General features: G+C 58.9%; 50 protein-coding genes and 1 rRNA gene (1 of these 51 cut by a window edge). 23 read left to right on the top strand and 28 right to left on the bottom strand.

The window, feature by feature from the left end; translation table 11 throughout:
* The 6 genes in view from MRBLMR1_RS20685 to MRBLMR1_RS20660 are tightly spaced (at most 28 nt apart) and all read right to left on the bottom strand, a layout consistent with a single transcriptional unit that may run on beyond the window.
* On the bottom strand, positions 1 to 839 hold the 5' portion of the coding sequence (locus tag MRBLMR1_RS20685) for a carbohydrate kinase family protein (RefSeq protein WP_148145046.1). The gene continues 61 nt to the left of window position 1, outside the view; 839 of the gene's 900 nt are visible here — the first part of the coding sequence; it begins with the start codon at positions 837 to 839; the stop codon falls past the left edge of the window.
* A complete protein-coding gene (locus MRBLMR1_RS20680; RefSeq protein WP_500065987.1) occupies positions 836 to 1,879 on the bottom strand; it encodes an ABC transporter ATP-binding protein in 1,044 nt (347 codons plus the stop codon). The genes MRBLMR1_RS20685 and MRBLMR1_RS20680 overlap by 4 nt, the downstream gene beginning before the upstream one ends.
* A complete protein-coding gene (gene argH / locus MRBLMR1_RS20675; protein WP_148145044.1) occupies positions 1,879 to 3,393 on the bottom strand; it encodes an argininosuccinate lyase in 1,515 nt (504 codons plus the stop codon). Before argH ends, MRBLMR1_RS20680 begins: the two co-directional genes overlap by 1 nt.
* 4 nt (positions 3,394 to 3,397) lie before the next feature.
* Positions 3,398 to 4,240 (bottom strand): carbohydrate ABC transporter permease, encoded by an 843-nt coding sequence (locus MRBLMR1_RS20670; RefSeq protein ID WP_206828616.1) that lies wholly within the window; start codon positions 4,238 to 4,240, stop codon positions 3,398 to 3,400.
* Positions 4,237 to 5,190, bottom strand: a complete 954-nt coding sequence (locus tag MRBLMR1_RS20665; RefSeq protein WP_500065984.1) for a carbohydrate ABC transporter permease — start codon at positions 5,188 to 5,190, stop codon at positions 4,237 to 4,239. The genes MRBLMR1_RS20670 and MRBLMR1_RS20665 overlap by 4 nt, the downstream gene beginning before the upstream one ends.
* 28 nt (positions 5,191 to 5,218) lie before the next feature.
* Entirely contained in the window at positions 5,219 to 6,484 is a 1,266-nt protein-coding gene (locus MRBLMR1_RS20660) for a sugar ABC transporter substrate-binding protein (protein ID WP_500065982.1), read from the bottom strand.
* 246 nt (positions 6,485 to 6,730) lie between these two features.
* Here MRBLMR1_RS20660 and MRBLMR1_RS20655 point away from each other — a divergent pair, with 246 nt between their 5' ends.
* The 7 genes from MRBLMR1_RS20655 (at position 6,731) to MRBLMR1_RS20625 (ending at position 15,549) form a co-directional block, all read left to right on the top strand.
* Positions 6,731 to 7,951, top strand: coding sequence for an ROK family transcriptional regulator (locus tag MRBLMR1_RS20655; RefSeq protein ID WP_206828620.1), 1,221 nt, complete (start codon positions 6,731 to 6,733; stop codon positions 7,949 to 7,951).
* A 23-nt stretch (positions 7,952 to 7,974) separates the two neighbouring features.
* Complete coding sequence (locus MRBLMR1_RS20650; protein WP_500065979.1) at positions 7,975 to 10,377, top strand: PIG-L family deacetylase; 2,403 nt, start codon at positions 7,975 to 7,977, stop codon at positions 10,375 to 10,377.
* A 113-nt stretch (positions 10,378 to 10,490) separates the two neighbouring features.
* Entirely contained in the window at positions 10,491 to 11,312 is an 822-nt protein-coding gene (locus MRBLMR1_RS20645; RefSeq protein WP_148145038.1) for a bifunctional allantoicase/(S)-ureidoglycine aminohydrolase, read from the top strand.
* Between the two features lie 143 nt (positions 11,313 to 11,455).
* Positions 11,456 to 12,256 carry an NAD-dependent epimerase/dehydratase family protein gene (locus tag MRBLMR1_RS20640; protein ID WP_148145037.1) on the top strand — a complete coding sequence of 267 codons (801 nt, stop codon included), beginning with the start codon at positions 11,456 to 11,458 and terminating at the stop codon, positions 12,254 to 12,256.
* Positions 12,257 to 12,338: 82 nt separating this feature from the next.
* Entirely contained in the window at positions 12,339 to 13,772 is a 1,434-nt protein-coding gene (locus MRBLMR1_RS20635; RefSeq protein WP_500065977.1) for an aldehyde dehydrogenase family protein, read from the top strand.
* 121 nt (positions 13,773 to 13,893) lie between these two features.
* A complete protein-coding gene (locus MRBLMR1_RS20630; protein WP_206828624.1) occupies positions 13,894 to 14,967 on the top strand; it encodes an AI-2E family transporter in 1,074 nt (357 codons plus the stop codon).
* 219 nt (positions 14,968 to 15,186) lie between these two features.
* Positions 15,187 to 15,549: a hypothetical protein gene (locus tag MRBLMR1_RS20625; RefSeq protein ID WP_148145034.1), complete on the top strand. Its 363-nt coding sequence runs from the start codon at positions 15,187 to 15,189 to the stop codon at positions 15,547 to 15,549.
* Between the two features lie 51 nt (positions 15,550 to 15,600).
* On the opposite strand, the gene MRBLMR1_RS20620 is transcribed toward MRBLMR1_RS20625, so the two are convergent.
* Both MRBLMR1_RS20620 and MRBLMR1_RS20615 read right to left on the bottom strand, forming a co-directional pair.
* Positions 15,601 to 16,269, bottom strand: a complete 669-nt coding sequence (locus tag MRBLMR1_RS20620) for a response regulator (protein WP_148145033.1) — start codon at positions 16,267 to 16,269, stop codon at positions 15,601 to 15,603.
* The gene (locus MRBLMR1_RS20615) at positions 16,266 to 17,666 is read right to left on the bottom strand and encodes a sensor histidine kinase (protein WP_148145032.1); all 1,401 of its coding nucleotides are present in this window, start codon (positions 17,664 to 17,666) and stop codon (positions 16,266 to 16,268) included. The genes MRBLMR1_RS20620 and MRBLMR1_RS20615 overlap by 4 nt, the downstream gene beginning before the upstream one ends.
* Before the next feature lie 183 nt (positions 17,667 to 17,849).
* Here MRBLMR1_RS20615 and MRBLMR1_RS20610 point away from each other — a divergent pair, with 183 nt between their 5' ends.
* A complete protein-coding gene (locus MRBLMR1_RS20610; RefSeq protein WP_500065973.1) occupies positions 17,850 to 18,242 on the top strand; it encodes a DUF1236 domain-containing protein in 393 nt (130 codons plus the stop codon).
* Positions 18,243 to 18,304: 62 nt separating this feature from the next.
* On the opposite strand, the gene MRBLMR1_RS20605 is transcribed toward MRBLMR1_RS20610, so the two are convergent.
* The 6 genes from MRBLMR1_RS20605 to MRBLMR1_RS20580 all read right to left on the bottom strand — a co-directional run bounded on the left by MRBLMR1_RS20605 (position 18,305) and on the right by MRBLMR1_RS20580 (position 23,462).
* Entirely contained in the window at positions 18,305 to 19,657 is a 1,353-nt protein-coding gene (locus MRBLMR1_RS20605; protein WP_148145030.1) for an LLM class flavin-dependent oxidoreductase, read from the bottom strand.
* A 33-nt stretch (positions 19,658 to 19,690) separates the two neighbouring features.
* Positions 19,691 to 20,443: a histidine utilization transcriptional repressor HutC gene (gene hutC / locus MRBLMR1_RS20600; RefSeq protein ID WP_148145029.1), complete on the bottom strand. Its 753-nt coding sequence runs from the start codon at positions 20,441 to 20,443 to the stop codon at positions 19,691 to 19,693.
* Positions 20,440 to 21,231 carry an amino acid ABC transporter ATP-binding protein gene (locus MRBLMR1_RS20595; RefSeq protein WP_148145028.1) on the bottom strand — a complete coding sequence of 264 codons (792 nt, stop codon included), beginning with the start codon at positions 21,229 to 21,231 and terminating at the stop codon, positions 20,440 to 20,442. Before MRBLMR1_RS20595 ends, hutC begins: the two co-directional genes overlap by 4 nt.
* Complete coding sequence (locus tag MRBLMR1_RS20590; protein ID WP_148145027.1) at positions 21,228 to 21,896, bottom strand: amino acid ABC transporter permease; 669 nt, start codon at positions 21,894 to 21,896, stop codon at positions 21,228 to 21,230. Before MRBLMR1_RS20590 ends, MRBLMR1_RS20595 begins: the two co-directional genes overlap by 4 nt.
* On the bottom strand, positions 21,893 to 22,534 hold the full coding sequence (locus MRBLMR1_RS20585) for an amino acid ABC transporter permease (RefSeq protein ID WP_500065970.1): 642 nt from the start codon (positions 22,532 to 22,534) through the stop codon (positions 21,893 to 21,895). The genes MRBLMR1_RS20590 and MRBLMR1_RS20585 overlap by 4 nt, the downstream gene beginning before the upstream one ends.
* 100 nt (positions 22,535 to 22,634) lie before the next feature.
* Positions 22,635 to 23,462 carry a transporter substrate-binding domain-containing protein gene (locus MRBLMR1_RS20580; RefSeq protein WP_183825765.1) on the bottom strand — a complete coding sequence of 276 codons (828 nt, stop codon included), beginning with the start codon at positions 23,460 to 23,462 and terminating at the stop codon, positions 22,635 to 22,637.
* A gap of 338 nt (positions 23,463 to 23,800) precedes the next feature.
* Between MRBLMR1_RS20580 and MRBLMR1_RS20575 the strand changes: the two genes are divergently transcribed.
* Genes MRBLMR1_RS20575 through ertB form a run of 3 tightly spaced genes read left to right on the top strand, consistent with a single transcriptional unit; the run spans position 23,801 to position 27,818 of the window.
* A complete protein-coding gene (locus MRBLMR1_RS20575) occupies positions 23,801 to 25,048 on the top strand; it encodes a Zn-dependent hydrolase (RefSeq protein WP_500065967.1) in 1,248 nt (415 codons plus the stop codon).
* Between the two features lie 9 nt (positions 25,049 to 25,057).
* Entirely contained in the window at positions 25,058 to 26,146 is a 1,089-nt protein-coding gene (gene ertC / locus MRBLMR1_RS20570; protein ID WP_206828632.1) for a thiohydantoin desulfurase, read from the top strand.
* Positions 26,147 to 26,156: 10 nt separating this feature from the next.
* A complete protein-coding gene (gene ertB, locus MRBLMR1_RS20565) occupies positions 26,157 to 27,818 on the top strand; it encodes a thiourocanate hydratase (RefSeq protein WP_500065965.1) in 1,662 nt (553 codons plus the stop codon).
* Positions 27,819 to 27,842: 24 nt separating this feature from the next.
* Here the strand turns inward: ertB and MRBLMR1_RS20560 are convergent, their stop codons facing one another.
* The 4 genes from MRBLMR1_RS20560 to MRBLMR1_RS20545 form a co-directional block, all read right to left on the bottom strand.
* Entirely contained in the window at positions 27,843 to 28,766 is a 924-nt protein-coding gene (locus MRBLMR1_RS20560; RefSeq protein ID WP_148145021.1) for a pseudouridine-5'-phosphate glycosidase, read from the bottom strand.
* Between the two features lie 14 nt (positions 28,767 to 28,780).
* A complete protein-coding gene (locus tag MRBLMR1_RS20555) occupies positions 28,781 to 29,893 on the bottom strand; it encodes a carbohydrate kinase (protein WP_148145020.1) in 1,113 nt (370 codons plus the stop codon).
* Positions 29,894 to 29,972: 79 nt separating this feature from the next.
* Positions 29,973 to 30,971 carry a phosphogluconate dehydrogenase (NAD(+)-dependent, decarboxylating) gene (gene gnd / locus MRBLMR1_RS20550; protein ID WP_500065961.1) on the bottom strand — a complete coding sequence of 333 codons (999 nt, stop codon included), beginning with the start codon at positions 30,969 to 30,971 and terminating at the stop codon, positions 29,973 to 29,975.
* Positions 30,972 to 31,108: 137 nt separating this feature from the next.
* A complete protein-coding gene (locus tag MRBLMR1_RS20545) occupies positions 31,109 to 32,227 on the bottom strand; it encodes an anhydro-N-acetylmuramic acid kinase (protein WP_148145018.1) in 1,119 nt (372 codons plus the stop codon).
* 279 nt (positions 32,228 to 32,506) lie between these two features.
* Between MRBLMR1_RS20545 and repA the strand changes: the two genes are divergently transcribed.
* The 3 genes from repA (at position 32,507) to MRBLMR1_RS20530 (ending at position 35,865) form a co-directional block, all read left to right on the top strand.
* Complete coding sequence (repA, locus tag MRBLMR1_RS20540; RefSeq protein WP_404945636.1) at positions 32,507 to 33,772, top strand: plasmid partitioning protein RepA; 1,266 nt, start codon at positions 32,507 to 32,509, stop codon at positions 33,770 to 33,772.
* A gap of 23 nt (positions 33,773 to 33,795) precedes the next feature.
* Entirely contained in the window at positions 33,796 to 34,857 is a 1,062-nt protein-coding gene (repB, locus tag MRBLMR1_RS20535; protein WP_500065958.1) for a plasmid partitioning protein RepB, read from the top strand.
* 135 nt (positions 34,858 to 34,992) lie between these two features.
* Entirely contained in the window at positions 34,993 to 35,865 is an 873-nt protein-coding gene (locus tag MRBLMR1_RS20530; protein WP_148145015.1) for an MBL fold metallo-hydrolase, read from the top strand.
* 43 nt (positions 35,866 to 35,908) lie between these two features.
* Here MRBLMR1_RS20530 and MRBLMR1_RS20525 read toward each other — a convergent pair whose 3' ends face one another.
* Positions 35,909 to 36,841, bottom strand: a complete 933-nt coding sequence (locus MRBLMR1_RS20525) for a LysR family transcriptional regulator (protein ID WP_500065955.1) — start codon at positions 36,839 to 36,841, stop codon at positions 35,909 to 35,911.
* Positions 36,842 to 36,967: 126 nt separating this feature from the next.
* Between MRBLMR1_RS20525 and MRBLMR1_RS20520 the strand changes: the two genes are divergently transcribed.
* From MRBLMR1_RS20520 to MRBLMR1_RS20510, 3 genes are all read left to right on the top strand, one after another.
* Positions 36,968 to 37,948 carry a glutathione S-transferase family protein gene (locus MRBLMR1_RS20520; protein WP_500065953.1) on the top strand — a complete coding sequence of 327 codons (981 nt, stop codon included), beginning with the start codon at positions 36,968 to 36,970 and terminating at the stop codon, positions 37,946 to 37,948.
* A gap of 53 nt (positions 37,949 to 38,001) precedes the next feature.
* Positions 38,002 to 38,865, top strand: a complete 864-nt coding sequence (locus MRBLMR1_RS20515; RefSeq protein ID WP_500065951.1) for a hypothetical protein — start codon at positions 38,002 to 38,004, stop codon at positions 38,863 to 38,865.
* A gap of 75 nt (positions 38,866 to 38,940) precedes the next feature.
* Entirely contained in the window at positions 38,941 to 39,519 is a 579-nt protein-coding gene (locus MRBLMR1_RS20510) for a YceI family protein (protein ID WP_500065949.1), read from the top strand.
* A gap of 65 nt (positions 39,520 to 39,584) precedes the next feature.
* Here MRBLMR1_RS20510 and MRBLMR1_RS20505 read toward each other — a convergent pair whose 3' ends face one another.
* The 4 genes from MRBLMR1_RS20505 to MRBLMR1_RS20490 form a co-directional block, all read right to left on the bottom strand.
* A complete protein-coding gene (locus MRBLMR1_RS20505; RefSeq protein ID WP_286195037.1) occupies positions 39,585 to 40,961 on the bottom strand; it encodes a sensor histidine kinase in 1,377 nt (458 codons plus the stop codon).
* A complete protein-coding gene (locus tag MRBLMR1_RS20500) occupies positions 40,958 to 41,620 on the bottom strand; it encodes a response regulator (RefSeq protein WP_148145010.1) in 663 nt (220 codons plus the stop codon). The genes MRBLMR1_RS20505 and MRBLMR1_RS20500 overlap by 4 nt, the downstream gene beginning before the upstream one ends.
* A 95-nt stretch (positions 41,621 to 41,715) precedes the next feature.
* Complete coding sequence (locus MRBLMR1_RS20495) at positions 41,716 to 42,183, bottom strand: diacylglycerol kinase (protein WP_500065946.1); 468 nt, start codon at positions 42,181 to 42,183, stop codon at positions 41,716 to 41,718.
* Entirely contained in the window at positions 42,180 to 43,829 is a 1,650-nt protein-coding gene (locus tag MRBLMR1_RS20490) for a phosphoethanolamine transferase (RefSeq protein ID WP_500065944.1), read from the bottom strand. Before MRBLMR1_RS20490 ends, MRBLMR1_RS20495 begins: the two co-directional genes overlap by 4 nt.
* Before the next feature lie 422 nt (positions 43,830 to 44,251).
* Here MRBLMR1_RS20490 and MRBLMR1_RS20485 point away from each other — a divergent pair, with 422 nt between their 5' ends.
* The 3 genes from MRBLMR1_RS20485 (at position 44,252) to MRBLMR1_RS20475 (ending at position 48,191) form a co-directional block, all read left to right on the top strand.
* Positions 44,252 to 45,286, top strand: coding sequence for an ABC transporter ATP-binding protein (locus MRBLMR1_RS20485; RefSeq protein WP_148145008.1), 1,035 nt, complete (start codon positions 44,252 to 44,254; stop codon positions 45,284 to 45,286).
* A 183-nt stretch (positions 45,287 to 45,469) separates the two neighbouring features.
* The gene (locus tag MRBLMR1_RS20480; RefSeq protein WP_286195038.1) at positions 45,470 to 46,447 is read left to right on the top strand and encodes a Fe(3+) ABC transporter substrate-binding protein; all 978 of its coding nucleotides are present in this window, start codon (positions 45,470 to 45,472) and stop codon (positions 46,445 to 46,447) included.
* 61 nt (positions 46,448 to 46,508) lie between these two features.
* Positions 46,509 to 48,191, top strand: a complete 1,683-nt coding sequence (locus tag MRBLMR1_RS20475; RefSeq protein ID WP_500065942.1) for an ABC transporter permease — start codon at positions 46,509 to 46,511, stop codon at positions 48,189 to 48,191.
* 6 nt (positions 48,192 to 48,197) lie between these two features.
* Here the strand turns inward: MRBLMR1_RS20475 and MRBLMR1_RS20470 are convergent, their stop codons facing one another.
* The 5 genes from MRBLMR1_RS20470 to MRBLMR1_RS20450 form a co-directional block, all read right to left on the bottom strand.
* Entirely contained in the window at positions 48,198 to 49,115 is a 918-nt protein-coding gene (locus MRBLMR1_RS20470) for an SMP-30/gluconolactonase/LRE family protein (RefSeq protein WP_206828646.1), read from the bottom strand.
* A 27-nt stretch (positions 49,116 to 49,142) separates the two neighbouring features.
* The gene (locus tag MRBLMR1_RS20465) at positions 49,143 to 50,090 is read right to left on the bottom strand and encodes an ABC transporter permease (protein WP_148145004.1); all 948 of its coding nucleotides are present in this window, start codon (positions 50,088 to 50,090) and stop codon (positions 49,143 to 49,145) included.
* Positions 50,087 to 51,028 carry an ABC transporter permease gene (locus MRBLMR1_RS20460; protein ID WP_500065939.1) on the bottom strand — a complete coding sequence of 314 codons (942 nt, stop codon included), beginning with the start codon at positions 51,026 to 51,028 and terminating at the stop codon, positions 50,087 to 50,089. Before MRBLMR1_RS20460 ends, MRBLMR1_RS20465 begins: the two co-directional genes overlap by 4 nt.
* Positions 51,025 to 52,485, bottom strand: a complete 1,461-nt coding sequence (locus tag MRBLMR1_RS20455) for a sugar ABC transporter ATP-binding protein (RefSeq protein ID WP_206828647.1) — start codon at positions 52,483 to 52,485, stop codon at positions 51,025 to 51,027. Before MRBLMR1_RS20455 ends, MRBLMR1_RS20460 begins: the two co-directional genes overlap by 4 nt.
* Before the next feature lie 87 nt (positions 52,486 to 52,572).
* The gene (locus MRBLMR1_RS20450; RefSeq protein ID WP_148145001.1) at positions 52,573 to 53,580 is read right to left on the bottom strand and encodes an ABC transporter substrate-binding protein; all 1,008 of its coding nucleotides are present in this window, start codon (positions 53,578 to 53,580) and stop codon (positions 52,573 to 52,575) included.
* Between the two features lie 242 nt (positions 53,581 to 53,822).
* On the opposite strand from MRBLMR1_RS20450, the gene MRBLMR1_RS20445 reads away from it, so the two are divergent.
* The 3 genes from MRBLMR1_RS20445 to MRBLMR1_RS20435 all read left to right on the top strand — a co-directional run.
* Positions 53,823 to 55,067 (top strand): sensor histidine kinase, encoded by a 1,245-nt coding sequence (locus tag MRBLMR1_RS20445; RefSeq protein WP_148145000.1) that lies wholly within the window; start codon positions 53,823 to 53,825, stop codon positions 55,065 to 55,067.
* 2 nt (positions 55,068 to 55,069) lie between these two features.
* A complete protein-coding gene (locus MRBLMR1_RS20440; RefSeq protein ID WP_148144999.1) occupies positions 55,070 to 55,786 on the top strand; it encodes a response regulator transcription factor in 717 nt (238 codons plus the stop codon).
* A gap of 584 nt (positions 55,787 to 56,370) precedes the next feature.
* Positions 56,371 to 56,575: ribosomal RNA gene (locus MRBLMR1_RS20435) — 16S ribosomal RNA — on the top strand; the annotation flags it as partial.

The raw sequence follows: 56,575 nt of genomic DNA, 5'->3' as shown, positions 1-56,575 counted from the left end.
TGGATGCCGGCTGTCAGGCAGGAGAGCAGAGGTTTGCCGTCCAGCCATGCATGAATAAACCCGGCGTTGAATGCATCGCCGGCGCCGGTTGTGTCCACCACAGGTACCGCTTCGGCCTCCGCATGAAGTATCACGCCGTCCGATATGCTCCATGCCCCTTGCGCGCCACCCTTCAGGGCGACGTGTGGAAAAGTGGCGGAGAGCATGAGCATTGCTTTTTCCGGAGAGGCCGAGCCCGTGATGGCTTCCGCCTCTTCTAGGTTGGGCAGAAAAAGATCGACACCGGTGCAGGCCTGAAGCAGGCTCTTGTCATAGATCAGCGCAGCGTCCCAGCTCGGATCGAGCGAGACGCTGAGGCCTCTGTCTTTTGCCAAACGGACAAGTGCAGGGATTTCATGCAGCGTTGCGTATTCGGCGATGTGCAGGTGCTTCGCTTCAGGCCAGTTCAGGGCTTCATCCAGTGTTGAAGGCATGGCTGTGCCCGCCCGACGGGTTAGAAACGCCCGTTCCTCGTCAATGACAGCTGCCACCGTCACCTGTGGACCCGCGTCAGCGGAATGTTCGACAAAACGCAGATCCACACCACTTGCCTGGATTTGTCTGCCTGCATCGGAAGAAAGCGCGTCGGTTCCAAGCCTCGCCACGAGCGCGGCCTTACGTCCGGCATTAGCGAGATGGGCGGCCGAAATGAAGGCGCCACCACCGGCTGCTATCCTCATGTCGTCGGCAAAGAGCTCGCGCCCGAGCACTGGAAGCTCCTCGAGACCGGTGAAGATGAGGTCGCAATAGATCCGCCCGATGCTCAACACCGCGGACCGCTTGTCTGTATCGGTCATCATGAGCGGCTCAGGAGTTTCTCTGTCTTGGCGTCGAAGAGGTAAAGGCTACCGCGTGCGGCCGTGCAGGTGAGGGTGCTGCCCACCGCCGGCATGAACTTGTCCTTTGCCGTTGCGATGACTGCCGTGCCATCGATGTCCAGATGAACCAGCGTCTCGGGACCGAGCGGCTCGACTGCGGTAACCGTTCCCGTCAAATTAAGGTCCGTCTTCTCGTCCGATGCTGTCGCGCGGGCGATAAGGTCATGCGGGCGAACGCCGATAAGGATGTCGCGTTCCGTTGCTGCTGAGGCCATTGCGGAACCCTTGCTGCTCGGCAGCAGGTTCATCGACGGACTGCCGATGAAGCGGGCGGTAAACACGTCGACCGGGCTCTCGTAAAGCTCTGTGGGCGTGCCGACCTGCAGGATATGTCCGTCTCTCATCACCACGATCCGGTCGGCCATTGTCATTGCCTCGACCTGGTCGTGGGTCACGTAGACAGTGGTTGTTTTCAGCCGCTGATGCAGACGCTTTATCTCGATGCGCATCTGCGAGCGGAGCTGCGCATCGAGGTTGGAAAGCGGCTCATCGAAGAGAAAAGCCGATGGATTGCGCACCAATGCGCGGCCGATCGCGACGCGCTGTCGCTGGCCGCCTGAGAGTGCCGCAGGGCGGCGATCGAGCAGGGCCTCCAGCCCCAGAATGCGCCCAGCCTCCTCGATCCGCCGGTTCTTCTCGGCCTTGTCGAGCTTGGATGTGTAAAGGCCGAAGCCGATATTCTGGCGCACCGTCATATGCGGATAGATCGCGTAATTCTGGAAGACCATGGCGATGTTGCGCTGCTTCGGCTCGCGCTCGTTGACCACTTCGTCGCCGATCTTCAGCGTGCCGTGGGAGATTTCCTCAAGCCCGGCAATCATTCTGAGCGTCGTCGACTTGCCGCAGCCGGACGGTCCGACGAAGACGACAAATTCGCCATCGGCGATGACAAGGTCTATGCCCTTGACTGCTTCGACCTTGCCGTAGCGCTTGATCAGTTTTGTCAGTTCAATCGTCGACATCAGCGGTCTCCCATCAGAGCGGCGAATTTCTCTTCAAGTTCGGCGGCAGCGGCGGCCTCGTCACGCTCGATCTGTTTCGCCTCCGTCTCGAAGGACAACAGGCGCTCGCGATAGGCGGCAAGCGCTGCCTGCATCGGCTCGGGCGCCGGGCCGCCGAAGCGGTTGCGAACGGCGACGAAATGCTCTGGCGAGACGATTTCTTCGAATTTACCGGGGGAGAGGGATGGCTTACGGCCAGTCGAATGTTCGAAGGCTGCCGTGAACGGAGCGTAGCCATCCTCCACCAGACTGCCCTTCGCCGCGACGACGCTTTTGGCCGTGGCTGCGGCGATTTCATGTGCCTCACGGAAGGACAGGCCTTCGATGCGAACCAGAGAGTCGGCAAGTTCGGTGATGGTAATACAGGATCGGCGGATGTTCTGGTCCACCCGCTCCGGGTCGATACTGATCTGGGCGATCAGTGCGGCTAGAAGGTCGAGCACGCGGGCGGCGGAGGCGAAGGCTTCGTAGCCCATGCCCTGGGTCTCGCCCTCGCTGTCGTTCATGTCGGTGAATGGCGTGTTATGCATCACGTCGAGTACGGTTCGGGCGCGACCGAAGGTCTGGCTAGCCAGGTGCCGCAGATGCTCGATCGGGACCGGATTGCGCTTTTGCGGCATGATCGAGGAAATCTGCACCAGTGCGTTCGGCACGTAGATCTGGCCGACCTCGAAGCTCGTCCAGAACTGGAAGTCCTGAATGAGACGGCCGAGATGCAGGAACATCAGCTCGATCGCCGAATAGGTCGATGTCGTGTAGTCCACCGCCGCGATGCAGGAATAGGAATTGCGCAAGGGTGCGGAAAAGCCGAGCAGTTGCGCTACCCGCGCCCGGTCGATCGGAAAGCCCGAGGTGGTGATTGCTGCAGCACCCATAGGCGACAGATCGACAATGCGACGTGCGTCTGCAAATCGCTCGATATCGCGGATCAGCACCTCGATTGCGGCGGAAAGATAGTGTCCGAACGTCGTCGGCTGCGCCGGCTGACCGTGGGTATAGGCAACAATAAGTGTCGATTTCTGCCGGTCCGCCGCATCGATCATCGCGGCCAGAAGTGTCCTTGCCTTCGACATCAGCACATCGATCTTCTCTTTCAGGCCGATCTTGAAGAGCGTGTGGTCGATATCGTTGCGCGAGCGGGCAGTATGCAGGCGGCCGGCGATATCGACACCGATGCGCGCTTTAAGCTCCTTCTCGATCAGGAAGAAGAAGTCTTCGACTTCGCCGGTATAGACCAGCTTCGCCGGGTCGACCTCTTTGTCTATTGCAATAAGGGCTTCAGCGATCTTCGCTGTGATTGCCCGATCAAGGATGCCGGTTTCGGCAAGCATCACCAGATGGGCGCGATCGATGCGACGAAAGCCGTCGACATGATGGTTCTTGGCGCCATCGAAGAGGGGGCGCAGTACCGTTTCCTTGTAGACCGGATCGGGAAACTTGCTGGTGTCGGAAAGGCGCGGGTCTTTGTCCGCCATGGCTTTATCCTTTCAGGCCGGCGAGCATCACACCGCGGACGATGTAGCGCTGCAGGACGAGGAAGACGATGAGGGTGGGAAGGGTGGCGATCGCAGCACCCGTCATGATCATTTCCCACTGGATTGACTGTTCGACGGCGAAGCTCGAGAGGCCGACCGGCAGAGTATAGAGCTCCTTGCTGGTGGTGACGATCAACGGCCAGAAGAAGGCGGTCCAGTTGCCGAGGAAGGTGAAGATGGCAAGCGCCGAGAGTGCCGGCGTCACCAGAGGCATCGCCACTTTCCACCAGATCTGGAATTCATTGAGGCCGTCGACGCGCGCAGCCTCGATGAAATCATTGGGAACGGTCTCGAAGAACTGCTTCATCAGGAACGTGCCGAACGCGGTCATCATGCCGGGAAACATGATGCCCCAATAGCTGTCCAGCCAGCCTAGCTGGCTGGACATCAGGTACCACGGAATGACCAGCATCTCGGTCGGGATCATCAACGTCGAGAGAATGGCGATGAAGACGAAATAACGGCCACGAAACTCGAATTTTGCAAGCGTGTAGCCGACAAGACTGTCGAAGAAGCAGTTGGAAATGGTGACGGTGACGGCCACAAACATGGAATTGAGAAACCAGCGCATGAACCGGCCATCGGCCAGCACCGAAATATAGTTCGCAAGCGTCGGCGCAGCTGGAATCAGCCGGAGGTCATAGACCTGATCGGCGGTCTTCAACGAGGTGGAGAACATGAACAGCAATGGCGAGATCATGATCAGCCCGCCGATGAAGAGCAGCGTCCAGGTGATGATCCGCCCCGGTCGGATATTGGCGTGAGAAAGTGCTGGCGTATCGGTCATTTCTTTTCCCTCAGAATCCAGAGCTGCAGTAGCGACACGATCAGCAGGATGGTGAAGAGCACGACCGTTTGTGCAGCCGCATAACCCATGGCGTAGGAACCGAAGGCAGTCTGGTAGATCATCAGCACCAGCGGTTTGGTCGAGCCGAGCGGACCGCCGGGATCGTTCGTGGTCATGTTGTAGACCTGATCGAAAATCCGCAGGAACGCGATCGAGGAAAAGACCACGAGGAAAACGGTGGTGGGTTTCAGAAGCGGCAGGGTGATCTTACGCAGGATCGCCCATTCACCGAGGCCATCGATCCGGGCTGCTTCGTAGAAGGTTGTCGGAATGGCGCGCAGTCCGGCCATGAAGATGATGACTTGGAAACCGAGCCCGGCCCAGATCGCCGTGACCATGATGGAGAACAGCGCCTGGTCGGTCGATCGGATGAAGGGCTGTTGCGGAATGCCGATCAGAGCCAAGAGGTCGTTGATCACGCCGATCGGTGGAGGCTGGTAGAACCAGCGCCATACCCAGGCCATGGCCGCGGCGGTGGTCAGGTAAGGCAGAAAATACAGAGCCCGGATGAAATTGTGCATGAACCGCACCCGGTCGAGGAAGAACGCGACTGTGAACGCAATCAGCAGGCTGAGTGGCGTGCCGATGATGAGATAGGTGAAGGTGTTGCGAAACACCTTCCAGAATTGCGGATCCTTGAACAGTTTGACGTAATTGGCAAAGCCAACAAATTTTGCCGGCCGCACCAGATCCCAATTGGTCATCGACAGGTAGAAGGCCTGAAATGTCGGATAAAAGCGGATGACGGCGTAAAACAGGACAGGGATTGCCAGAAATCCCCATACCCAGAGCAGCCTTTTAGTGCGCATCGAGAGGGGGGCTGCCGGCATGGCCGCCGCAGTCCCGCCGGGGCGGCCGCTCGCCGCCCCCTGCAGATTGTCCGTATCCATCATCAACTCCGCTTTCTCTGATCGGCGCTTATGGCATTGCCGCGTCGATCATTTCCTGCTCGGCTTCTGCCGCCTGCTTGAGAGAATCCTCGGGCGATTGCCCTTCGAGGAGAACGCGGTTGACCATGTCGATGGCGTTCTGGCGTTGGCCTAGCTCATCCTTGAACATCGTCGTATGAGCGTAATCCAGCCCCTTCAGGAACGGTCCGTAGATCGGGTCCTTGAGGTTGGCGTCCGTCAAGGCCGCCGAGCGCAGGGCCGGCAGTTCGCCGACAACCTTTAGCCAGATGGCCATCGCTTCCGGCGAGGTGAGATAGGTGAGGAATTTCTTCGAGGCTTCCAGCTCTTCCCCGCTCGTCTTGGCGCCGATGCCATTGGCGAAATAGCTGGCATAGTTGGAACGCAAACCGTCCTTGTTGGCCGGCAGTTCGGTCACGCCCCACTCGAAATCCTTGATCGTCGAGAAGGCGCCAAGACGGAAGGTGCCGTCGATCGTCATACCGGCCTTGCCGGCTCGGAACGCGGCCTGCCCCTCGTCCATAAAGCCAGCCGCGCCGATCTTCTTTTCCGTCTGCAAGCTGGTGTAGAATTTCAGCGCCTGAACACCTGCATCGCTGTTGTAGGCGACCTTTGTATCGTTGTCGGTATAAGGTTCTCCACCGAACTGACGGACCAGCACTTCGCGCCACCACTGGTGATCCTGGCCGGTCATGTCCAGCGTTGAACCGGCAACGGTGACATTGCCTGTTGCATCGTGCTTGGCGATCTTCTCGGCCGCGGCAACGAATTCATCAAGTGTCTGCGGCGGCTTGTTAGGGTCAAGACCGGCTTCGGTAAACAGCTTCTTGTTATAGAAGACTGCGAGCGAGCGCACGGCGGTCGGCAGGCCGTAATAGTTGTCGTCGCGCTTCATCGCGCTGACGATCGGGAAGAAATCCTTCTCGATCTTGTCATGCGGGAACGTATCTGCCGGCAGGGGCTGAAGAATGCCGCCGGCCACGAACTTGTCGAGCCAGCCATAGAAAAGCTGCATCACATCCGGGCCATTGCCGGCCATGTTGGCGGCAATAACGCGCGTCTGGTAGTCGGCATAGGGGAAGGTAACCTGCTTGACCGTTATGTCAGGGTTCTTGGTCTGGAAGTCGGCTATGAGCTGATCCATCGCCTTTACGCGTGTCTCGAAAACATACTGCCAGTATTCGATTTCCACTGCCTGTGCCGCGTTGAACGCGAAAGTGCTGAATCCGGCAACGAGCCCGGCCAGCAGAACTGACTTGCGCATGTGAGCCTCCATTTACCCCACCGGTTCTTCCGGTTTTCGGGGTTTGATTGTTCCCAGCATTCGGCCGCGTTACGGCCGATGCGTTGTCATCTGTGCGGACGGATCCAACCGGTCATCCTGTATCGCGGGGACTGCCCCGGCTGCCGTAAAGCTTCCCTGAGCGGCTGGATTTGTCAATAAGATAATTTACTTGAGTTATTGTATTTGCGGTGGCGTCGGCGGAGATCCTGTGGTTTGAAAGCGGAAGAGGTTGCAGAAATGACGATTCACACAATCGGCGCTCATCCAGTGGCCATCGGGAAAAATCCCGAGCGAAGCCGCGATCACAATCGCCGGGTGGTGCTCGATATTGTGCGTCGTCACGGCTCGCTTGGTCGAGCTCACATCGCCAAACTTACGCAACTGACGCCGCAGGCTGTCGCTAACATAGTCGATGAGCTGATGGGCGAGGGCCTTCTGATGGAGACCGGCCGGCTGCGTTCCGGCCGAGGTCAGCCGCCGATCCAGTTTGCGGTCAATCCGGATGGTGGTGTCACGATCGGTGTGGAGATCGCGGCAGACCATATGGTGACGGTCGCACTCGATTTTGCCGGCCGGCTCCGCGGACAGCGAATTGCGCCACTCAAGGACACGACGCCCGGCTCCATCATATCTGCCTTCTCGCGAGAGTTCTCTGGGTTGGCAGGATCGCTTGGTAGCAAATTACTTGGTGTCGGTGCGGTCATGCCTGGTCCCTTCGAGATCGACGGCATGACTTCCGTCGGGCCGACCACGCTTTCAGGTTGGGCAGGTGTCGATGCCGCTGAGGCGCTTAGCCAAGCTTGCGGCCATGCCGTTGTGGTGGAGAATGATGCGACGGCTGCAGCAGTCGGCGAACGGCTGTTCGGATCCGGTCTCTCGATTTCCAATTTCTGCATGATCTATTTCGGTGTCGGCCTCGGTCTTGGCATCATCCAGGACGGTGCGCCTTATCGCGGCGCCTTTGGCAATGCCGGAGAAATCGGTCACGTGACCGTTGTGCCGAAAGGGCGGCTGTGCCCGTCCTGCGGCCAGTGTGGTTGTCTTGAAGCCTATGCCTCGGTCTATGTGCTCAAGCAGCAGCTGGCCGCGGTCGGGATCGCCGATAGCGAATTCTCCGACCTTGAGCGACTGCACGCGGAAGGCCATCCGACCCTCATGGCATGGATAGAGGACGCAGCCACCTATTTCGGTCCGATGGTTGCCATGCTGGAAAACATTCTCGACCCGCAGACCGTCATTCTCGGGGGCGCTTTGCCGGATGCGATCATCGACGAGATCGTGGTTCGCATGGGGTCGCTTCCGACATCCGTAGCCAGCCGCAGGCAGCGCGAACTGCCGCGCGTCATGCGCGGAAAAACCGGGCAATTGACAGCGGCCCTCGGCGCCGCAGCCATTCCCCTGTTCGACATCGTCACACCGAAACTCGAAATTTCACCCGGAAACACGATTTTAGCCTGAACGTATAATGAGGTGATAGCCCAATGCTGAGCGCGCGCGAACGTATCGAAAAACAGATGGCCGCTCCCGCTCTGGTCCGGCTCCACCGCAAGCTTTCCCGGTTGAAATCGACTGTGACGGTGATGAATACCGGCGCCCATCCTGACGACGAGCAGAACGGCCTGCTCGCCTTTTTGCGACTCGAACACGGCATGCGGGTGATCGTTGCCTGCTCGACGCGTGGCGAGGGAGGGCAGAATGCACTCGGATCGGAGCGACGTGGTGCTCTCGGCGTCCTGCGCTCGCGCGAGATGGAGGAGGCGGCGCGGATCATTGATGCAGATGTCGCCTGGCTTGGGCATGGTCCGGACGATACGATCCACGACTTCGGGTTTTCCAAGGACGGGGATGCGACCTTCGCCCGTTGGGGTGAGGCGCGTATCGTCGAGCGCCTGGTGCGAGCTTATCGCAAAGAGCGGCCGGATATCGTCATCCCGACCTTTCTCGACGTACCGGGACAGCACGGCCACCATAGGGCTATGACCCGCGCAGCCGAGGCCGCCATTGTGCTTGCTGCGGATGCGACCGCGTTTCCCGAACATCTCGCTGAAGGCCTAAAACCCTGGAGGGTCGCCAAATACTATCTGCCAGCATGGTCCGGCGGGGGCGGGACATATGACGATGTGCTGCCGCCACCTGATGCGACCATTACTGTGGAGGCTTGCAGTCGCGATAAGGCTACCGGAGCGGAATATGGCCGGATCGGCGAGTGGTCACGTTATTTTCACGCGTCGCAGGGCATGGGCGATTGGCCGATGCAGGCAAAATCAGTCTGGCCACTACACCTCAAGCTGACTTCGATTGCCGCTAACGAAGAGCGGTTCATTTCCGATGGACTGCCAAATTCCTTTGAGCAGCTTGCGGCGTTTCCTGACCTGCCGGACGAGGTCGCGGCGGCGCTCATTTCCGCGGACACTGCAATAGCCGCAGCCATCGAGGCTTTCCCACATCGTGAAACCATCGTTTCCATGTTGACACATGCGGCCGGGCACCTCGAGAACGTCGTCGCGAATGCTTCCGAAGAGTTTCTGGCATTGCACGGCCATCGCATCGAACGCAAACGCATCGAGATAGACGCCGCGATCCTGGAGGCGGCCTCCATATTCGAATTTGTGTCTGTCGGTCACCCTTCCATTGCTCCGGGTGGAAGCACGGTGCTGACCGCGGAACTGGGGGAAGGAGCTCGCAGATACAATGTCGATATCTCGCTTGTCCTGCCATCCGGCGTGAGCGCGGAACACACATCATACGGCTCATCGCGAACTTTTCTGCTGACCGCATCCGCCAATGCCAGGCTTTCCGATCAATTTCTGCCTGATTGGTCATGCCTTGGAGGCAACGGTCATGCTTCTGTTCGGGCTTCTGCAGAGATAGAGGGGCGTAGCGTTACCGGGGTGTTTGATCTGGAGGAGCCGTTTATCGTTTCTGCCGCGCACGCGATAAAGCTTCGCCCCGATGCCCTGCTTGTACCGCTCGACACGCGATGCCGGGGATGGCAGGTCAAGGCTGATTTGACAGGGGAAGCGGCAACGCTTTCGTTCGATTCACCTGCCGGCTGGGCTATGGTGGCTTCTGGCGAAGATTGGACCCTGACGGCCCCGGAGAGAATTGCACCTGGCTTTACCGGTGTCGGGGTTAGCGTTGGCGGTCATCCGGCATTCGAGGTCGAGACCATGTCTTATCCGCATATCAGCCGGGCAGAATTCCGCCGACCAGCGGCGCTCAATATACTGGCGCTGGATTTGCAACTGCCGGAAGGAGCCCGCATTGCCTATGTCGGTGGTGGTGCCGACAAGGTTGGTCTCTGGCTAGCCCGCATGGGGCTTGATGTAGTCGACCTCGATGCCGTCGGTCTTGCGAGAGATCTTTCGCAATTCACCACAATCGTCGTCGGCATATTCGCCTTCGGCCTTCGCAAGGATCTGGCAGCGATAACGCAGCGGCTGCATCAGTTCGTGGAAAACGGTGGGCACCTGGTTACGCTGTACCATCGTCCCTCTGACGGCTGGCATCCTGATGAGACACCGGTTCTTCGTCTGCAGATCGGATCTCCTTCCGTCCGTTGGCGGGTTACCGACCCCCGCGCCGAAGTTACGGTGCTTTCGCCTGACCATTTGCTGCTCTCCGGCCCGAACCTCATCCACCCTGAAGATTGGGAGGGATGGAACAAGGAGCGCGGTCTCTATTTTGCGTCGAGCTGGGACGAGTGCTACGAGCCGCTTCTCTCCATGCATGATGTCAATGAACAACCACTGAAAGGCGCACTGCTTTCCGCCGAGATTGGCAAGGGCAGGCACACGCATGTCAGTCTCACCTTGCATCACCAGATGGATCGCCTCGTTCCGGGCGCGTTCCGGCTCATGGCCAATCTTGTTCAGCCCGCTTGAGATGCTGTTTCGGACCTGGCAACCTCTTAGCAAGCGCGAAGGGGAGGTGGTTTGCCGATTGATGAATCGGGGAGGTGCGCTTAAACCGTAGTCAGCATAATCAGGAAACAGACATGACTGACAGCAAGTATTTCAGTGCGGTGGGCGGACTGCCGCCTCAGACGCAACTTCTCTCCAGCAAGGCCGTTTTCACCACTGCCTACGCGGTCATTCCGAAGACGGTGATGAGCGACATCGTCACCAGCGTTCTGCCGCATTGGGAAAAGACGCGGGCGTGGATCATCAGTCGTCCGCTGTCCGGTTTTGCCGAGACATTCTCGCAATATATCGTCGAGGTTTTGCCCGGTGGTGGCAGCCTGCGCCCTGAGCCGGATATCCGGGCCTCCGCAGCTATATTCGTGGTAACCGGCGATCTGACGATCGACTTCGAGGGCGTCTCGCATCGTCTGCGCGAGGGATCATTCGCCTATCTTCCTGCCGGTTCGAAATGGACCTTGCACGGTGAAGGCGACAAGCCCTGCCGTTTTCACTGGGTGCGCAAGGCATTCAAGGTGGTGGAAGGGCTGGAGGCGCCTCCGGCTATCTTCACGCATGAGGACGAATGCGTCATGGATCCGATGCCGGATACCGAGGGCCGCTGGGCGACGACGCGTTTCATCGATCCGTCGGATGTTCGGTACGACATGCACCTGAACATCGTTACATTCGAGCCTGGCGCCGTCATTCCGTTCATGGAAACCCATATCATGGAACACGGTCTCTATGTCCTCGAAGGCAAGGCGGTCTATCGACTCAACCAGGATTGGGTAGAGGTCGAGGCCGGGGACTATATGTGGCTGAGATCCTTCTGCCCGCAGGCATGTTACGCCGGTGGTCCCGGCCGTTTCCGTTACCTCCTCTACAAGGACGTGAACCGCCACGCCGATCTCTGGTAGGAGGCAAGTCCTACTGCCCGCATGAATTTAAGGCGTCAATGATAAACTTGTTGACGCCATACTTCCCACTTGTAGTATGTATTTGGCTGTCATGTATGACAACGCCGATAAAGTGTCGGTGATGCCTGTCCTGGGGAGGATATATGCTGAAGAAATTGTTGCTGACGGGCGCCGCGGGTGGAGTCGGTCAGAACATCCGCCCGCTGCTGTCGCAGTTGGCGGAAAAGGTCGTATTGTCAGACCTTGGTGACGTCTTTGACCTCGGACCAAAGGAAACATTCGTCAGATGCAATCTAGCTGATGCCCAAGGGGTTTTGCGACTCCTTGAAGGCGTGGACGGCGTCATTCATCTTGGCGGAGTATCCGTCGAGCGGTCCTTCGATATTGTTCTTCAGGGCAATATTATCGGTCTCTACAACCTATATGAGGCCGCCAGGCATCAGGGCAAACCGCGCATCGTGTTTGCCAGTTCCAACCACGTCGTCGGTTACTACCGCCAGGATGAAAAGATCGACAACACGGTCTACCCGCGTCCCGATTCACTCTATGGCGTTTCCAAGGTTTTCGGCGAGGCTGTCGCCAGCATGTATTACGACAAGTTCGGGCAGGAGACGCTGTCATTGCGCATCGGCTCCTGCTTCGACAGGCCGCTCAATCCGCGCATGATGGCAAGCTGGCTGAGTTATCGCGATTTCGTTTCCTTGTGCGAGAGGGCGTTCCTCACCCCGAAACTGGCGCACACGATCGTCTATGGCGCATCCGCGAACCAGCAGACGTGGTGGGACAATAGCAACGTCGATTTTCTCGGCTGGGAGCCGCAGGACAGTTCGGAAAAGTGGCGCGCAGAAGTCGAGGCTGCGACCGGCGAGCAAGATCCGAACGACCCTATGGTGATCTACCAGGGCGGGGCATTCGCCGGCGCTGGTCATCCCGACGACAATTGATAACATCGCATCAAGGATGCCCTCCATTCATATGGTGCGGCCATATCCGCTGGATTGAAAAGCCGCTTGGGAAGGAAACAGCATGACCATCCATCAAAATCTCATCGCCGGCGAGTGGGTCGGCAGCACGGGCTCGGAAAACGTCAATCCGTCCGATACCAATGACATTGTCGGGCTTTACGCGCAGGCAACGGCCGATGACGTCAGCCAAGCGATTGCTGCAGCAAAGGCTGCTTTTCCGGCATGGTCCCGATCCGGAATTCTTGAGCGTCATGCGATCCTGAAAAAGACCGCCGACGAAATCCTGGCGCGCAAGCAGGAACTCGGCACGCTTCTCTCCCGCGAGGAAGGCAAGACGCTGGCAGAGGGGATCGGCGAAGTCACGCGTGCCGCTCAGATCTTCGACTTCTTTGCCGGTGAGACGCTGAGGCTGGCTGGCGAAGTCCTGCCATCGGCAAGGCCCGGCATCGGGGTCGAGATCACGCGCGAACCGCTCGGCGTCATCGGCATCATCACCCCGTGGAATTTTCCGATCGCCATTCCGGCCTGGAAGATTGCGCCGGCGCTCTGCTACGGCAACACGGTGGTATTCAAGCCGGCGGAACTCGTGCCCGGCTGCTCCTGGGCGATCGTCGACATCCTGCACCGCGCCGGCCTTCCCAAGGGCGTGCTCAATCTGGTGATGGGACCGGGTTCGGTTGTCGGCCAGACGATGCTCGACAGCCCGGACATTGCCGGCATCACTTTCACCGGCTCTACAGGCACGGGCAAGCGTGTGGCGGCGGCCTCGATCGAGCATAACCGCAAGTTCCAGCTGGAAATGGGCGGCAAGAACCCCATGATCGTTCTCGACGACGCGGATCTCGGTGTCGCCGTGGAGGCCGCGGCAAACTCCGGCTTCTTCTCGACCGGCCAGCGCTGCACGGCGTCTTCCCGCCTGATCGTCACCGAAGGCATCCATGACAAGTTCGTCGACGCGCTGACCGAACGGATGAAGAGCATTCAGGTAGGGCATGCGCTGAGGCCCGAAACCCATATCGGCCCGGTTGTCGACGTGCGTCAGCTGAAGCAGGACACTGACTATATCGAGATCGGCGTCAAGGAAGGTGCCAAGCTCGCTTTCGGCGGCGAGCGTCTGGAGCGTGACACGCCCGGTTTTTTCCTGCAGCCGACGCTATTTACCGAAGCGAACAACCAGATGCGCATCAGCCGTGAGGAAATCTTCGGCCCGGTCGTCAGCCTCATTCGCGTCAAGGATTATGACGAGGCGCTGGCAATGGCCAATGATACGCCTTTCGGCCTCTCGGCCGGCATTGCGACGACAAGCCTGAAATACGCGACGCATTTCAAGCGCAACTCGGAAGCCGGCATGGTGATGGTCAACCTGCCGACGGCGGGTGTCGATTTCCACGTGCCCTTCGGCGGACGCAAGGCTTCGTCGTTTGGTTCGCGCGAGCAGGGCAAATATGCCGCCGAATTCTTTACCGTGGTGAAGACTGCCTACACTCAGGCCTGATGATGGCCGCAAATGTTGCGGCTGTAGAAATGTAAAAGACCTGTGAGCGGTCCGTCTGCAGAGTAAGACCTGTAGACGGATCGGTTTTACGCGTTATCTCTGTCTGCGGAAAAACGTTCAGATGCAGGATGGGATATTCGTGGTTCAGCGTGTCAGCTTTTATATTCTGCTTGTCTTTGTGACGCTGGCATTCATCGCAATCCTCATCCCGTTCTATTCGGCGGTTTTCTGGGCGGTAATCTTCGCTATCATCTTTTTCCCGCTCTATGCCAAGCTGGAAGAAGCGCTTGGCGGGCGGCGTAATAGTGCCGCCGTTCTCTCCGTGCTGATCTGCCTCTGCCTCGTGATCCTGCCGGGTCTGGCCATCTTGGCTTCGCTCATTCAGGAGGGAACCGGTCTCTATCAGAGGGTCTCGAGCGGACAGATCGATCTCAACCGGATGCTTAACGAGGTCGTGACGGCTCTTCCCGCCTTCATGCAGGACTGGCTGCAGACCATCGAGACTGGAGGCTTCGCCGCCCTCCGCGATCGCTTTTCGTCATCGCTCATGCAAGGCGGAAGCTTCTTTGCTGGGCGGGCATTGAATTTTGGCCAGAGCACTGCAGAGTTTTTCATTGCCTTTGGTCTGATGCTCTATTTGCTTTTCTTCCTGTTTCGTGATGGACGCTCGCTGGCGGCTGCAATCCGAAGCGCGGCGCCTCTAAGCGATGAGCACACGACGCAGTTCATGGCAAAATTTGCCTCGGTCGTGCGGGCGACGGTTCGTGGTAATATCATCATCGCCATCATTCAAGGCGTCATTGGAGGCGTTACCTTTTGGTTGCTGGGCGTGCAGCCGGCACTTCTCTGGGGCGTCCTGATGGTCATCTTGTCCCTCGTGCCTGCCGTTGGCGCTGCCCTCGTCTGGGTGCCGACGGCGATCTATCTTGCCGTCGCGGGCGAGGTTTTGAAGGCTGCTGTCATCGTTGCAGTCGGTGTGTTCGTGATCGGTCTCATCGACAATATCCTTCGACCACCGCTGGTCGGCAAGGAAACGAAGCTTCCGGACTATGTCGTGCTGATCTCGACCGTTGGCGGGATTTCTCTTTTCGGCGTCAACGGTTTTGTCATCGGCCCCCTGATTGCAGCGCTCTTCATTGCGGCATGGTCGCTTTTTGAAAAGGAGCAGGGCGGCGGTGGGAATGCAGTTGATTGAAACGCGATATCTGTAAACATGGTTGGACCATGGTCCAATTCGGGCATTCGCAAAGGTCTCATGGCGGAACTATGGCTGGGCTCAGATGTTGAATGCTAGTAGGGTGCAGTTACTGACGCTTGTCCGATGGAGGTTGCCATTCGCTCCCGCCGACAGATTATTTCAGGCCTGATGCTTGCCTTTCTCCCGGGTGTTGTGTCGTTTGGCGCGAAGTCCGCGATGGCACGTAATGGCGGACAGGGTGGTGGAAACGGAGGAGGCGGAGGCGGCCGTGAAGGCGGCGGCAGTTCCGGTAATTCCGGCAGGAGCGGTGGTGCTGAGAGCCGAGAGGGTAATGGTGGCCGGGGCAATCGCGATCGCAGCGCCGATACCGCGGCGGAGGCGAGAACAACGGATAGCCGCTCTCAAAAAGACGCCGTCAATGTCGACAATCGTGGCATCCGGGTGAGGCACGGCAGCGGTATTGCCGAAGAGGTGAATGATCGAGGCCGTTATGTCATGCGCGATCGAAGTGGCAGGACGATCGTCAATCGCGCCGCCACGAAATCCGATCTCGACAGATTGCGCTCATTGATAAAGTGAGTGATCTGCGAGCCATCATTTCCGGACGGCCCGCCGGATTGCTGGTTTCGCCTACGAGGAGAGCGTACGCCCGGAGATTTCTCGTGCCGCCTCATTCCAGGCGATTGCCGCGGCGGTTCTGTTGGTCACGTTAAGCTTGGCGAAGATGCGCGTCATGTGATGCTTGACCGTCTTCTCATGCAGATCGAGCTCGATGGCGATTGCCTTGTTGCTCAGGCCTTCGGCCGCGAGACCCAAGACCTCGCGTTCGCGTATCGTCAGGTCGCGCATGGCAGCGGAGAGGCTGTCCTCGTTGGCCGAGGCCGGCGGCTCTGCCAGGAGCTTGGCGGAAAGCGCCGGCGCCACATATCCTTCACCGGCGGCAACCGAGCGGAGGATTTCCGCAAGCGAGCCTGATCCGATCCCTTTGAGCACATAACCCTTTGCGCCGTCCTGTAGCGCCTGGCGGATATCATCGCTGGTTTCCGATACCGTCAGCATCACGATGTTCTGGTCGGGCCGCTCGGCAAGGATGGGGCCGATTGCACCAAGGCCGCCACCCGGCATCGAGATATCCATCAGCAGAATGTCGGGCTGGTGCCGCTGGGCGATTTCGATTGCATCGTCGCGGCTTCCCCCCTCAGCCACGATGTCGAAGCCGAGTTCGGTCAATGTGCGCGCAACGCCTTCCCTGAAAAGAGGGTGATCGTCGCATACGGCAACCCGCAGATCCGTCATCAAGTTTTCTCCGTTTCGCAAATCTTCAAAGTCATCGTCACTGTCGTACCGCTGCTATTCGAAACGATCTCGAACCGCCCTCCGAGGCTCTCGATCCGTTCCCTCAGACCGGCGATGCCAAGGCTCGTCGGCTTGATCTGTGTCGGATCGAAACCGGGGCCGGTGTCGATGACATCCACCACAACGCAATGCTCTTCCAAACGTTGCAGCACTTTCTGGCCCGATCCTCCCGCATGCCGCCAGCCATTGTTAAGCGTCTCCTGAACAAAGCGGTAGACGCAGATTTTTTCCGCAGGGCTTGGCTGCCACTCGACTGCGGCCATTGTAAGGGCAATCGAAACGCCGGTCCGTTCCCGGTGGCGCTGAACTGCCTGCAGGATCACATCCTGGAAGTTCGCGGTCTCGATCTCTGGAAGGATGAGATCGTGACAAATGCTGCGGATTTCCCTCATCGCTTCCTGCAGGCTCTTCTTGATCGAGGTGACCTCTGCCTCTCGCGTTTCGCGAAGTGCCTGGGCGCCGAGAATGGCGGGGCTGTCGATCCGAAGGGATGCATAGGCAATAAGCTGCGCCGGCCCGTCGTGGAGATCGGCTCCCAGCCGCCTTAGAAAACGTTCGTTAATGGCGGTCGTTTGCTGGCTTGCCTTCTGAACGCGCGAGTGCAGTTCCCGGTTCTGCTTGAGAAGATGCGAAAGCTCACCGACCCGGGCATTGAGAAGGCCGCGTTGCAGCTCGATGAGCCGGCTGCCGCGAAAGACGATCAGCGACAGCAGCGAGAAGATCGCCGCGATCACCGCAATGACCGCCAGCCAGGTGCGTAGTCTTGCGCTCTGGAGGCTGCGCTCGAAATCGGTTGCCACTTCATAGAATTCCGATACCGCCACGACTTCGCCTGACCATGGCTGCAACACGGGATTATAGATTTCGAGGAGTGGTCGCGTCTGGTTACCCAGCGCTTCCGCTTCCTCCGGATCGATTTGGTTGAATTCTGACACCATCTTACCGGAAAACGCCGCCTTCAGGTCTTCGCTTGGAGCAAGTTTCTTCCCCATAAGCGTCTTGTCATTGGCGTACAGGATCGTGCCGTCCTTGCGCCATAGGCGGAAGGAAATGAGGCGTTGACCGAGCGCTCCCTGTGACAGTGTCTCGTCGAGCACGCGTTCTATCGACTCATCGAGCTTTTCCGTGGTCGTCATGTCCGGCAAAATCGGAGCGATGATGCTGTCGACGTAAAGAGCAGTCGATGCGGCGGAGTTCCGCGTTACGGCCTCTTCAATGAGGCTGGCAACGAAAGTACCCACGATCAATGTCGCGATAATCGAGATTAACCCGCCGGCAAGCAGAAACTGGCGGGCGAGCGACTGTCCGGTCCAAAAAGCAATAACGTTGGGTAGGCGCACGAAAGCCTCGGTGGCTGCATCAGAAGAAGATAATTAAGGCTCGGCTTCACGGCGTCAATGGGGTCGCATGACCACTAATGTGTCCGGCGGGACCAAAGTCGCATCCTCAAACGCAAAGGTCCCGTATGGGAACGGCTCCGCATTCTTCACGTTTTCCTGCCATCGCAAGCAAGGAGTTCTGTGATGAAAAAGATGATCCTGGTATCCGCTGCCATTGCAGCCTTCGCCACCGGTGCCCTGGCCCAGCAGAGCACTGTAAACGGTGCCGTCGGTGGTGCCGTCACCGGCGCAATCGTCGGCGGCCCGGTCGGCGCTGCGGTTGGCGGCATCGTTGGCGCTGCAGCCGGCACGGCAATCGACCCGCCGCCGGAACGCGTCGTGCGTTACGTAGAGACCCAGCCGATGCCGGCACAGTCGGTCCTCGTCCAGGAACAGGTGGTGGTCGGTCGCCCCATTCCGCAGCAGGTGGTGTTGACGCCTGTGCCGGAAGATCCGACCTATGCCTATGCGGTGGTCAACCAGCAACGCGTTATCGTAGATCCGCAGACGCACACGGTCGTTCGCATTCTCAACTGATATTAGGTCAAAGATCGAGAAGGCGCCCGTGACATCGCGGGCGCCTTTTCTTATGTCTTTCCTCAACCCTTCTGGCGGGCCGCAGCGTGGCGATTGGCGGGCATTGAAAGGCCGAGATTTTCGCGAAGTGTTGAGCCCTCGTACTCTTCACGGAAAAGCCCGCGGCGGCGAAGTTCCGGCAAGACGAGTTTGGTAAAGTCGGTCAGGCTTGCCGGCAATGTCGGGAACATCAGAATGAAGCCGTCGGCGGCGCGCGCCTCGAACCATTCTTCCATGAAATCGGCGATTTCCTTTGGCGTGCCGGTAATACCGTTGCCGGTGCTCTTTTCCGCATAGTGGTGGATCAGATGGCGCAGCGTGTGGCCCTGTTTGATGAAGTCGGTCAGTTCCTCGAATAATGCCTTCGAGCCCTTCGGCTGCTGCGGCAGGCGTTCCATTGGGAAGGGCTTGTCGAGTTCTGCGCCGGAGAGATCCGTTTCCAGAAATTCGCCCAGCATCCAGCGGCCGACATCAGGGTGAAGGTTGTTGATCAGGAAATCGACCTTGGCTTGGGCTTCCGCTTTCGTTTCTCCGACATTGACGACAATGCCCGGCATCATCTTCAGGTCATCCTCGATGCGGCCATACTTCGCCATGCGGCTTTTGACATTGCGATAGAATGAACCGTTGCGCTCGATGCTGGAGGCCAGGCTGAAGACGATTTCCGAGGTTCGGGCAGCAAGCTCCATCCCCGCTTCCGAGCCGCCTGCCTGGGCGATGACAGGTCGCCCTTGTGGGGTCGAGGCGATATTCAACGGTCCGCGAACCTGGAAATGCTTGCCCTTGTGGTTCAGCGTGTGCAGCTTGTCCTTGTCGTAATAGACGCCGCCCTGACGATCGAGCAGCAGGGCGTCCGGCTCGAAACTGTCCCAGAGGCCGAAAACGACATCGACGAATTCCTCGCCGCGCTCATAGCGGATCGCATGCGGATCGAGCCCCTCGCGATTGAAATTATAGCCGGTTTCGTCGTGGTCGGAGGTGACGACGTTCCAGCAGGCCCGGCCACCGCTTAAATGATCGATGGACGAAAATATGCGGGCGATGTTGTAAGGCTCATAGTAGCTGGTCGAGGCTGTCGCCACGAATCCGAGCTTCTCCGTCATGGCCGCAAGGGCCGTGATCAGCGTCAGGGGTTCGAACCGGTTCATCTTTGTCGGCGAGCGGGATAGAGCTTCCGGATCGCCGATCGCGGCGGCCGGTGAGTCCGCCACGAACATGAAGTCGAGCTTGGCCTCTTCCGAAATGCGGGCGACATTAAGCAGGTGGTCGATTTTGTTTGCACCATTGACATCGGCTGCAGGATGCAGCCAGCTCGCCGGGTTGAAGCCGAACGTATAGACAAAGGTTCCAAGTTTCAGCTTGTCTTCGCGGGCCATGGTTCCTCGACTCCTCTTGATAGTCTTCGTGTTTCAGCCCGCCTGAGATGGGGTGAAGCGGGCGGTGAGCGTGTGGCTTTTGCCGGGATAGGTCAGCCGAACCGACGTCACCGACTGATCGAGCCGCCATGTCTGACGCTCGACAACCATGACAGGGCTGCCGATAGGGATGGTGAGATAATCAGCTTCCGCGGAGCCGGCGCCGCGGGCCGCAATCCGGTGCTCGGCGGCGCTCCATGGCACATGATCGAGTAGCCAGGGGCCGGGAGACAGGGTTTCGAATGTTTCTCCTCTGGCATCCGGCACGACTTCCAGATTTATCAGACGCTGCTCGAGGCAGAAGGGATGTGCGCCCGCATAGTGAAGGCAGGTAATATCGGCGATCGCTCTCTTACGCGGGATGTCGAGGCGCTCGGCCTCTTCACTGTTCGCCGGCCTTACCGTGCGGCCCAGAATCCGGTGGCTATAGATTTCACCTTTCGCCTTCACCTCTTCGCGAATGTCGTAGATTTCGAGAATTGCGCTTTGCGCCTTCTGGGGGAGAACGACACTGCCGACCTTGCGCTTCCGCTGTATCAGCCCGGCGCGTGCCAGCTGTGTCACGACCTTGTTCACGGTCATGCGCGAACAGCCGTATTGCAAGGCCAGTTGCTGTTCCGATGCGATCTTGAAGCCGGGTTGCCAGCGGCCAGTCAGGATATTCTGCTCGATATCGAGAAGTATTCGCTGATGAAGCGAAAGCGGCGTCTCGGGAATAGTGTCGGCAGTAATATCCGCGTCAATCATGCGAGCATGCTGGCGCCGCGATCGAGATAGGTGTCGAGAAATTGCTCCAGGCGTGGGTGGCGCGGTTTGGCAAAGATTTCCGCTGGCGGTCCTGAGAACAACAGCCTTCCGTGATCGAGAAAGCTGATCTGCTGGCCGACGCTGGCGGCAAAGCCGATCTCGTGGGTGACGACCACCATCGTCATGCCCTCGCTCGCCAAGTCCCGCATGACGTTGAGCACTTCACCGGTCAATTCCGGGTCGAGCGCGGAGGTCGGCTCGTCGAACAGCATGATTTTCGGTTCCAGCGCGAGCGCCCGGGCAATCGCCACGCGTTGCTGCTGGCCGCCGGAAAGCTGCGACGGGTAATGTCCGGCGCGGTTTTCCAGCCCGACCTTGCGCAACTGCACCATGGCGCGTTCCTCCGCCTCAGCTTTCGGCACCTTGCGGACGAGCTTCAGGGCTTCGCTAACATTGCCGAGCGCGGTCATATGCGGCCAGAGATTGAATTGCTGGAAGACCATGCCTGTCTTCGTGCGAACCGCACGGATCTGGTTGGCGGGCAGGCGCTCGCGGCGGCCATTGGCGTCCTCGAAAAAGCCCAGGGCCTCTCCGTTGATGGTGATCATGCCGCTGGTTGCTTCTTCCAGAAAAGCGAGGCAGCGCAGCAATGTGCTCTTGCCTGAACCAGACGGACCGATGAGGCAGGAAACCTTGCCTTCCGGGATTTCCAGATCGATGTCCTGCAGCACGGTGGTTTCTCCGAACCGCTTTACGAGTTTGCGGATGGCGATGGCTGGTACACTCATGCTTTCGAAAACCTCAGTCGGGAGAGACGATTTTCGGCCACGCGGCCGAGCCGGTCTGTGAGTTCAACGATGATCCAGTAGACGATCGCCAGGATGAAGATCGCTTCGAGGAAGGCGTATTGCTGCGAGCCGATGGCGCTGACGGTGGCGGTCAGTTCCGGCACCGTGATGATCGACAAGACGGCGGACTCCTTGAGCAGGATGATCGCGAGGTTGATGGCGGGCGGCAGAACTATCAGCGCCATTTCCGGCACCTGGATCCGGCTGATCGTCTGGAACCGCGTCATGCCCAAGCAGGCTGCGGCTTCGACATGGCCGACCGGGACCGAAGCATAACCGGCGCGGAACACCTCGCTGTAATAGGCCGCGCTATAGACGGTAAGCCCGATCAATCCGCAGGGGATGGGATCGAGCATCAGGCCGACGAACGGGCCGCCGTAATAGAGAAGAAAAATCTGGATCAGGAACGGGGTGCCGCGCAGCACTTCCACGATCGTGCCGAGCACCGCGTTGACGATCTTGCCGCCGAAACGCCGCGCGGTAGCGACGATGAAGCCTGCCACGACCCCGCCGAGCACGCCGGCGATCCAGAGCCAAAGGGTGACGAACAGCCCGCTGCCGATTTCCGGCAGTTTCTCAATGATGACTTGCGGGTCGAACATCATGCCGAGGCTCCCTTCAGGGAACGTTCGGCATAGCGGCCAAGAAGCGCGATTGCGGAGTTGATGACGAAATAGATGAGGGCCGCGGAAGCAAAGATCGGGATCGGCTGATAGGTGCTGGAGGCAAGATCCTGAGCCATCTTGGTGATCTCGATAATCCCCACCACCGACACGAGCGAGGAGGATTTGAGGATCATGATCGCCTCATTCACCAGTGCCGGAAATGTTAGCCTAAGAGCGATGGGCGCGCGGATGCGGATGAATGTCTGGGCACCAGTAAAGCCTGCGACATCGGCGGCTTCAATCAGACCAGGCGGAACGCTGGCAAATCCGCCACGCAGGTTTTCAGCCTGATAGGCAGCCGTGCAGAGTGACAGGCCGACGATCGCGGCGACAATTCCGGGAACATTGATGCCGATCACCGGCAACAGCGTATAGATGAGCAGAAGCTGGACCAGCAGCGGCACGCCGCGGAAAAAGCTGATGAACAGCCTTGCCGGCAGGATATAGATCGCCTTGCCCGACAGCAGCGCGGCAGAGAGCAGCATGGCGATCACGAACCCGATCGCGATCGACACCAGGCTGATGCCAAGGGTCGAGAGAGCCGCCTCCAGAAGCAGCGTGAAAAGTTTTGGCGTCATCGGCTACGCTTCGTTGGTCGCCGGCGCGGTGCGCAGGGCGAAACGGAAGGAACGAGGGATCAGGGGACGCGCTAAGCACATCCCCGTAATCGACTGAGGATCAGAATGCCGGCTCAGGCACCGAGTCCGGCGTATCGAACGTCGTGCCGAACCACTTTTCCTGCAGCTTGCCCAGGCGGCCGTCCTTCTTCATCGCAAGAATTTCGGTGTCGATGTAATCGAGCAGCGACTTGTGGTCGTCATCCTTGGTACCAATGAAGCCGAAATAGGTCTTCTTGCCGAAAGCCGGGGTCACGACTTCGAAGGCGCCGTTGCGCTGCTTGGCAACGAAGGCGATGTTCGGAAGGGAGTTCGCGACAGCAACGACACGGCCGGTGGCAAGGTCCGCATAAGCGTCGTTGAACGAGACATATTCGCGAACGTTGACCTTTTCCGGAAGCGTCGCGGAATATTCCTGCAACTGCGCGAGCTGTGCGGTCGCCTTGCCGACGCCGACGGCCTTGCCGGCAATATCGGCCGGCTTCGTGATCGAAGTGTCGCCGGCCTTCTTCAGGATCGCGACGGAGGCTTCGGCAACCGGGGCGCTCATGCGGTAGCGGGCGATACGGGCCTTGGTGATGGTTGCTGGACCGGCAACGACATCGAACTTGCCGGCTTCAAGGCTTGGCAGAACGCTATCCCAGGGCAGTTCGACCCATTCGATCTTGACGCCAAGGTCCTTTCCGAGCGCCTCGAAGAAATCGACGTTCAGGCCCTTGTGTTCGCCGGCGTCGATGAAGTCGAAGGGAGCGAATGCTGTTTCCGTGCCGACTTTCAACACGCCTGCGGCCTTGGCCTTGGCCAGCACGTCTTCAGCATGGGCCGAAAACGACGTGGCAAGCAGAAGGGCGCCAGCGGCGACAGCCTTCATCATTTGTCTTTTGAGCATTGGTGATTTCTCCGCGTTGTTCTACCTTAAGGACCGCAGTTCGGCTGTTCCCACCGTGTGACAGCGAATTTTATCGCTGTTCTTTTTATTGCCTATACAAATGACCGATGTTTTCGGAGCCGTCAACGGCTTCAATCGGGCTTTCCCACGTGTCGCGTCGGGGCTGATGATCGCCGCAATCGGTAGGCCGATTTCCGATCAAATCAGCTTGCCTTGCGTGGTTTCGTAAACCTATCTTCTCTGGATACTCATCGAGGAGATGAGCGAAGCCAGGTGCCGAGTCGGCGCGGATGCTTCGCCCGATCTACGGCCAGCATTTCATTTTAGGATCATGCCATATGACTTCCAATCTCGTCGTCAATGCCGGCCGTATCGCGGCAGATATCGACGCTCTGGCCAATATCACCGAACCCGACAGACCATGGACGCGTCGCGCATTCACGCCGATGTTCCTCAAGGGACGCGCCTATGTGGAAAAGGCATTTCGTGATGCGGGTCTTGAGAGGCGTATCGATGCTGCCGGTAACCTGATTGGTCGTCGAAAAGGAAAGACGGGTGGCGGCACGCTGATGCTGGGCTCGCATACGGATACGGTGCCAAATGGCGGTCGTTTCGACGGGATCGCCGGCGTGATTGCGGCGCTTGAAGTGGCGCGCGCGCTCAGCGATGCGGGGATCGAACTGGAACACGATCTGGAAATCGTCGATTTTCTGGCGGAAGAAGTCTCGATTTTCGGCGTCTCCTGCATCGGCAGCCGAGGCATGACCGGTGTTCGTCCTGGCGAGTGGCTGGAGCGCGCGGCCGAGGCCGAGGGAAGGCGTATAGATCTGGCCGAAGGGATTCGCGAGGTCGGTGGCGACCCGGCGCAAATCGGCGGGCGCGATGATATCAGGGCCTTTCTGGAATTGCATATCGAGCAGGGTACAGTGCTTGAGCGGGAGGGAATCGATATCGGTATCGTCGGGGCGATTACCGGGATTTCCCGCTTCGAGATCCTGGTCGAAGGCCGTGCCGACCATGCTGGCACCACACCGATGAATGCGCGTTACGACGCCTTGGGGGCCGCATCCTACCTTGTGCTCGGCATTGAACGTATCGCCAACGAGTTGGCTCTCGGATCGAGTTATTTTGCAGGCACCGTTGGTGAGTTTTCGATGGAGCCGAATGCCGCGAATGTCATTCCATCCCATGTTCGGATGCTGATCGATGCCCGGGCCGTCGATCCTGCTCTCATGGACGAATTCGTAGCGGCCTTGTCTGCGCTTTGTGCGCAGACGGCTGCGAAACGGAATGTGAAGATTGCGGAACCGCGCAGGGTTTCCAATGCGGCCCCGACACCTATGTCCGGGATGGTGACGGATGTTCTGGCCTCGAGCGCTGCGCGGATCGGCGCTACCACCCGGCCGATGGTGTCTGGCGCCGGCCATGACGCCGCCTTCCTTTCAAAGGTGGCGCCTGCTGCGATGATCTTCATCGCCAGCAAGGACGGGCGCAGCCATGCTGCGGAAGAATGGTCGGAAAATGATGCGATCACTCTCGGTGCGGCCGTTCTTTACGAGGCAATTCTGGATCTGGATAAAAGATAGGGAGACGGCATGGGGCGCATACTGACGGAGAAGGATGTCGAGGCGGCCGTTCGCGGCGGTTCCGTTTATGCGGCCGGCGGCGGCGGCTGGTCCGATCATGGCCGCATGCTGGGCTATGTCGCGGTCAGCATCGGCAAGCCGGAACTGATCACGATCGACGAACTGGATGATGACGACTGGGTGGCAACGGCGGCGGCCATCGGTGCACCCGCTTCCACGACCGCATGGGAAATGCAGGGTGTCGATTACGTCAAGGCCGTTCAGCTTCTGCAGGATGCGTTGGGAGAAAAGATTTCGGCCCTGATGATCGGCCAGAACGGCAAGTCATCGACGCTGAACGGTTGGCTTCCGTCCGCAATTCTTGGCACCAAGGTGCTCGATGCTGTCGGTGACGTGCGTGCCCATCCGACCGGCGACATGGGGTCGATCGGCATGGCCAATTCGCCGGAACAAATGATCCAGACAGCAGTTGGCGGCAATCGTGCCGAGAACCGCTATATCGAACTGGTTATTCGCGGCGCGACCGCCAAGGTCTCGCCGGTGCTTCGCACGGCATCCGACATGTCGGGCGGATTTATCGCCTCCTGCCGCAATCCGCTGCGGGCCTCTTATGTTCGCCGCAATGCGGCGCTTGGCGGTATCAGTCTCGCGTTGAAGCTCGGCGAAGCGATCATCGAGGCGGATGCCAGGGGAGGGCATGCGATCATTGACGCGATCGTCAAGACGACAGGCGGGTCGATCATCGCCGAGGGCGAGGTCAGCTCAAAATCGGTTGTCTATACGAACGAGGCTTTCGATGTCGGCACGATCACGGTCGGTCGCGGCGACAAGGCCGTGACGCTGCATGTGATGAACGAATACATGGCGGTGGATGATGCCGGCGGCAACCGGCTCGCAACTTTTCCGGACATCATCTCGACCTTGTCGCCGGAAGGCGAGCCAATGAGCGTTGGACAGTTGCAGGTCGGAATGCCGGTGTTTCTGCTGCATGTGCCGAAGACGATCATTCCGCTTTCGTCGAGCGTCAAGGATCCGTCAGTCTACCCGACCGTCGAGAAGGCGCTCGGGATCAGCATCGCCGATTACGCATTGGGGTGAGGAGAACACCGTGTCTAAGCCGAACCCGCGCCATCCGAAATTTCCGATCCCCGGCGGACCGAAGCTGCGCGCCAAAGGCTGGCGGCAGGAGGCGTTGCTGAGGCTTCTTGAAAACGTTCTCTCGGTTGGCGAGGATCCCGACAATCTCATCGTTTATGCGGCGCTCGGGAAGGCTGCGCGTAACTGGGCCGCGCATGATGCGATTGTCAGGGCCTTGAAGGAGATGGACGAGGATCAGACGCTGATCATCCAGTCCGGCAAGCCGGTCGGGTTGCTGAAGACACATGCAAAGGCGCCACTGGTGATCATGGCGAACTGCAATATCGTCGGCCAATGGGCGAAGGCGGAATATTTCTACCAGCTGCAGAAAAAGGGGCTGATCTGCTGGGGCGGGCTGACGGCCGGCGCCTGGCAGTATATCGGCAGCCAGGGCGTGATCCAGGGGACCTATGAGATCTTCATGCGGATCGCCGAAAAGCGCTTCGGCGGTACGCTTGCAGGGCGGTTCGTGCTGACTGCCGGGCTGGGCGGCATGGGCGGTGCGCAGCCACTTGCCGGCCGCATGGCGGGGGCGGCGATCCTGGTCGTCGATATCGATCCCGAACGTGTCGCCAAGCGCAAGGCTATCGGTTTTCTCGATGAGGTCGCGTCCGATCTCGATACCGCGCTGGCGATGATCGATGCGGCGGTGAATGAAAAGCAAGCAGTGTCGATCGGCCTCGTCGGCAATGCGGCTGATATCTATCCGCAGATCGTCAAGCGAGGGATCGTGCCGGACGTTGTCTCCGACCAGACTTCCGCACATGATCTCGTCTATGGCTATGTTCCGAAAGGCATGAGCCTCGAGGAAGTACGACGGCTTCGAGAGGAAGGGCAGGGGCAACTGATGGCGGCGAGCCGTGCCTCGATCGCCGATCATGTCCGCGCCATGCTGACCCTGCAGGAAAGAGGGGCGGAGGTTTTCGACAATGGTAACCTCATTCGCACCCAAGCCAGAGAGGGCGGCGTCGAAAACGCCTTCGATATCCCGATCTTTACCGAGGCCTATCTGAGGCCGCTTTTCTGCCGCGCAATCGGTCCCTTCCGCTGGATGGCGCTATCCGGTGAAGAGAGCGATATCGCGCGTATCGACGATCTCGTTCTGGAGCTATTCCCGGACAATCATATCGTCACCAACTGGATCAGGCTGGCGCGCGAAAATGTGCCGTTCGAGGGGCTTCCGGCACGGATTGCCTGGCTTGGTCATGGCGAACGCACGAAACTGGCGCTGGCGGTCAATGAACTGGTTGGGAAAGGCGAGCTGAAAGGGCCGATTGCCTTCTCGCGGGACCATCTCGATGCCGGGGCGATGGCGCATCCGAACATAATGACCGAGAACATGAAGGATGGCTCGGATGCGATTGCCGACTGGCCGCTGATCAACGCCATGACGCTTTGCTCGTCGATGGCCGATCTCGTCGTCATCCATTCCGGAGGCGGCGGTTATGCCGGTTACATGACCAGCGCCGGGGTGACGATCGTGGCCGACGGGACGGAATCTGCGGCAGAGCGGCTCGACATGTCGATTACCAACGATACGTCGCTCGGCATCATCCGGTATGCCGACGCAGGTTATGAGGATGCGATCGAGGCAGCCGAGCGGGGCGAGGTTGCGCGTATACGGCTGGGTTGAGACCCAGCCGTATGCATCGGACGGTCAGCCCTTCTTGAAGGCCGAATAGGCGACGGCCATCTTGGCTGCGAGCGTCGCGTTGTTTTTCACCAGCTCGATATTGGCCTTCAGGCTTTCGCCCTTGGAAAGTTCGTTGATGCGGGCAAGCAGGAAGGGTGTCAGTTCCTTGCGGCCGATACCGCGTTCATCGGCTTCGCGAACCGCGTCGGCAATCGTCCCGTCGATGAATTTCGGCGTGAGAGCCGCCGCTTCCGGGATCGGGTTGGCGATCAGAAGACCGGTGCCGGTTCCGAGCTGGTGATGCAGCCACATCGCCTTGGCGATCTCGGCGGCGCTGTCCAGCTTGTGATCGGCCTTGTAGCCGCTCTTGCGGGTGAAGAAGGCCGGGAATTCGTCGGTTCCATAGGCAATGACGGGAACACGCTGGGTTTCCAGATATTCAAGCGTCTTGGCGATATCGAGGATCGACTTGACGCCGGCGCAGACGACGGCGGTTTTCGTGCGGCCGAGCTCGGTCAGGTCGGCAGAGATGTCGAAGGTCTGCTCGGCACCGCGGTGGACGCCGCCGACGCCGCCGGTGGCAAAGATCTCGATGCCGGCGAGATCAGCCAGCAGCATCGTTGCGGAAACGGTCGTGCCGGCCGTCTGCTTGCGTACCATGGCGACGGCAAGGTCGCGGCCGGAGGCCTTTACGACATCCTTGGCCTGGGCGAGTTTTTCGAGTTCGTCGGCGTCGATACCGGCGCGCAGCTCGCCATCGATGACGGCGATCGTTGCCGGGACGGCGCCGTTGGCACGCACGACATCCTCGACCGCCTTGGCGGTTTCGAGATTGGCCGGGTAGGGCATGCCATGGGTGATGATGGTGGATTCGAGCGCCACGACCGGTCCACCCTTCGCAATCGCGTCGGCGACTTCCTTGTTGAGCTTAGGCTTCAGCAGTTGCATGTCGTCTTGTCCTTTCAGTTCGTCAGCCTGTGCCGATTGGCTTCGATAAGCTCGGCAGACAGGTCGGGGAGTACGCTGGCATTACATTCGGTGGTGAGTGTGGCGGCAAGCGCCCCGGTGCGGGCCGCATCGAAAATCTCGTCGCCTTCGAGCAGCCGATGAAGTGTCGCGGCGATCATCGCATCGCCCGCGCCGGTCATGTCGACGGGGGCAGCCCTGACGGCATTGACGAAGTCCACGGTTTCCCGTCCGGCAACCGCCATGCCCTGAGCCCCGGCGCTGACCACGGCCATGCCGGCGCCTGCTTTTTGCAGCGCCAATGCGGACTGTTTCGCGCCTTCGGAGGTGTGCGGGTTCGTCTGGCCGAGGATGGCGTTCGCCTCGTCGATATTCATGAACAGGAGGTCGATCCCGTTCAGGTCTTTCGGCAGGCGCATGACCTTGTGGGTCGACACCGCATCGATCGCCAGATGACAGGACGCATTTTTGCAACGGTCTATCAGCGCGAAAAGCGCTTCAGCGGGAAGATTGCAGTCTGCAAATACCCAGTTCGAGGCTGCGAGATGAGGCCAGGCACGCTCGATATGATCCGGCTGGAACAGGTCAAAAATGTTCATGTCGGCTATGCCGAGAACCAAGTCTCCGGCTGCATCAAGAATTGCCGCATATTCGGCCGTCGGGCGTTCGTTGGTCGTAACGACCTGACTGACGTCGATCCCGATTTCGCGCATATATTTGAGCAGGGCCTGCCCGCCGTCATCATCACCGACGATCGATATGAAGCCGGTTGCGGAACCGAGCCGGGCAAGATTTTCCGCAACATTGCGGGCAACGCCGCCGAGGCTACGGGTACTTTCGACGGGATTGGATGTTTCCAGAACGATCTTGGTGCGGGCGTGATATTTGCGGTCCAGCACGGCGCCGCCGATGCAGAAAGCGCGGACTTCGGACGAGAGAACATAACCCCGTCCAAGAATATATCCCTTGTTCATCAATTGAACGATATGAGCGGCAACCGTCGAGCGGGCCAGCCCCAGAGCGGTGGCAATTTCCTGCTGTCCGACGAAAGGGTTTTCGCGGATCAAGGCCAGAACGGCGCTTTCCTGTGGTGCAAGCGGATGGGTCATTGCATGGGCTCCTTGCGAAACCCATGCAGACAATTGTTTATCGTGTCAACAGATGTTTTAGGTCTGTTTATTGGGAGTCTTACTTGCCATGCGGCTTTTCGACGTGGCCGCCAAAGGACTTGCGCATCAGCGACAGCATCTTGTTGGCGTATTCGGCATTACCCTGGCTGTCGAAACGGCTGAACACGGCGGCAGACAGAACCGGCACCGGAACGCCCATGTCGATCGCGGCCTTCATCGTCCAGCGTCCTTCGCCGGAATCCGAAACGCGTCCACCGAAGCTGCTGAGCGACGGGTCCACCTTCAGAGCGTCCGCCGTGAGGTCGAGCAGCCACGAGCCGATAACGCTGCCGTGGCGCCAGACTTCGCTGATCGCCTCGATATCCATGTCGAACTGGTAATATTGCTTGTCCGGTAGCGGCGTCGTTTCCGCATCCGCCTCGCGATGGGCGTTGCCGACATTTGCCTGTTTCAGCACATTGAAGCCTTCGGCATAGGCCTGCATCATTCCGTATTCGATGCCGTTATGGACCATTTTGACGAAATGGCCGGCGCCGCTCGGGCCGCAATGCAGATAACCGCGCTCCGCAGGACGAAGCAACGGATCCAGATCCGCTCCCGGCGCAAGCGTCGCGAAGATCGGGTCCAGATGTTTGACCGCCTCGTCCGGGCCGCCGATCATCAGGCAAAAGCCGCGCTCAAGACCCCAGACGCCGCCGCTCGTTCCGACGTCGATGTAGGAAATACCCTTCTCGGCAAGCTTGGCGCTCTGATCGACCGCGTCACGGTAGTTGGAATTGCCGCCGTCGATGATTATGTCGCCGGGCTGCATGAAGGCTGCCAGCTTGTCGACGATGCCGGGCGTGATCGCTGCCGGAAGCATGATCCATACGGCACGCGGGGGCGTCAATTTTTCGAGGAACTGTTCGATGGACGAGATGCCGATGGCGCCCTCGCCGACAAGCGCCTCGACTGCCGCCGGGTTGACGTCGTATGCAACGCATTCATGGCCCGCACGCATCAGGCGCCTTGCCATGTTGCCGCCCATGCGGCCCAGTCCCATCATTCCGATCTGCATGTGTAAGCCTCTCGATGCAGTTTTAGAATCGTCAGGATAACTAGGACTATGTGTCGCAGGCCTCAAGCTATTTAAATCGATTTATTTTTGGCTATGGTCACGTTTTCGGCAGGATAAGAAAAACTGGTGTAGAATCTTCAAGGATTGGCGATCCGGCCGCCGGTCTGCGCTTCTGGCACGCCGGTCGTTGTCGGGAAGCTGATCGGCAGGCCACGCAAAGCGCGCACGGCGAGGAATGCAAAACATTCGGCCTCGACGGCATCACCACGCCAGCCGAAACCATCGGCTGAAACAGCCTGAACCTTTGCCCTCTCTTCGATCATCGACATGATCGTGGGGTTGCGCCGCCCGCCGCCGCTGACGATCAGGCGCTTGGGCCTGTGCGGCAGAAGGTCGAGCGCCTTGCCGACGGCGGATGCGGTGAAGGCGGAAAGGGTGGCCGCGCCATCGGCAGGGTTCAGACCATCTGCCATGGCGGCGGTAAAATCGAACCGGTCCAGCGATTTCGGGTAGGCTGCGGTCAGATATGGATGCTGCAGAAGGCGTTCGAGCCGCACTTCGTCCACCGTGCCTGATGCGCCGAGCGCGCCGTCGCGATCCATCTCGCCAAGACTAAGCCCCTTGATGAAATCGTTGAGCGGCGCATTGGCCGGCCCGGTGTCGAAAGCGACCACAAGTTCCTCGCCATCCCACCAAGTTATATTGCCGACGCCGCCGAGATTGAGGATGGCGGTGTCGCCGCTTCGATCGACCTCACGCAATAGAGCGGTGTGATAAATGGCGGCCAGCGGAGCGCCTTGGCCGCCGGCTCGCACATCGGCTGTTCGGAAATCATAAACGACTTTTGTTCCGAGAAAATCGGCCATCATCTGGCCGTCGCCGAGCTGTCGGGTATCGCCCAGGCGCGCCTTGGTCGGAGCGCGATGCAGCACGGTCTGCCCATGGAAACCGACAGCACCGATCTCCTCTATGGTCAGTCCGGCGCCTTTGACAAGCTCGTGAACGGCGGTGGACTGGGCGCGCGTCAGCGCTGCTTCCGCATCCTTGAAAATCAGAGGTTCCGGACCTTCAAAATTCCAGCCTCGCGCCTGACGCAATGTTTCTTCGAGCAAAAGGCGGGTATCTTCCGCATAGGGCGCAAGCGTGTAGGCGCCGAAGGTTTCGACGCTTTCTCCGTCCGTCTTGATGAGCGCGACGTCGATATTGCCGTCGAGTACCGTTCCGGTCATCAGTCCGACCGCCCAGATAGGCTTCATTGCTTGTCTCCAATCGCGATTGACCGAATCAGATCATTTTATACGCACTCTTTCGGCAAAGGACGCCGGTTGTTCCTTTAGTAGAAATTCCTTGACGCGAATCACTCATGCAAGCACCTTGTAACGGTGCCTTCAGAATTTTCCGATATTCGGCGTAACTGTCGGTGTTTGGTGTAGATTTGACGAAAAGGCGTATTGAGCTGCCGAGCCGAGTTGTATTCGCGGTTGACCGTAACCGTGAATGTCGCTCCCGTAGGCAGCATCAGGGAGAGTTTGAGGATGGCCGGATCGGCTGAAAAAATTCGGAACTCGAAAGGCGATCTCGCGCGGGAAACGCGAGAGCTTGCCGACGAGGCCATCGCAAACGATGCGCGCGCGCTTTCCGAGCAGCTCAAGGCGATGCGTGAGCGGCTTTTTCCGCCGCTCGCAAGCAAGACGCTGCGTAGCTTCTCTTCCGGCGAGGCCGCCAAGCTCATTGGTGTGTCCGATGGTTATCTGCGCCAGCTGTCCCTGGCAGGCGAAGGGCCGCAGCCCGACACGGGTGCGGGCGGACGCCGATTCTACTCGCTCTCGGACATCAATGCCTTGCGCAGTCATCTTGCAGAACAGGCGGTAGCCAAGGGCAATGTCGCCAAGGCGAAGTCCTACCTGCCGCGCCGGGATGCGGCGCAGAACGAGCATCTGCAGGTCATCTCTGTCACGAATTTCAAGGGTGGTTCAGGCAAAACCACCTCTGCGGCGCATCTCGCCCAGTATCTGGCCCTGACGGGGCATCGGGTGCTTGCGATCGATCTCGACCCGCAGGCTTCGCTTTCGGCGCTTTTCGGTTACCAGCCGGAACTGGACCTTACCGGGAATGACACGCTCTATGGCGCCATCCGGTACGACGACGAACAGCGCCCGCTTTCGGAGGTCATTCGCGGAACATATTTTCCGGGTCTGGATCTCGTTCCCGGGAATATAGAGTTGCAGGAATTCGAGCACGTTACCCCGCAGGCGCTGGCGAACCGCCAGAGCGGCAAGGATAGCGGTCCGCTGTTTTTCGCGCGGATTCAGGCCGTACTGACGACCGTGGAGCAGGATTACGATGTCGTTGTCATCGATTGCCCGCCGCAACTCGGTTACCTGACCTTGTCGGCTCTTTGTGCATCAACGTCGGTTGTCGTGACAGTGCATCCGCAGATGCTGGACGTCGCGTCCATGAATCAATTCCTTTTCATGACGTCTGATCTTCTGTCGGTTGTCCGCGAGGCAGGCGGCACGCTCAATTTCGATTTCCTGCGGTATCTCGTGACCCGTTATGAGCCGAATGACGGGCCTCAGGCGCAGATCGTCGGTTTCATGCGCTCGCTCTTCGGGGATCGAGTTCTGACCGCGCCGATGTTGAAATCCACCGCGGTTTCCGATGCCGGTCTGACCAAGCAGACCCTTTATGAGGTCGGACGCGAGAACTTTACACGTTCAACCTATGACCGCGCAGTAGAGGCTATGAATGCCGTCAACAGCGAGGTGGAGGCTCTGATCCACGCGGCCTGGGGCCGCTAGGACAGAAGGAAAGGTTTCAGATCATGGTAGGTAGCCGGAAAAACGAATTGAGAGCGCTGTTCGGAGGCGGGCTTGCGCCCGGTGCTGCACCTGCGCCCGAGGCGCAATCGGCACCGAAGCCGGCGATTGAAGTGCCTGCTCCCGCGGCCAATCTGACGGGACGTAGCGCCGCCGGCGCGGTAAAGGCAATGGGCCTTTCGCTCAATGCCATGACCCGTGAAGCCGAAGAAGCTCGCCTGCTGCGCCAAGCGCTCAGCGAAGGCGAGCGGGTCGTCTCGATCCATCCTGAGAAGATCGATTCGTCCTTCGTCGAAGACCGGTTGCGACTGGACGATCAGGACGACGAGGACCTCGCGACCCTTATCGAAAGCATGCGCGAGAGCGGACAGCAGGTGCCTGTGCTGTTGCGCAATCATCCGGAAAGGCCAGGCCGATACCAGACGGCCTATGGTCATCGCCGCATTCGCGCTGCTTCGCGCCTCGGGATCGAGGTCAAGGCAATCGTTCGGTCGTTGTCCGATGACGAATTGGTTTTGGCTCAGGGCAAGGAAAATGCCGAGCGCCGCAACCTCTCCTTCATCGAGCGCGCTGTGTTTGCCAAAAACCTTCTCGCCGGCGGTTTTGACCGGAAGGTGATCGGCGAAGCACTGTCGGTTCAGAAAAGCGAGTTGTCGCGGCTGCTGCAGGTGGTCGAGGCTGTGCCGGATACGCTCATTCGGGCGATTGGCGCAGCTCCGAAGGCTGGCCGTGATCGCTGGATGAAACTTGGTGAACTTCTCTCCTCGAAGGCAGCTCAGGCTTCGGCTGTGGCCGAGATATCCGGTGCCGATTTCCAGTCATCCGTGAGCGATGACCGGTTCCAGCTCGTCTTCAATCATCTCTCCCAGCCCGAAAAACGCCAGCCTGCAGAGCCTGTGCTGTTGAAGGACAACAGGGGAAAAATTTTCGCGCAGCTACATACCGATGGCAAGAAAAGCCGGATCGAGTTTGCAGCGGGGATCGATCGTGGGTTCGTCGATGCTGCCATGAAGACCCTCATTCAGCAGTATGACGCGTTTATCTCCGCTCAGTCATCGAAGGGATAAAAGCGCTGACAGCTCTTCCAGACGACAGTGAAAACGAGAAGCAGAGTAGATAAGCCGGCCTTGTTCGGCATGGAAAAGTCGTCGAAAGAATGGGCATATCGAAACTGATTTTTTCAACCGTCCGGAACTCATGTAATGAACGCCAATCCTCTGGTCAAAGGTTTCTACGACGAGCGCACCGGCAGCATTCAGTATGTGGTGAGCGATCCGGAAACGAGAGATTGCGCGATCATCGACCCGGTGCTCGATTACGATGAGAAATCGGGGAGCACGAAGACATCGAGCGCGGATGCGATCCTCGCCTATGTCGAAGGTGAGCAGCTTACGGCGCAATGGATACTGGATACGCATCCTCATGCGGATCATTTTTCCGCGGCGACCTATTTGAAGACAAAGACGGGCGCCCCGACCGCGATCGGCGCCAAAGTGGTCGATATTCAAAAACTCTGGCAGAAAATCTACAACATGCCGGAAATGAAGACGGATGGATCGCAATGGGATCGGCTTTTCGCCGATGGCGAGAACTTCCGGATCGGCAACATGGTCTGTAGGGTCATCCATTCGCCGGGCCACACGCTGGCATCGGTGACCTATGTCGTCGGCGATGCGGCTTTTATTCACGACACTTTGTTCATGCCGGATAGCGGCAGTGCCCGTGCAGATTTTCCCGGCGGCAGTGCCGCAAGTCTTTGGTCTTCGGTCGACGCGATTCTTGCTCTTCCCGACGATACGCGGCTGTTCACCGGGCACGACTACCGTCCGGGCGGACGCGAGGCCCTGTGGGAGAGCACGGTTGGCCAGCAGAAGGCGGAAAACCCGCATGTTGGTGAAGGGCGGGAGGCATTTATCCGACTGCGCGAGGGGCGGGATGCGACCTTGCCATTTCCGCGCCTGATGCTGCATGCCTTGCAGATCAACCTTAATGCCGGGCGGATGCCGGTTCCCGAAGCCAATGGCACGAGCTACCTGAAAATCCCGCTTGACGCATTCGCCATCAACGCCTGGTAGGCGGCCGCTGCCGAACTGCCGAGTTTTACCGGTTGCTTAAAATCTATTCGGCCGAAGTTGGAAGATCGCGATCCCAGCGGGGTGCAGGTGCGAATTTGCCGGCCAGGAAATCGATGAAGGCGCGCACCTTTGCCGGCGGTCGCCGGTTGCTTGCATAGATGGCGAACACGCCAGGCAATTCCATCAGAGGTTCGTCGAGCGTGACCGACACCAGCCGGCCGGCGCGGATATCATCGCCGACCAGAAAGGTCGGCTGGTAGATCATGCCCTGACCCGCCAAAGCGGCCGCCACCAGGGCGTCACCGTTATTGGCATGGAGGTTTCCCGTAACCGGAACGATGATCGAGCCATCGAGGCCAAATCGCCAACGATCGGGACCAACCGAGCTGGACAGGGTGTAACCGAGGCAGTTATGCGATCCCAGTTCCGATACCGATTTGGGGATCGATCGCCTCGCAAGATAGGCGGGAGATGCGGCGACGAGCATGCGACAGCGTGCGATCTTGCGGGCTATCAGGCTCTGGTCTTCGATCCTGCCGATACGGATGGCGACGTCCCAACCTTCTTCGACGAGATCGACGGTACGATCGCTCAGGCCCAGATCGACACTCAATGCCGGGTGCAGTTCGGCGAACTCCGCCAATAACGGTACGATTTCCCGAACGCCGAATGAAACCGGCACATTGACGCGAAGCGTTCCGCTGACTTCCATTCGCTCCGCAGCTGCCGTTGCATCGGCTTCCGAAAGTTCGGAGAGAATACGCTCGACACTTTCCAGATAGCGCCGCCCGGCTTCGTTCAGGGTTATCTTGCGGGTGGTGCGATGCAGAAGTTTTACGCCGAGTCGATCTTCGAGCGCTGCCATGTGCTTGGTGGCCATGGTTGGCGACATGCCGAGCGCTCTTGCGGCTCCGGACAGGCTGCCGATGGCGGCGATCCTGGCGAAAACCTCCATTCCGGCGATGCGATCCAGCATGATTATCTCACTCTCAAGGTGTGAGCTGTAATGCTCGGATAGTTGATTATCATGTTACTGGAGCGAATGCATAGTGTGGCCGGTGATGGCTTCGCGCCGTCGGTGTAACTATGTTGGGAAAAGACCGTGCTCGTAGATGGCAAATGGACTGCTGACTGGCAACCGGTACAGGCCAAGGATGCGAAAGGCGGATTCGTACGCCAGACATCCAGCTTCCGGAACTGGATCACGCCGGATGGATCGGCCGGGCCGACCGGAGCGGGCGGATTCACAGCTGAAGCAGGCCGCTATCATCTCTATGTCGCACTGATCTGCCCCTGGGCTTCGCGAACGTTGATCGCCCGCAAGCTCAAGAAGCTCGATGACCTCATCTCCGTCTCGGTAGTGAAGCCGGCGCTGACAAAGGAAGGCTGGCAGTTCGGCACCTATCCCGGCTCTACCGAGGATACGGTGAACGGCGCCCGTTATATGCACGAACTCTACACACGGGTGGATCCGCATATTACCGGCCGCGCGACGGTTCCCGTTCTATGGGACAAGAAGACAGGCACGATCGTCAACAATGAATCGGCCGACATCGTGCGGATGTTCAACAGCGGTTTCGGCTCTCTAGCCGACGAGAGTGTCGATCTTTATCCGGAAGCTCTTCGCCATGAGATAGATGCCCTGAACGAGCGCATTTATCCGCGCCTCAACAATGGCGTTTATCGCGCGGGCTTCGCCACCACGCAGGAAGCCTATGAAGAGGCTTTTCATGACGTATTCGGCATGCTTGACGAATTGGAGAGGCTGCTGTCGGCGAAGACCTTCCTCGTCGGCGAGCGCCTGACCGAGTCCGATATTCGCCTCTTTGTTACGCTCGTGCGCTTTGACGCCGCCTATCACGGGCAGTTCAAATGCAATCTGCGGCGTATCTCGGATTATTCTAACCTCAGCCACTATCTGCGCCGCATCCTATCCGTTCCGGGCATCGCGGAGACGGTCAGCATCGATCACATCAAACGTGGCTATTACTCGATCGAAAGCCTTAATCCGAACGGGATCATACCCGTTGGCCCGGCTCTGGAGTTCGCGGATCTGCTGCCTTCGCTATCAGCTGCGATCTAGGCAAACCGCTCAAGACATTCTCTGAAATCGGCAAATATTCGGGATCGATACGCATGCTGACCCAAATTCTTCTGACTTCCGTCCTGTTGCCGCTTGTTCTCGGTGCGGTGATTGCACTGGCCGGCAAGGGTGCAACTTCTCGAGCCGTTCTGCTGACGGCACTGCTGATACCAGTTGCCGCTGCCATCGCGAGCGTTTCGATCGAAGGCCTTCCGCCATTCCCGCCGATTGCGGCGAAACAGAAGCTGCCCTTGTTGCTGGTTATCGGTGGCTTTGTCTTTGCAGTGCTTGGCGTTCTGTTGCGACAATTCGTGAACCGATGGATCGTGGCGCTGGTCGGCGTCGTCTCGCTTGCAGCTCCGGCATGGTGGCTCGGCAAGAACGTTCTCGCGGCCAATGCGACGAAAGCGACGACGCTCGCCATCGTGCTCGTCATCGTCGCGATCGAGATTGCAGCCGTGTCGGGGCGGCAGGCCAAGCGGTCTTCTCCAGCCGCCTTGCCGGCTGCGCTGCTCGCAACCGCGATCGGAACGGCGCTCACCGCGATCATGGGCGGCTATATCGGCATGGCGCAGATGAACGGCGCGCTGGCCGCCCTGTTCGGTGGCTGGCTGCTGGTTCGCTACATTTCCTATATCCGAGGCGATGATGCAGCCTTCGTTCTTGGGAAATTTGCAGCGCTTTCCTTCATCTGGACCGCTGCTATGGGCGCTACGATGACTGTGCTGCTGTCGCCGAGCGCTGCGCCGGCTGCGCTTGTTCTTTCGGTTCTGCCTGTCGCCATCTTCGCGGTTCTCAACTGGCGAGAATTTGGTTTTGCGAACCGCGCGCGGTTCCTACAGCCGCTGATCATCGGCGCTCTGACCGCAATTCCTGCAATCGCTGCCATCCTTGTCGCCATGCTTGCCGGCGGTTGAGCTCAAAGTTTCACCAATCCGGCTTGCCGGACACCATCCCATCACGAACACCATCAACATATGTAAGGAAAAACCATGAAACGCCTGATTCTCGCCACTGCCCTTGCCGGCATGTTCATGACCGGTGCGGTATTCGCAGCTGACAGCTATGAAGTCGATCCGACGCATGCATGGGTCGGCTTCAAGACGAGCCATGCCGGCTGGGCAAAGGCCCACGGCGCATTCAAGGCTGTTACCGGCACCATCTCCTTCGACAAGGATGATGTCACCAAGAGCACGGTTGAAATCGCTCTCGAAGCTGCAAGCATCGACACAAATGACGAGAAGCGTAACACGCACCTGAAGAGCCCGGACTTCCTCAACGCCGAAGAATTCCCGCAGATCACCTTCAAGAGCACCTCGATTGAAAAGACCGGCGACAAGACCGCAAAGGTAACCGGTGACCTGACCCTGCTCGGCACGTCCAAGTCGGTAGTTCTCGACGTTACCTGGAATGCGGAATCCCCGCTGCCTTGGGATGCAAACACGATCAAGACCGGCTTTTCCGCGACCGGTTCGTTTAACGGCGTCGACTTCGGTATCACCAAGATGACCGATTTCGGTATCGGTCCGGAAATCGCGCTCGATATCGACGTCGAAGCCATCAAGAAGTAATCACAGCCTCACATGTTGAGCTGAAAATGGCGCGACCGGCCGAATATCCGGTCGCGCTTGTCGTTTTACGACAGAACGATCCTTGCCTCGAATCCGTCATCCCTGCCACTCGCGGGTGATAGCAGCACGAGATGGCCGTTCATCTGCCCGAGCAATCTTTCGACGATCGAGAGGCCAAGCCCTGACCCTGCGGCTTCCGTCTTGCCGCGGCTGAAGCGCCTGCGGATCGAGGCAAGTTCGGTTTCCGTCATTGCAGGTGCAGCATTGACGATGCGCACAGGCCCGCCGTCTTCGAGAAACACTTCGACCGGTTCTTCCGGTCTGCCATGTACCAGCGCGTTTTCGATCAGGTTTCGCAGGACAATGGCAAAGGCGTCTTCGCTGAACGGACCTGTCAGCTGCGCATCGGGTGCGCGATGGAATATCAGGCGCGAAGGGTTGGCCATGCCGCGCCAGAAATCGGTCAAAACCATTTCCAATATGCGACCGAGATCAGCCGGTTTGTCGGCAATGCCTATACCCGCCTCGGCACGCGATAGCTGAAGCAGCTTTTCGGCAAGGTGGCTGAGACGTGTCAGCGATGCCTCGATCTGGCTTGCACGATGACGGCTGGAACTGTCGGTCAATTCGGCGATCAGCATCTGCGTTTGCGCCAGAGCGCCGGCGATCGGCGTGCGCAACTCGTGCGCGCTGTTGGAGGTGAACTCCCGCTCGGCATCGAGTGCTGTTCTGAGCCGCATCATCAGCAGGTTGACGGAAACTGCGATCGGCTGCAGTTCGCGCGGCAGGATGGACGCATCGATCGGCTCCATATTGCCGCCATCCTTGGTCTCGATTTCGCGGCGCAGTTCGCTGACCGGTTTCACGGCCCGGCGAACCACCAGCCAGATCATCATCCCACTGACCGGAATCAGCAGTATCAGAGGAAGAAACAGAGCGATTGCACCCTCTCTAACGGCCTCTTCGCGGTTCTCGAAGGCATCTGCAACCTGAACGAAGATTTTACGATCCTCGCTTGTCGCGGTGTAGAACTGATAGGTTGGGTCTTTCCAGAAACCTGCTTTTAACGGTGTTTCGAATGCCCGTTCGGGCGCGTCATGAGATCGGATCAACACACGGCCGGAAGGATCGCGTACCTGGTAGATCAGATATTCATGATCTCCGCTCGAGCTGGCTGTCTGCAGTTGTTGTGGTGCTGCACTTTGGGCGCTGTCGGAAGGGCCGCCCGCCATACCGCGATGTTCGAGGTCGTCGACGACCAGCGGCACGAGCCGTTCTGCGGTATCCTGAAGCGTGCCGTCAAAAATTTCGGCAAGCTCTTCTTCCATCACCACCAGGCCTAGTCCGACCGCCAGCAGCCAGAGGAAGGTCATGGCAAATGTCAGCGACAGGATCAGCCGCCGGGTCATGGACGGGCCGGTCGCCCGGCTGAAAAGGCTCATTGTTCGCGTCCCAGCCGGTAGCCGATACCGCGCAGCGTGGCGATGTGATCCCGACCGAGCTTTTTGCGCAGCCGGCTGACATAGACCTCGACGGTGTTGCTTTCGATTTCGGAACCGAAGGCGTAAAGGGCTTCCTCGATCTGAGGCTTCGATACCACGGCCCCCGGGCGCGCCGAAAGGCTGTCCAGCACCGCCCATTCGCGGCTGGATAGATCAATGACCTCGCCTCCAACTGTCACCCGGCGGGTTGCGGCGTCTATTTCTATGTCTCCGATGCGCACCAGAGACACCGGCCGGCCGCTGTAACGGCGGCTCACCGCCAGCATCCGCGCCGTCAGTTCACCGAGATTGAACGGCTTCACCAGATAGTCGTCTGCGCCGCTATTCAAGCCTTCGATACGGTCAGATATCTGGTCATGCGCCGTCAGAATGATCACCGGCGTGGTAACGCCTCGGGCGCGGAATTCCTTCAGAAGAGCAATCCCGCTGCCGTCGGGCAGGCGAAGGTCGAGCAGGATCAAGCCATAGCTCGTCGTTGCAAGCGCGCTTGTCGCCGTGTCGATCGTCTTCATCCAATCGACGGCATGATCGCCACTTGCAACATGATCGCGCACCGCTTCTCCAAGCGTTGCATCATCTTCAACCAGAAGAACCCTCAAACCGCCTGCTCCGTCCCATCGCGATATTATCTTATACCCACCGTTTAGCAGAGGAGGGGGATAAAATTCGAGAGGGGAAGGAGCTGCCTCCGGCATCATAGCAATATGAGTTTCGGGATTATGACGAAAGAGGCGGTCAGACCGTTCACTACAAGCAGGCAGAATACGGCAAAAGAGCCGAGATCCTTGGCATGCCGGCCGGTTTCGGACCATTCGGGCGAGATGCGGTCGATGATCTCTTCAATGGCCGTGTTGAGCGCTTCCGCCGCAAAGAGGCCCAGCATGACGATTGCCATCATCACGTAATCGGAGAAGCGCGCACCGACCGCGGCAAAAGCCGCGAATATTGCCACGCCGGCAATGATTTCGTGGCGGAATGCGGTTTCGCGCAGCAACCTCAAGGCACCATTCAGCGAATAGCCGAACGCTGCCTTGAGGTGCCGGCTGCCGGTCACTTTCTCGATGGGAGACGAGGGGCTGATGGAGACAGGCGGCAGTTCATCAGCTTTTTTTGTGACCGGCCTTCCGACCGTTCCGATGGGGGCATAATCGGGAACGGTCATGAGTTTGGTTTTCCTTCCGCCTTGCGGCACGTGCCGAGCACATCGAGATCGGGATTGTAGACCGAGGTCTTGACCGCCATGACGCCGAGCGCAGTGTGGAAGAGATTGTCGTGCGAGGCTTCGTTACCTGCTCGTTTCGAGACACAGGAAGCGTCGACCGAAGCTTTCATTTCGGTTCCCTGCCACAGAACGAAGGGGACATGGGTCTGCTGCGACGGGGCTATGATGTAGGGCGCGCCGTGCAGGTACAGCCCGTTTTCGCCGAGCGACTCGCCGTGGTCGGACATGTAGATCATTGTGGGAGCGATCTTGTCTTCACGCGCTTTCAGGATGTCGATGACCGAGGCCAGGATATGGTCGGTGTAAAGAATGCTGTTATCGTAGGCATTGACGACTGCCTGGCGATCACAGGTGCCGAGCTCGGCTGTGAGGCATTCCGGCGTGAAACGAGCAAATTCCTGCGTGTATCTCTGGTAATAGGCCGGGCCGTGACTGCCAAGCTGATGCAGAACCAGGACGCTGTCGCCCTTGAGATTTGCAAGCCAGCCGTCGAGTTCGGCAACTATGCCGTCATCGAGGCATTCGTGATCCTTGCAGTAACGCGGGTCGTTTGCATCCGAGAAGGACCGGTAAACGGTGCGGTCGGCGACACCTTTGCTGCCCGTATTGTCGTCCCACCATTCCGTCTTGATGCCGGCATGGCCAAGCACGTCGAGCAGGTTTTCGTTCGCAAGTCCGGCGCGATGGGAATAGCCGTGCCGTGTCAGGTTGGAGAACATGCAGGGCACCGAGACCGCAGTCGCCGTGCCGCAGCTTGAGGTTTGCGAGAAGTAGGTGATGTCGCGCTTCTTGAGTTCGGGATTGGTCTCGCGGTTATAACCACTAAGTGAAAAGTTTTCGGCGCGGGCGGTTTCTCCGGTCACGATGATCAGTACGCGTGGCTTGCCCGATGTCGGGGAGGAGGCAACTTTTGCATCGGTACCGAGTGGCTTTGCCACGATGTTCTTGTCCGCTTCACTGGCCAATGTGAAGGCGACCGCACTGCCGATCGGCAGGAACGGGTTGAGTGTCATGATCATGTCTTTGTGCAGACGCGCGACAGAGGCGATGCTGCGCGCGCTGCTGACGCCACAGGCTAGAGCGATGAGGAGAAGCGGCACAATCGCGGCGAGATTCCAGCCAACCTTGGAAAAGAATTTGCGGTGCTCGATTCTAACCCAGCAGACCAGAAGCGCTGGAATCAGACCGAAAATCGACATGTGCAGCAGATAGGCCGCGGTAATCAGGTGGCCGGCTTCAGACGGGGTCGTCTGCGCCGCGTTGCGGATCATGTCGACATCGATGATGGTGCCGAACCGATCCATGAACCATGAGGCCGACGCGGCACTGACGATCATCAGGATCAGGACGGGTTTCAGAAGATATTTGACCGAGACTGCGATCATGAAGGCGGCAAACAGGCAGGTTAAACCCAGAGCAAATGCTCCAAATGCCAAGTGGCTGTCGAAATAGCTATAGGCCCGCGTGAAGAACGTGCGGTTGGTAAAGGCAATCAGGTAGAGAGCCCCGAAGACGGCGAGAGTGACGCTGCCGATCTGCGGCCGGACGAAGCAGCGGGCAGGGCGGGACATACTTAAAATGGACAAGGAGGAGGCTCCCGGCAGTTTCTGTTGCCGGCGAAATTGCATCCGATCCTGACTGTCACCTGAATGTTGAAAATCTTCTCCTGCGCGCGTCGCGTTCAGCCAGATGTCAGCTTCGCGTCGCATCTTGCGGCAATCGGAGTAGGAGTCGGCGTCTCGTGAATGCGTTTAAAACCCGTCCCGGCATGATCTATGTTGCTGTGCTCGTTCTAGTGGTTTGCTCAATTCCCCTGATGCATGAGGCGAAGCGTATTCACACACTTCAGAACTGGCCGACAGATGCCCAGTCGCATCGCGGTTTCCTGGGATAATGAATTAACAGGAGCCGATGAGGCGATGTCGATTTCGCCTCATCGTGATTGTGGTGGTCTTCACTCTACCGGATCGCTATGGCAGTTTCCCGCGCCACAGGGGGCAGGAACGCCATGAAAAAAGATATCGCCGTAAAACTCGACAATGTCAGTCGCTCGTTCGGAACGACAGCAGCCGTCCGCGACGTATCGATCGATATTCGAAAAGGAGAAGTTGTTTCGCTCGTCGGTCACTCGGGCTGTGGAAAGTCCACCCTGCTGCGCATCATTTCAGGCGTTGAAACCATCGATTCCGGCCAGGTCTTTCTCGATGGTCGCGAGGTTGACGGCCGGCATTTCGTCGAGCCGGAAACGCGCGGCGTTGGTTTCGTCTTCCAGGATTACGCACTTTTCCCGCATCTCAGCGTCCGCGATAACATTCTTTTCGGCCTGAAACGGCACTCACAGGCTCAGGCTAACGCCAATGCCGAGGATGTCATTCGGCGCATCGGGATTGAGCACCTGATGGAGCGCTTTCCGCACACGCTTTCAGGTGGTGAGCAGCAGCGTGTGGCGCTTGCAAGGGCGCTGGCGCCGAGGCCCGGCATCGTTCTCATGGACGAACCATTCTCCAACCTCGATCAGGGCTTGCGTGGACAGGTGCGGGCCGAAACGTTGTCGCTTTTGAAATCGCTCGACACGACCGTCATCATGGTCACCCATGATCCGCAGGAAGCCCTTTCCACCGGTGACCGTGTGGTGTTGATGCGTTCGGGCGAAATCGTGCAGGCAGGATCCGGCTATGATCTTTATGACCGGCCGACAAGCGCCTATGCGGCCGACTTTTTCTGCCTTTCGAACAAGGTTCCGGGGATCTGCAAAGGCGGCAGGATCGAGACTGCGATTGGCAGTTTCCAACTGAACCACAGGACAGCTGACGACGGAAAGGCAATCGTCCACATCCGGCCACAGGCAATTTCCATTTCGCTTGACCGGGGCGATATTCCCGCACGCGTCAAGCAACGGGTCTTTCATGGAGAAACCGAACATATTCTGCTCGCGGTCGAGGGACTGGAGACACCGTTAAGAGCCATTGCTCTCGACCGCCTTCCGGAAGGCTCGGATTCGGTCACGATTTCCATTGCTGCTGAGCGCGTGCTGGCATTTTGATGCTCTTACTGGTTGTTTTGGTGCCTTTTCGACGCGATAAAGTTTGCGTGATGGGTATCTTCGGTTGAATTTTAAACTTGACCAATCAGGTCAAGAACTGCTGCAAGCGTTGCGTGTTCATTCCAAAGGGGGAGTATCATGAACCCGCACGCTTTCTTCACCTCCACGCTTTTGGCCACTTCGATGTTCGTGGCTCCGTCGCTGGCATCTGCCGCTGAGATCAACGTCTACACCACGCGTGAACCGGCCCTGATCGCCCCGCTTCTGGAAGCCTATACCAAGTCGACCGGCACGAAGGTCAATACGGTATTCCTGAAGGATGGATTGGCTGAACGCGTCGCATCGGAAGGCGCAAGCTCGCCGGCCGATATCCTGATGGCGGTCGATGCCGGTAATCTCGTCGATCTCGCCGAAAAGGGCGTGACGCAGCCGATCGAATCCTCCGTTCTCAGCGGCGCCGTTCCGGCAGAACTGCGTGACGGCAAGGGCCATTGGTTCGGTCTTTCCTACCGTGCGCGCGTGCTTTACGCCGCCAAGGATCTCGACCTCGCCTCCTTCAACTACGAGGATCTGGCTGATCCGAAGTGGAAGGGCAAGGTCTGCATCCGCTCTGGCCAGCATCCCTACAATACCGCGCTTTTTGCCGATTACATCGCCCATTACGGCGCGGAAGAAACCGAAAAGTGGCTGACCGGTGTGAAGGCCAACCTGGCGCGCAAGGCTGCAGGTGGTGACCGCGACGCGGCCAAGGACATTCTCGGTGGCATTTGCGATATCGGCATCGCCAATTCCTACTATGTCGGCCTGATGAAATCCGGCAAGGGCGGCGAGGAACAGGTCAAGTGGGCCGAGGCGATCAAGGTCGTGCTGCCGACCTTCAAGAATGGTGGCACTCAGGTGAACATCAGCGGTGCGGCCGTTGCCAAGAATTCGCCAAACAAGGCAGAGGCCGTGAAGTTCCTCGAATATCTCGTCTCCGACGAAGCCCAGAAGATCTATGCCGAGGCCAACTACGAATATCCGGTCAAGACCGGCGTTGCTGCCGATCCGATCATCGCCGCATTCGGCGAGTTGAAGATCGACAACAAGCCGCTTTCCGAAATCGTCAGCCATCGCAAGCAGGCAAGCGAACTGGTCGACAAGGTCAGCTTCGACAATTAAGGAATGCGCGAGGCGCTTCGGTACTGGAGCGCCTCGCGTCTTTTATCTCATGGATATGTCTATGCCTGCCAGCAACCCGGTCGCCGAACCATCGGTCGTCAGCCATGCTGGCCGTTCGGGCAGAAACTGGCTTGCTTTTTCCGCCATCGCCGCGCTGATCGTCATCCTGCCGATCGCCGGTTTGGCCCTCGAAGCGCTGAAGGGATCGGCGGGTCTCTGGGCGCATCTTTTTTCCAGCATTCTGCCGGTGGCATTGGTCGATACGATTATCCTGCTTATTGGAGTGGGGGTAGTTACCGCGTTGCTCGGGACCACGACCGCCTGGCTGGTAACCGCCTATGATTTTCCGGGACGGCGTGTTCTGGAATGGGCGCTCTTGTTGCCGCTTGCGGTGCCGACCTACATCATCGCCTATGCTTATCTCGATATCCTTCACCCGATCGGTTCGGTGCAGGGGGCTATCCGTTGGTTCCTGGGGTATGAGACGCCACGGCAATTCCGCTTGCCCGACATCCGCTCCATGACGGGCTGTATCCTGCTGCTCGGCTTCGTACTCTACCCTTACGTCTACATTCCCACACGGGCGATGTTTCTCACGCAATCGGGCAATCTCGTCGATGCGGCCCGCACGCTGGGTGTGTCCCGTCGGGCGATCTTCTGGCGTGTTGCGCTGCCGCTGGCGCGGCCGGCTGTGGCGATCGGTGTCGCGCTTGCGCTGATGGAAACGCTAAACGATGTCGGGGCGGCCGAGTTTCTCGGGGTCAGAACCATGACGGTTTCGATCTATACGACCTGGATCACCCGCACCGATCTGCCCGGCGCCTCGCAGATCGCGCTCGCGCTTCTGCTGATCGTGGTTGCACTGGTGGCTGTCGAGCGGTGGGCGCGGCGCAAACAGCGTTACGCGACGGATGCCCGCCGCAGCCGCGGTCTGACACCTCAGAAAGTGCCTGCCGTGAAGGGCATATTGCTCTTTCTCGCGGGGGCTCTGCCGGTCTTGCTCGGTTTCGCCGCTCCGGCGCTCTACCTCACCACCGAGGCCTGGAAACGTTATCAGTTCGCCGGCCTTTCCTCACGCCTTGTCGGCGAGGCGATCAGCACGCTCACCATCGCAATATTGGCAACGGTCGCAACCATTTCTCTCGGGCTTGTTGTCGCCTATGCGACCCGTCTGCGTCCGGGCAAGACTTCCGCCACGTTGCTTCGCATGTCGACTGTCGGTTATGCCGCACCGGGTACCGTTGTTGCGATCGGCGTGCTGATCGTGCTGGCCGGCCTCGACCGGTTCATCGATAGCACCGCGTTTGACTGGTTCGGTGTCTCGACCGGGCTTTTGTTCATGGGATCGGGCGCGGCGGTGGTCTACGCACTTACCGTGCGGTTCCTGGCGATCTCTGCCGGCGGCATCGAGGCTGGCCTGTCGCGCATTCCGATGTCTTTCGATCACGCATCACGTACGCTCGGGCAATCGACGGCCGGCATGTTTCGGCATGTGCATTTGCCGTTGTCGAAGGCTGCGATCTCGGCGGCTGCCCTGCTTGTGTTCGTCGACTGCATCAAGGAGCTGCCGGCGACGCTTCTCCTGCGACCGCTCAATGTTGAAACCTTTGCAACTCATCTCTATGGCGAAGCGGCGCGTGGCACCTATGAAGAAGCTTCGATCGCGGCGCTTGCCATCGTCGCGATCAGTGTCTTGCCGGTCATTCTGCTTTCGAGAATAGGCGCATCCGGGCGAGGCGCGTAGCGCTTGCTAACCGAGGGACATGCCGATCGTTGCCGTATAGACGGCATAAAGCGATCGGGTCGCGGTGATGAACAGGCGGTTGCGCCGCGGGCCGCCAAAGGTAACATTTGCTACCGTTTGCGGGATGAGGATCTTGCCGAGAAGCTTTCCATCCGGCCCGAAGCAGTGCACGCCATCTCCGGCGCTGGTCCAGACATTGCCATAGACATCGACGCGGAACCCGTCCGGCAAACCGGTATCGATGGTGCAATACTCTCGGCTGTTCGTCAGCTTTCGGCCCTCTACTACGTCAAAGGCGCGGATGTGGCGTGGCCTGCCAGGATCATGGCTGGATGAAGAATCCGCCACATAAAGGATGGTTTCATCCGGCGAAAAGGCGAGGCCGTTCGGCTGGCCGAAATCGGTCACGGCGGCATCAATCTCGCCGGTTTGTGGATCTAGCCGATAGACGTTGCGGGTTTCCTGTTCCGGATCGGCGCGAAAACCCTCGTAATTCGACATGATCCCGTAGGTGGGGTCGGTGAACCAGACGCTGCCGTCGGAGCGCACAACCACATCGTTGGGCGAATTAAGCCGCTTGCCCTGATAGCTGTCGGCAAGCACGGTGATCGAGCCGTCGATTTCGGTGCGAGTCACACGGCGGGTGCCGTGTTCGCAGGTCACCAGCCGGCCCTGCCGGTCTCTGGTGTTGCCATTGGAAAAATTCGATGCGCTGCGAAAGACGGAAACATCGCCGCCTTCGACCCAGCGCAACATCCGTTCATTGGGATTGTCGCTCCAGATCAACGAGCCCTGATCGGCAAACCAGACCGGTCCTTCCGCCCAGCGGCATTCGGAATAAAGCTCATCCAACGGCGAGGTCGGAACGATCAGGAACCGGAAGCGATCATCGTGGATTTCGTAGATGGACGAGGTCTGTGACATGGCATTGTGTCCGGTTTGATTGATCGACTAGCGAAGCGATTGCCGGCCGCCGGCAAGCAGTATGACGGCTATGATGATGAGGCCGGTGAGGATGAGGCGGAAACCGGCACCGAAGCCGTAGGTGTTGAGCATCGATACGACGAGGAACATAAACAGCGATGCGCCCCAGATGCCCGGGATGTTGGAATTCCCGCCCGCCACAGCAGTGCCGCCGATGACGACGACGGCGATCGACATCAGCAGATATTCCGAGCCCATGTTGAGCGCAGCACCTCCGGAAAAGCTCGCCAGCAGATAACCGCAGACGGAGGCGAGCACGGCGCAGAGCATGTAGGTGACAAGCCGCGTGCCATCGACCGGGATACCGGCCATGCGGGCCGCGAACGTGCTTTGCCCGATCGCCGAAATCCAGCGGCCATAGATGGATTTTTCCAGAAGCACCCAGGCGGCGATCGAGAGGATTAGTGCCACGAGCGCGACATTCGGGATGCCGAACAGGCTGGAGGTGGCGAAGTCGGCAAGCGTTTCAGGTGGTTTGATGCGCAGGCCGCGATTGCTCCAGATCGCCACCGACTGGACGATGAAGCTCATTGACAGCGTGGCGATGATCGGCGGTATGCGCAACGCCTTGATCAGCACATAATTGCCGATCCCGATGATCAGGCCGATGCCGATCGAGGCGAGCAATCCGACGACGATCATGCCATCCTGCACGTCCATCAGCTTCAGGGCAAGCGTGCCGGAGAGCGTCATTGTGGCGGGGACAGAAAGATCGATATTGCCCGGCCCGAGCGTGATGACGAACATCTGGCCGATACCGACGACGACCGAAAAGGCTGCGAAGGTAAGAGCTGCCTGAGACAGGCCGAAAGAACTTGCACCGCCGGTGAAGAGCACCGTGACGATCCAGACGGTGATCGTCGCGGCAAACGACCAGATCCACGGTTTTGCCATGAGAAGGTGATGCAGGGTCATTCGCTCTTCTCCCGCTTTTCCAGACGGTTGAGGGCAAGGCGCAGGGCGAGCACGACGATCAGGACCGCGCCTTGTGCGCCGATCTGCCAGTCCGGCGAAATGCGCATGAAGGACAGGAAAGAACCGGCGAGCGTCAGTGTCAGCGCCCCGATGACGGCGCCGATAGGCGAAACCTTGCCGCCGACGAACTGGCCCCCACCCAAAATGACACCGGCGATCGACAGCAGCGTATAGCGAAGCGCGATATTGGCATCGGCGGAGGTTGTGAGGCCGACCAGAGCGATGCCGGCAAGCACGGCGAAAAAGCCTGCCAGAGCATAGGTAGCGGCGCGCAGCCCGAGCACGGACCAGCCGGCGCGTTCCACCGAGCGATCATTGCCGCCGACACCGCGCATCAGCACGCCGAAGGACGAGCGCATAACGATACAGTGGGTGACTGCGGCAATCAGGATGCTGGCGACGATCGCCATCGGCACCAGCGGCGGCTTGGCAGTCATCAGCCAACGCGCCCAGGTCGGCGCGGTGCCGCCCGGCGAGGGGAGGATAAGGACGGCAAGTCCGCCCCAGACGAAACTCATCCCTAACGTAACCACAATGGAGGGCAGGTCGCGCACATAGATGACGACGCCGATCAGCGCATAGGCGGCAATAGCACCGAGAAAGATCAGGATGCCGAGCGCCGGCGATGATTGCAGGAACGTGGCGGAAACGCAGGCGCAGAAGCTCACGAATGTGCCCATCGACAGATCGAGATCGTTGACCGACATGATCAGCATCTGGGCTATGGTCGCGAGTGCGATCGGGACTGCGAGATTGAACAGAAGATTGAGCCCCGTATAGCTCATGGCGCGCGGCTGCATGTAGAAGACGGCGGCGAGCAGCAGCACCAGAGATGCAGCGGGGATGATCAGGCGGATCGTGCCGGAAGACAATTTCATGCCGCGTCTCCCTCGTGGAAGGAGGCAGCCAGCACGTTCTTCTCGGTGATCTCATCGCCGACAAGTTCTGCCGCGATCGCACCGTCGCGGAAAACGTAAACCCGGTCACAGAGGCGGATTTCGTCCATCTCTGTCGAATACCAGATGAAGGTGCGTCCGTTGGCAGCTTCCGAGCGGAGGATTTCATAGACCTCCTGCTTTGTGCCGATATCGACGCCGCGCATCGGATCATCCATCAGCACCGTGCTGGCCGTGGTCGCCAGAGCCCTGGCGAAAAGTACCTTCTGCTGGTTGCCGCCCGAGAGCGACAGGAGGCGGTTTTCCATATCCGGGGTGCGAATTTCTATCCGCTGTTTCCAGGAGGCCCCCAGTGTTTCTTCTCGCGCCCGGTCAACTATGCGGTTGGTCGAAAGCTGGCCAAGCGAAGCGATCGACAAGTTCTTGAGGATGCTCCACAGCGGGAATGTGCCGTTCAGGCTGCGGTCTCCGGCGACAAAGGCGATTTCGCGCTGCCTCTTCGGCCACCAGTTGCTGTTGCGATCGAGATAGAGGTCGAGCAACGCTTCTGTCTGGCCATGGCCACCGAGGCCGGCAAGGCCGATCATCTCGCCACGCCATGCCTGGAACGCAAGTCCATGCCCGCGGCGCGGCGGCATGGAAAGAACCGGCTCCCCGGTCCTGCTCGTGGCCGAACGCGAGAATTCCTGTTCGCGCACCACATTGCCCATCGCCTCGACAAGGCTGCGGGTCGAAAACTCGGATGCCATTCGGTCAGCCACCACACGGCCATCCTTCATCACGACGATGCGGTCGGAGGTGGAGAGAATTTCGCCGAGAATGTGCGAAATCAGCAGAACCGAACCACCTTCGCCGACGAATTTGCGGATATAGGCCATCAGTTGCGCCGCAACCCCGGCGTCCAGCGAAGATGTCGGCTCGTCGAGAATGACGAGTTTGGGTCGCTGATCTATGCCGGCAAAGCTGATGGCGATCTCGACCATCTGTCGCTCGGCAATCGACAGATCATCGACCGTCGAGTCGCAATCGATCGAATGACCGGGGAATATGTCCTGCAACTGGCTCTCGACCAAGGCCAGCGCCCGCTTTCGCCAGGCCCATCCCTTGAGTTCCGCATGCATGATGCGGGCATTTTCGCCGACAGTCAGATTCGGGCACAGTGACAATTCCTGGAAGACGCAACGCACGCCGTTGGCACGGGCCGCCGATATGCCGTGAAATTCGCGGCCACTATAGGTGAGCGAACCGTCATGCGGTGTCAGCCCTCCATTGATGACATTGACGATGGTGGACTTACCGGCGCCGTTATGGCCGACCAGCCCGATACATTCTCCGGCATGGATCACGAGGTCTGCGCCATCGAGCGCCTTGACGGCGCCGAACGTCACACGGACGCCACGCGCTGCCACAACCTCTTCTCGCTTCAAGGTCTTGGTCATGCAATCGCTGTCGATTTTGATGTGTCGGACAATACCGGGACGCGAAGGGGTTGGGCGCCTTCGCGCCCCGGCACGCGGGAGGCGACGCTATTTGGCGTCGATCACCTTCTGGGCGTCTTCCAGCGAATATTCGACATTCGCCACGCCGCCCTTCTGGGTCGTCTTCAGATTTTCTTCCAGATTGGCCTGATCGATCCGAAGGAAGGGCACGACAAGGTCCTTCTTGACCTCCTTGCCGTCGAGGATCTGCTGCGCCACCCAGAATGCCAGCGTCGAGACGCCCGGAGCGATCGAGACCGACATGGTCTCGTAGCCGTCCTTGTCCTTCTGCTGCTTCCACCAGACGAGCTCGTCCTCACGGTTGCCCATGACTATGGTCGGCGTCGGGCGCTTGGCGGCGGCAAAGGCCTGGGCAGCACCATATCCGTCACCGCCCTGGGTGACGACGGCTGCCACTTCCGGCAGGCTCGGCAGGATGCCGGCGACAGCACGCTGGGCAACGTCCTGCGCCCAGTCACCATTCACCGAACCGACGATCTTGAATTGCGAGTTCTTGGAGACGCCGGCTGCGATACCTGCATGGATCTCGTCATCGACCGAAACACCGGCGAGGCCGCGGATTTCGAGAAGATTGCCGCCCTTTGGCAGTTTCTTGGCGAGATAGTCGATCTGGCTTTCGCCCATCTTCTTGAAATCGACGGCGATGCGCCAGGCGCAGGGTTCCGTCACGATGCCATCGAAGGAAACGACGGTGATGCCGGCATCGCAGGCTTCCTTGATCGCACCGTTAAGCGCAGTCGGCGAGGCGGCGTTGACGACGATCGCGTCATAACCCTGCAATATCATGTTTTGGATTTGTGCCGCCTGCTCGGTCGCCTGATTCTCAGCGGTGGTGAACGGGTCGGCTGCCGCGACCACCCCCTTGGAGACGGCCTCCTTGGTGATCTTGTCCCAGCTTGTCAGCATCGCCTGACGCCAGGAATTGCCGGCATAATTGTTCGACAGCGCGATCTTTTTGGATGACGTATCGGCGAGTGCGGGTGCGCACAGGCATGCAAAGGCGACGGATGCCGCCAGCATCGTTCTGATGGTCATGATTTCCTCCCAAATAGCTCCCTGCATATCGTCCGGGCCGCTCCTCAACGGTAATCCGGAGATAATGATTGCCCTGAGCCCCTTTTGCTCAGTAAATCGAGGATGGAGGAGTTTCTTGACAAAGTACAGGCGCATCCAAGCAGGCTTTCTGCGGGTTTGCGCGCAAAATCTGCGGGTCCCCGCATGACAAGCTTAAAAAGTCACGCTTAATTGACGGCTGAAGGACTGGAGGAGGTCCGCCCATGCTCAATACGGCGCGTAACTCGCTGTTCGACCGCTATCTGGGGATTTCCCGGCTTCTGGCGGGACAGCTCGATTTCGATGCGATCATCAAGGCGGTGGCGGACGAGATCAGCCATATCATCCCGCATGATCATCTCGACGTCTGCATCAAGATGCTGGATGGAAAATACCATATTGCCTATGAGAGCGGACTTGATACCGCCTGGAGCCAGCACCCGCCGGCGCTTCTGACTGGAAGCCCTATTCGCACACTGCTTTCGGGCGAGGTGGATTTCCTGCTCTCAGGGGATGCGTGCACCGACCCGCGATTTCATTTCAAAGGCGCGTTTTCAAGCCCGATCATCGAGCTTTCGTTGCATAGCCGGTTGCATGTGCCGCTGAAGGTGCAGGGCGATGTGATCGGTGCGCTGAGCTGCTCCAGCCGGCAGAGCGATTGTTATAACCGGGAAGATGTCGAAAACGCCCGTGCCGTCGCCGATCTTCTGGCGCCCTATTTCTTTGCTTTGCGTGCGGCCGAGCAGGCGAAACGCTCCGCCGTCATCGAAACGGAAGCGCGCGCACGGGAAGAGGGCCTGCGTTTCGGCGCGCTGAAGCTGACGGAGGCACTGGAAGCAGAACGCCAGCGCATCGGCATGGATCTGCATGACCAAACGCTTGCTGACCTGACAAGGCTGACGCGCCGCATGGAGCGGTTGACCCATCTGCCTGCAGTCTCGGGCGACGCGTTGGAACCACTCTGTCGGGCGATGCAGCAATGTATGCATGACCTTCGCCAGATCATCGAGGAAGCAAAGCCCACTGTATTGCAGCTTTTCGGCGTTGCGGAAGCAATCGAGAACCATCTGGAACGGTCGGTTCGGGAAAGCGGCCAGCCGATCGGATGGAAGATGATCGACGAGAGCGGTGGCAGCCTTCGGGATCTCAATCCGACAGTTTCTGTGGCGCTGTTCCGTATCGTCCAGGAGGCAGTCAATAACGCCATTCGCCATGGGCAATCGGACAATATCACGGTGCGGATCGCCCGGAGCGGTCAATCGCTCTGCATAGAGGTTGAAGATGATGGTCGGGGCCTCGCGGATATCAAGGAAACGGCCGGACACGGTATCGACAACATGAAGACCCGTGCCCGGCTGATTGCGGCGCGGTTCGAGATCGGCCGCAATCCGGCGTGCCGAGGCGAGGGGAGCGGAACGTGCATGCGGCTGACCCTATCACCGGATTTCCCCGTTTTGGTCGAGGTGTGACGATGAATGTGCTGATTGTTGAGGACGATGCTCTTCACCGAACGTTTCTCGCTGAGGCAGTCCGTGCTGCTTTGCCTGAATGCGGGCAGGTGATCGAGGCGGAAAACGGCCTGAAAGGCGAAGTGCAGGCCCGAACTGCACGTGTCGAGCATGTCGTCATGGATCTGCAGATGAGCGAGCGCAACGGGATCGAGGCGGCGCGCACGATCTGGCGCGAGCGTCCGGATACCAAAATCCTCTTCTGGTCGAACTATTCCGACGAAGCCTATGTGCGTGGCGTGGCGCGGATCGTGCCGGAGGGCGCGACTTATGGCTATGTGCTGAAGTCTGCTTCGGAAGAACGGCTGAAACTTGCACTGCGCAGCGTTTTCGTTGAATCCCAGTGTGTGATCGACCGGGAAGTGCGCGGTATCCAGCAGAAGAGTTTTGGCAATTCCCCCGGCCTTACCGACGCCGAATACGAAATCCTCGTCGATGTGGCGCTGGGATTGACCGACAAGGCGATCGCCAAGCGAAAACATCTGTCACTGCGCAGCGTACAGAACCGCCTGCAGCAGCTTTACGAAAAGCTCGATGTTTATGAGACGCCGGGGCAGGGAAATGAGGGCTTGTTCAATCTGCGTACGAGAGCGGTCGCGGTCGCTCTTTCACGCAAGGTTTTGAACGCCAGCGCCATCGAGAGGGCCGAACGGGACCTCAGGCAGTCCGCAGGGATTTAGGCCATGGGGGATAGATAAGCCGAATGACGGTTCTCGCCGCGATCTGTTGTCAGACGAGCTGAGGTTCTGGAGGCAAAATTGCCCCTGGTCAGCGTTGAAATCGAATAAATCTCTTAAAATCAATGTCATGCACGATTTTTGCAGATTAATGAAAATGGCCTGTTGACGTTTTCCTGGGTGTGGGACTATAACCCGCTCACTGACGAGGGCGGCGGCGCTGCTAGCGACGAAGTTTCTCGTTCTAAAGAAAACCACTAAAGATTGGCATTTGCTGATTGGGACCGGGCTCCGGTTAGGTCTCGAAGAACTGATGTGTTTTGGTGTTTTTTTGTGACGGTTTAGGCTTTCGGGTTATGGATCGTCGGTTATTTGACAATTGAATATGAGAAGAAAGAGAAACGTGGTCGGCGGGTTTTCGCGGACGGTTCTTGAGCTTTAGGGTTTAGGGACGGTCTGTTTAGAAGACAAAATGACGGTCACGTTTTGAATGAGAACGATGGAAACGAGCGCTGTGAAGCGTTTGGTGTACATATAAAAATGTTCTCGTCGATTCAGAACAAAGTGATTAGTCATGATTGAATTCTCAACTTGAGAGTTTGATCCTGGCTCAGAACGAACGCTGGCGGCAGGCTTAACACATGCAAGTCGAGCGCCCCGCAAGGGGAGCGGCAGACGGGTGAGTAACACGTGGGAATCTACCCATCCCTGCGGAACAACTCCGGGAAACTGGAGCTAATACCGCATACGCCCTACGGGGGAAAGATTTATCGGGGATGGATGAGCCCGCGT

The sequence above is a fragment of the Neorhizobium sp. LMR1-1-1.1 genome, assembly GCF_040675795.1.
Classification (GTDB): Bacteria; Pseudomonadota; Alphaproteobacteria; order Rhizobiales; family Rhizobiaceae; genus Neorhizobium; species Neorhizobium cellulosilyticum.
Note: the sequence above shows the minus strand (reverse complement) of the source record. Positions and strands in the feature narration are given on the sequence as shown.

Bases quoted from the DNA above. Each gene is read 5' to 3' on its own strand.
- MRBLMR1_RS20580 (WP_183825765.1), bottom strand. From the start codon at position 23,462: ATGCTCAAAAGACAAATGATGAAGGCTGTCGCCGCTGGCGCCCTTCTG.
- MRBLMR1_RS20590 (WP_148145027.1), bottom strand. From the start codon at position 21,896: ATGATGTTCGACCCGCAAGTCATCATTGAGAAACTGCCGGAAATCGGC.
- MRBLMR1_RS20670 (WP_206828616.1), bottom strand. From the start codon at position 4,240: ATGACCGATACGCCAGCACTTTCTCACGCCAATATCCGACCGGGGCGG.
- MRBLMR1_RS20665 (WP_500065984.1), bottom strand. From the start codon at position 5,190: ATGGATACGGACAATCTGCAGGGGGCGGCGAGCGGCCGCCCCGGCGGG.
- MRBLMR1_RS20650 (WP_500065979.1), top strand. From the start codon at position 7,975: ATGCTGAGCGCGCGCGAACGTATCGAAAAACAGATGGCCGCTCCCGCT.
- MRBLMR1_RS20545 (WP_148145018.1), bottom strand. From the start codon at position 32,227: ATGAAGCCTATCTGGGCGGTCGGACTGATGACCGGAACGGTACTCGAC.
- MRBLMR1_RS20605 (WP_148145030.1), bottom strand. From the start codon at position 19,657: ATGGCCCGCGAAGACAAGCTGAAACTTGGAACCTTTGTCTATACGTTC.
- MRBLMR1_RS20645 (WP_148145038.1), top strand. From the start codon at position 10,491: ATGACTGACAGCAAGTATTTCAGTGCGGTGGGCGGACTGCCGCCTCAG.
- MRBLMR1_RS20495 (WP_500065946.1), bottom strand. From the start codon at position 42,183: ATGACCGTTCCCGATTATGCCCCCATCGGAACGGTCGGAAGGCCGGTC.
- MRBLMR1_RS20610 (WP_500065973.1), top strand. From the start codon at position 17,850: ATGAAAAAGATGATCCTGGTATCCGCTGCCATTGCAGCCTTCGCCACC.
- MRBLMR1_RS20660 (WP_500065982.1), bottom strand. From the start codon at position 6,484: ATGGAGGCTCACATGCGCAAGTCAGTTCTGCTGGCCGGGCTCGTTGCC.
- MRBLMR1_RS20445 (WP_148145000.1), top strand. From the start codon at position 53,823: ATGCTCAATACGGCGCGTAACTCGCTGTTCGACCGCTATCTGGGGATT.
- MRBLMR1_RS20440 (WP_148144999.1), top strand. From the start codon at position 55,070: ATGAATGTGCTGATTGTTGAGGACGATGCTCTTCACCGAACGTTTCTC.
- MRBLMR1_RS20465 (WP_148145004.1), bottom strand. From the start codon at position 50,090: ATGACCCTGCATCACCTTCTCATGGCAAAACCGTGGATCTGGTCGTTT.
- ertC (WP_206828632.1), top strand. From the start codon at position 25,058: ATGGGGCGCATACTGACGGAGAAGGATGTCGAGGCGGCCGTTCGCGGC.
- MRBLMR1_RS20630 (WP_206828624.1), top strand. From the start codon at position 13,894: ATGCAGGATGGGATATTCGTGGTTCAGCGTGTCAGCTTTTATATTCTG.
- MRBLMR1_RS20485 (WP_148145008.1), top strand. From the start codon at position 44,252: ATGAAAAAAGATATCGCCGTAAAACTCGACAATGTCAGTCGCTCGTTC.
- hutC (WP_148145029.1), bottom strand. From the start codon at position 20,443: ATGATTGACGCGGATATTACTGCCGACACTATTCCCGAGACGCCGCTT.
- MRBLMR1_RS20585 (WP_500065970.1), bottom strand. From the start codon at position 22,534: ATGACGCCAAAACTTTTCACGCTGCTTCTGGAGGCGGCTCTCTCGACC.
- MRBLMR1_RS20655 (WP_206828620.1), top strand. From the start codon at position 6,731: ATGACGATTCACACAATCGGCGCTCATCCAGTGGCCATCGGGAAAAAT.
- MRBLMR1_RS20595 (WP_148145028.1), bottom strand. From the start codon at position 21,231: ATGAGTGTACCAGCCATCGCCATCCGCAAACTCGTAAAGCGGTTCGGA.
- MRBLMR1_RS20450 (WP_148145001.1), bottom strand. From the start codon at position 53,580: ATGACCATCAGAACGATGCTGGCGGCATCCGTCGCCTTTGCATGCCTG.
- gnd (WP_500065961.1), bottom strand. From the start codon at position 30,971: ATGCAGATCGGAATGATGGGACTGGGCCGCATGGGCGGCAACATGGCA.
- MRBLMR1_RS20480 (WP_286195038.1), top strand. From the start codon at position 45,470: ATGTTCGTGGCTCCGTCGCTGGCATCTGCCGCTGAGATCAACGTCTAC.
- MRBLMR1_RS20680 (WP_500065987.1), bottom strand. From the start codon at position 1,879: ATGTCGACGATTGAACTGACAAAACTGATCAAGCGCTACGGCAAGGTC.
- MRBLMR1_RS20510 (WP_500065949.1), top strand. From the start codon at position 38,941: ATGAAACGCCTGATTCTCGCCACTGCCCTTGCCGGCATGTTCATGACC.
- repA (WP_404945636.1), top strand. From the start codon at position 32,507: ATGGCCGGATCGGCTGAAAAAATTCGGAACTCGAAAGGCGATCTCGCG.
- MRBLMR1_RS20625 (WP_148145034.1), top strand. From the start codon at position 15,187: ATGGCACGTAATGGCGGACAGGGTGGTGGAAACGGAGGAGGCGGAGGC.
- MRBLMR1_RS20475 (WP_500065942.1), top strand. From the start codon at position 46,509: ATGCCTGCCAGCAACCCGGTCGCCGAACCATCGGTCGTCAGCCATGCT.
- MRBLMR1_RS20555 (WP_148145020.1), bottom strand. From the start codon at position 29,893: ATGACCCATCCGCTTGCACCACAGGAAAGCGCCGTTCTGGCCTTGATC.
- MRBLMR1_RS20635 (WP_500065977.1), top strand. From the start codon at position 12,339: ATGACCATCCATCAAAATCTCATCGCCGGCGAGTGGGTCGGCAGCACG.
- MRBLMR1_RS20530 (WP_148145015.1), top strand. From the start codon at position 34,993: ATGAACGCCAATCCTCTGGTCAAAGGTTTCTACGACGAGCGCACCGGC.
- MRBLMR1_RS20505 (WP_286195037.1), bottom strand. From the start codon at position 40,961: ATGAGCCTTTTCAGCCGGGCGACCGGCCCGTCCATGACCCGGCGGCTG.
- MRBLMR1_RS20640 (WP_148145037.1), top strand. From the start codon at position 11,456: ATGCTGAAGAAATTGTTGCTGACGGGCGCCGCGGGTGGAGTCGGTCAG.
- MRBLMR1_RS20560 (WP_148145021.1), bottom strand. From the start codon at position 28,766: ATGCAACTGCTGAAGCCTAAGCTCAACAAGGAAGTCGCCGACGCGATT.
- MRBLMR1_RS20515 (WP_500065951.1), top strand. From the start codon at position 38,002: ATGCTGACCCAAATTCTTCTGACTTCCGTCCTGTTGCCGCTTGTTCTC.
- MRBLMR1_RS20525 (WP_500065955.1), bottom strand. From the start codon at position 36,841: ATGCTGGATCGCATCGCCGGAATGGAGGTTTTCGCCAGGATCGCCGCC.
- repB (WP_500065958.1), top strand. From the start codon at position 33,796: ATGGTAGGTAGCCGGAAAAACGAATTGAGAGCGCTGTTCGGAGGCGGG.
- MRBLMR1_RS20575 (WP_500065967.1), top strand. From the start codon at position 23,801: ATGACTTCCAATCTCGTCGTCAATGCCGGCCGTATCGCGGCAGATATC.
- MRBLMR1_RS20460 (WP_500065939.1), bottom strand. From the start codon at position 51,028: ATGAAATTGTCTTCCGGCACGATCCGCCTGATCATCCCCGCTGCATCT.
- MRBLMR1_RS20470 (WP_206828646.1), bottom strand. From the start codon at position 49,115: ATGTCACAGACCTCGTCCATCTACGAAATCCACGATGATCGCTTCCGG.
- MRBLMR1_RS20455 (WP_206828647.1), bottom strand. From the start codon at position 52,485: ATGACCAAGACCTTGAAGCGAGAAGAGGTTGTGGCAGCGCGTGGCGTC.
- argH (WP_148145044.1), bottom strand. From the start codon at position 3,393: ATGGCGGACAAAGACCCGCGCCTTTCCGACACCAGCAAGTTTCCCGAT.